The sequence below is a fragment of the Pseudomonas sp. TR47 genome, from assembly GCF_044143025.1.
GTDB classification, from domain to species: Bacteria; Pseudomonadota; Gammaproteobacteria; order Pseudomonadales; family Pseudomonadaceae; genus Aquipseudomonas; species Aquipseudomonas putida_E.
Genome location: NZ_JBHFCS010000011.1, coordinates 56,162 through 112,748, shown reverse-complemented (window position 1 = coordinate 112,748; position 56,587 = coordinate 56,162). Strand labels below are relative to the sequence as shown.

General features: G+C 62.5%; 52 protein-coding genes (1 of these 52 only partly in view). 41 read left to right on the top strand and 11 right to left on the bottom strand.

All coding sequences use genetic code 11. From position 1 onward, the window contains the following. A protein-coding gene (locus ACEWE8_RS14030) for a MacB family efflux pump subunit (RefSeq protein ID WP_046785261.1) crosses the window boundary here: on the bottom strand, positions 1–700 show its 5' end (the start). The gene continues 1,265 nt to the left of window position 1, outside the view; the window shows 700 of its 1,965 coding nt (coding positions 1–700); the start codon lies at positions 698–700; the stop codon falls past the left edge of the window. Continuing rightward, on the bottom strand, positions 701–1,879 hold the full coding sequence (locus ACEWE8_RS14025; protein WP_046785423.1) for an efflux RND transporter periplasmic adaptor subunit: 1,179 nt from the start codon (positions 1,877–1,879) through the stop codon (positions 701–703). Positions 1,880–2,083: 204 nt separating this feature from the next. On the opposite strand from ACEWE8_RS14025, the gene ACEWE8_RS14020 reads away from it, so the two are divergent. From ACEWE8_RS14020 to ACEWE8_RS14010, 3 genes are all read left to right on the top strand, one after another. Further along, on the top strand, positions 2,084–2,560 hold the full coding sequence (locus ACEWE8_RS14020) for a sigma-70 family RNA polymerase sigma factor (RefSeq protein ID WP_046785260.1): 477 nt from the start codon (positions 2,084–2,086) through the stop codon (positions 2,558–2,560). Between the two features lie 170 nt (positions 2,561–2,730). Beyond that, positions 2,731–3,210 carry a response regulator gene (locus tag ACEWE8_RS14015; RefSeq protein WP_046785259.1) on the top strand — a complete coding sequence of 160 codons (480 nt, stop codon included), beginning with the start codon at positions 2,731–2,733 and terminating at the stop codon, positions 3,208–3,210. 71 nt (positions 3,211–3,281) lie between these two features. Continuing rightward, positions 3,282–4,607: an MFS transporter gene (locus ACEWE8_RS14010; RefSeq protein ID WP_395589315.1), complete on the top strand. Its 1,326-nt coding sequence runs from the start codon at positions 3,282–3,284 to the stop codon at positions 4,605–4,607. 90 nt (positions 4,608–4,697) lie between these two features. Here the strand turns inward: ACEWE8_RS14010 and ACEWE8_RS14005 are convergent, their stop codons facing one another. Then, a complete protein-coding gene (locus tag ACEWE8_RS14005) occupies positions 4,698–6,380 on the bottom strand; it encodes an electron transfer flavoprotein-ubiquinone oxidoreductase (RefSeq protein ID WP_367903720.1) in 1,683 nt (560 codons plus the stop codon). Positions 6,381–6,918: 538 nt separating this feature from the next. Between ACEWE8_RS14005 and ACEWE8_RS14000 the strand changes: the two genes are divergently transcribed. The 9 genes from ACEWE8_RS14000 to ACEWE8_RS13960 all read left to right on the top strand — a co-directional run bounded on the left by ACEWE8_RS14000 (position 6,919) and on the right by ACEWE8_RS13960 (position 13,773). Then, on the top strand, positions 6,919–7,668 hold the full coding sequence (locus tag ACEWE8_RS14000) for an electron transfer flavoprotein subunit beta/FixA family protein (protein WP_046785257.1): 750 nt from the start codon (positions 6,919–6,921) through the stop codon (positions 7,666–7,668). Beyond that, complete coding sequence (locus tag ACEWE8_RS13995; protein WP_046785256.1) at positions 7,669–8,598, top strand: electron transfer flavoprotein subunit alpha/FixB family protein; 930 nt, start codon at positions 7,669–7,671, stop codon at positions 8,596–8,598. A gap of 77 nt (positions 8,599–8,675) precedes the next feature. Then, on the top strand, positions 8,676–9,497 hold the full coding sequence (locus ACEWE8_RS13990; RefSeq protein WP_046785255.1) for an ABC transporter substrate-binding protein: 822 nt from the start codon (positions 8,676–8,678) through the stop codon (positions 9,495–9,497). 9 nt (positions 9,498–9,506) lie between these two features. Continuing rightward, positions 9,507–9,860: a DUF4398 domain-containing protein gene (locus ACEWE8_RS13985; RefSeq protein WP_046785254.1), complete on the top strand. Its 354-nt coding sequence runs from the start codon at positions 9,507–9,509 to the stop codon at positions 9,858–9,860. After that, positions 9,857–10,669 (top strand): OmpA family protein, encoded by an 813-nt coding sequence (locus ACEWE8_RS13980; protein ID WP_046785253.1) that lies wholly within the window; start codon positions 9,857–9,859, stop codon positions 10,667–10,669. The genes ACEWE8_RS13985 and ACEWE8_RS13980 overlap by 4 nt, the downstream gene beginning before the upstream one ends. Before the next feature lie 183 nt (positions 10,670–10,852). Continuing rightward, complete coding sequence (locus ACEWE8_RS13975) at positions 10,853–12,295, top strand: PLP-dependent aminotransferase family protein (protein ID WP_046785252.1); 1,443 nt, start codon at positions 10,853–10,855, stop codon at positions 12,293–12,295. A gap of 63 nt (positions 12,296–12,358) precedes the next feature. Then, positions 12,359–12,757, top strand: a complete 399-nt coding sequence (locus tag ACEWE8_RS13970) for a hypothetical protein (protein ID WP_046785422.1) — start codon at positions 12,359–12,361, stop codon at positions 12,755–12,757. 121 nt (positions 12,758–12,878) lie between these two features. Further along, positions 12,879–13,133, top strand: coding sequence for a YkgJ family cysteine cluster protein (locus tag ACEWE8_RS13965; protein WP_012315353.1), 255 nt, complete (start codon positions 12,879–12,881; stop codon positions 13,131–13,133). 34 nt (positions 13,134–13,167) lie between these two features. Continuing rightward, complete coding sequence (locus ACEWE8_RS13960; protein ID WP_046785251.1) at positions 13,168–13,773, top strand: START domain-containing protein; 606 nt, start codon at positions 13,168–13,170, stop codon at positions 13,771–13,773. A 69-nt stretch (positions 13,774–13,842) separates the two neighbouring features. On the opposite strand, the gene gltA is transcribed toward ACEWE8_RS13960, so the two are convergent. Then, on the bottom strand, positions 13,843–15,132 hold the full coding sequence (gltA, locus tag ACEWE8_RS13955; protein ID WP_046785250.1) for a citrate synthase: 1,290 nt from the start codon (positions 15,130–15,132) through the stop codon (positions 13,843–13,845). A 352-nt stretch (positions 15,133–15,484) separates the two neighbouring features. Between gltA and sdhC the strand changes: the two genes are divergently transcribed. The 11 genes from sdhC (at position 15,485) to ACEWE8_RS13900 (ending at position 29,455) form a co-directional block, all read left to right on the top strand. Next, on the top strand, positions 15,485–15,871 hold the full coding sequence (gene sdhC / locus ACEWE8_RS13950; RefSeq protein WP_012315350.1) for a succinate dehydrogenase, cytochrome b556 subunit: 387 nt from the start codon (positions 15,485–15,487) through the stop codon (positions 15,869–15,871). Next, the gene (gene sdhD / locus ACEWE8_RS13945; RefSeq protein ID WP_003254214.1) at positions 15,865–16,233 is read left to right on the top strand and encodes a succinate dehydrogenase, hydrophobic membrane anchor protein; all 369 of its coding nucleotides are present in this window, start codon (positions 15,865–15,867) and stop codon (positions 16,231–16,233) included. The genes sdhC and sdhD overlap by 7 nt, the downstream gene beginning before the upstream one ends. A 3-nt stretch (positions 16,234–16,236) precedes the next feature. Beyond that, positions 16,237–18,009, top strand: a complete 1,773-nt coding sequence (gene sdhA, locus ACEWE8_RS13940; protein ID WP_012315349.1) for a succinate dehydrogenase flavoprotein subunit — start codon at positions 16,237–16,239, stop codon at positions 18,007–18,009. 11 nt (positions 18,010–18,020) lie between these two features. Next, entirely contained in the window at positions 18,021–18,725 is a 705-nt protein-coding gene (locus tag ACEWE8_RS13935; protein ID WP_012315348.1) for a succinate dehydrogenase iron-sulfur subunit, read from the top strand. 246 nt (positions 18,726–18,971) lie between these two features. Next, positions 18,972–21,803 carry a 2-oxoglutarate dehydrogenase E1 component gene (locus tag ACEWE8_RS13930; RefSeq protein ID WP_012315347.1) on the top strand — a complete coding sequence of 944 codons (2,832 nt, stop codon included), beginning with the start codon at positions 18,972–18,974 and terminating at the stop codon, positions 21,801–21,803. A gap of 42 nt (positions 21,804–21,845) precedes the next feature. Then, on the top strand, positions 21,846–23,063 hold the full coding sequence (odhB, locus tag ACEWE8_RS13925; RefSeq protein WP_039602468.1) for a 2-oxoglutarate dehydrogenase complex dihydrolipoyllysine-residue succinyltransferase: 1,218 nt from the start codon (positions 21,846–21,848) through the stop codon (positions 23,061–23,063). Positions 23,064–23,159: 96 nt separating this feature from the next. Beyond that, positions 23,160–24,596, top strand: a complete 1,437-nt coding sequence (gene lpdA / locus ACEWE8_RS13920) for a dihydrolipoyl dehydrogenase (RefSeq protein ID WP_039602469.1) — start codon at positions 23,160–23,162, stop codon at positions 24,594–24,596. A 172-nt stretch (positions 24,597–24,768) separates the two neighbouring features. Continuing rightward, entirely contained in the window at positions 24,769–25,935 is a 1,167-nt protein-coding gene (sucC, locus tag ACEWE8_RS13915; RefSeq protein WP_011534748.1) for an ADP-forming succinate--CoA ligase subunit beta, read from the top strand. After that, positions 25,935–26,819: a succinate--CoA ligase subunit alpha gene (sucD, locus tag ACEWE8_RS13910; protein ID WP_046785249.1), complete on the top strand. Its 885-nt coding sequence runs from the start codon at positions 25,935–25,937 to the stop codon at positions 26,817–26,819. Before sucC ends, sucD begins: the two co-directional genes overlap by 1 nt. Before the next feature lie 392 nt (positions 26,820–27,211). Beyond that, positions 27,212–28,525 carry a branched-chain amino acid transport system II carrier protein gene (brnQ, locus tag ACEWE8_RS13905; protein WP_046785248.1) on the top strand — a complete coding sequence of 438 codons (1,314 nt, stop codon included), beginning with the start codon at positions 27,212–27,214 and terminating at the stop codon, positions 28,523–28,525. A 180-nt stretch (positions 28,526–28,705) separates the two neighbouring features. Further along, positions 28,706–29,455, top strand: a complete 750-nt coding sequence (locus ACEWE8_RS13900) for a DUF599 domain-containing protein (protein ID WP_046785247.1) — start codon at positions 28,706–28,708, stop codon at positions 29,453–29,455. 67 nt (positions 29,456–29,522) lie between these two features. Here ACEWE8_RS13900 and ACEWE8_RS13895 read toward each other — a convergent pair whose 3' ends face one another. Further along, positions 29,523–29,792, bottom strand: coding sequence for a hypothetical protein (locus ACEWE8_RS13895; RefSeq protein ID WP_012315342.1), 270 nt, complete (start codon positions 29,790–29,792; stop codon positions 29,523–29,525). Positions 29,793–29,957: 165 nt separating this feature from the next. Here ACEWE8_RS13895 and ACEWE8_RS13890 point away from each other — a divergent pair, with 165 nt between their 5' ends. The 4 genes from ACEWE8_RS13890 to ACEWE8_RS13875 all read left to right on the top strand — a co-directional run bounded on the left by ACEWE8_RS13890 (position 29,958) and on the right by ACEWE8_RS13875 (position 33,677). Continuing rightward, a complete protein-coding gene (locus tag ACEWE8_RS13890) occupies positions 29,958–30,434 on the top strand; it encodes a PaaI family thioesterase (protein ID WP_046785246.1) in 477 nt (158 codons plus the stop codon). Beyond that, positions 30,431–30,913: a PaaI family thioesterase gene (locus ACEWE8_RS13885; RefSeq protein ID WP_046785245.1), complete on the top strand. Its 483-nt coding sequence runs from the start codon at positions 30,431–30,433 to the stop codon at positions 30,911–30,913. The genes ACEWE8_RS13890 and ACEWE8_RS13885 overlap by 4 nt, the downstream gene beginning before the upstream one ends. Positions 30,914–30,982: 69 nt before the next feature. Continuing rightward, the gene (gene htpG / locus ACEWE8_RS13880; protein WP_046785421.1) at positions 30,983–32,887 is read left to right on the top strand and encodes a molecular chaperone HtpG; all 1,905 of its coding nucleotides are present in this window, start codon (positions 30,983–30,985) and stop codon (positions 32,885–32,887) included. 64 nt (positions 32,888–32,951) lie between these two features. Then, positions 32,952–33,677, top strand: coding sequence for a dienelactone hydrolase family protein (locus ACEWE8_RS13875; RefSeq protein WP_046785244.1), 726 nt, complete (start codon positions 32,952–32,954; stop codon positions 33,675–33,677). 31 nt (positions 33,678–33,708) lie between these two features. Here the strand turns inward: ACEWE8_RS13875 and ACEWE8_RS13870 are convergent, their stop codons facing one another. Then, positions 33,709–34,572 carry a pirin family protein gene (locus ACEWE8_RS13870; RefSeq protein WP_046785243.1) on the bottom strand — a complete coding sequence of 288 codons (864 nt, stop codon included), beginning with the start codon at positions 34,570–34,572 and terminating at the stop codon, positions 33,709–33,711. Between the two features lie 114 nt (positions 34,573–34,686). On the opposite strand from ACEWE8_RS13870, the gene ACEWE8_RS13865 reads away from it, so the two are divergent. Next, a complete protein-coding gene (locus ACEWE8_RS13865; RefSeq protein WP_161871283.1) occupies positions 34,687–35,691 on the top strand; it encodes an amidohydrolase family protein in 1,005 nt (334 codons plus the stop codon). An 89-nt stretch (positions 35,692–35,780) separates the two neighbouring features. Here ACEWE8_RS13865 and fabB read toward each other — a convergent pair whose 3' ends face one another. The 5 genes from fabB to ACEWE8_RS13840 form a co-directional block, all read right to left on the bottom strand. After that, positions 35,781–37,001 carry a beta-ketoacyl-ACP synthase I gene (gene fabB / locus ACEWE8_RS13860; RefSeq protein ID WP_012315335.1) on the bottom strand — a complete coding sequence of 407 codons (1,221 nt, stop codon included), beginning with the start codon at positions 36,999–37,001 and terminating at the stop codon, positions 35,781–35,783. 11 nt (positions 37,002–37,012) lie between these two features. Beyond that, positions 37,013–37,528 (bottom strand): 3-hydroxyacyl-[acyl-carrier-protein] dehydratase FabA, encoded by a 516-nt coding sequence (gene fabA, locus ACEWE8_RS13855; RefSeq protein WP_012315334.1) that lies wholly within the window; start codon positions 37,526–37,528, stop codon positions 37,013–37,015. A gap of 201 nt (positions 37,529–37,729) precedes the next feature. Then, positions 37,730–39,661 (bottom strand): ATP-binding protein, encoded by a 1,932-nt coding sequence (locus ACEWE8_RS13850; RefSeq protein WP_046785241.1) that lies wholly within the window; start codon positions 39,659–39,661, stop codon positions 37,730–37,732. Next, positions 39,658–40,548, bottom strand: coding sequence for an ABC transporter substrate-binding protein (locus ACEWE8_RS13845; RefSeq protein ID WP_046785240.1), 891 nt, complete (start codon positions 40,546–40,548; stop codon positions 39,658–39,660). Before ACEWE8_RS13845 ends, ACEWE8_RS13850 begins: the two co-directional genes overlap by 4 nt. Beyond that, a complete protein-coding gene (locus tag ACEWE8_RS13840; protein ID WP_174142478.1) occupies positions 40,548–42,695 on the bottom strand; it encodes a TonB-dependent siderophore receptor in 2,148 nt (715 codons plus the stop codon). The genes ACEWE8_RS13845 and ACEWE8_RS13840 overlap by 1 nt, the downstream gene beginning before the upstream one ends. A gap of 160 nt (positions 42,696–42,855) precedes the next feature. Between ACEWE8_RS13840 and ACEWE8_RS13835 the strand changes: the two genes are divergently transcribed. The 13 genes from ACEWE8_RS13835 (at position 42,856) to ACEWE8_RS13775 (ending at position 56,488) form a co-directional block, all read left to right on the top strand. Beyond that, a complete protein-coding gene (locus ACEWE8_RS13835; RefSeq protein WP_046785238.1) occupies positions 42,856–43,881 on the top strand; it encodes an NAD(P)H-dependent glycerol-3-phosphate dehydrogenase in 1,026 nt (341 codons plus the stop codon). Between the two features lie 36 nt (positions 43,882–43,917). Beyond that, positions 43,918–44,265, top strand: a complete 348-nt coding sequence (locus tag ACEWE8_RS13830) for a DUF4389 domain-containing protein (RefSeq protein WP_046785237.1) — start codon at positions 43,918–43,920, stop codon at positions 44,263–44,265. Then, positions 44,262–44,720: a phosphohistidine phosphatase SixA gene (gene sixA / locus ACEWE8_RS13825; protein WP_046785236.1), complete on the top strand. Its 459-nt coding sequence runs from the start codon at positions 44,262–44,264 to the stop codon at positions 44,718–44,720. Before ACEWE8_RS13830 ends, sixA begins: the two co-directional genes overlap by 4 nt. Before the next feature lie 172 nt (positions 44,721–44,892). Continuing rightward, positions 44,893–45,681: an alpha/beta fold hydrolase gene (locus ACEWE8_RS13820; protein WP_046785235.1), complete on the top strand. Its 789-nt coding sequence runs from the start codon at positions 44,893–44,895 to the stop codon at positions 45,679–45,681. Continuing rightward, entirely contained in the window at positions 45,678–46,532 is an 855-nt protein-coding gene (locus ACEWE8_RS13815; RefSeq protein WP_046785234.1) for an alpha/beta hydrolase, read from the top strand. Before ACEWE8_RS13820 ends, ACEWE8_RS13815 begins: the two co-directional genes overlap by 4 nt. Before the next feature lie 109 nt (positions 46,533–46,641). Continuing rightward, positions 46,642–47,433, top strand: coding sequence for a DUF4892 domain-containing protein (locus ACEWE8_RS13810; protein WP_046785233.1), 792 nt, complete (start codon positions 46,642–46,644; stop codon positions 47,431–47,433). Between the two features lie 12 nt (positions 47,434–47,445). Beyond that, positions 47,446–48,498, top strand: a complete 1,053-nt coding sequence (locus ACEWE8_RS13805) for an AI-2E family transporter (protein WP_042112064.1) — start codon at positions 47,446–47,448, stop codon at positions 48,496–48,498. A 176-nt stretch (positions 48,499–48,674) separates the two neighbouring features. Continuing rightward, positions 48,675–48,764, top strand: coding sequence for a K(+)-transporting ATPase subunit F (gene kdpF, locus ACEWE8_RS13800; protein ID WP_039602773.1), 90 nt, complete (start codon positions 48,675–48,677; stop codon positions 48,762–48,764). Between the two features lie 9 nt (positions 48,765–48,773). After that, positions 48,774–50,468 carry a potassium-transporting ATPase subunit KdpA gene (gene kdpA / locus ACEWE8_RS13795; protein ID WP_046785232.1) on the top strand — a complete coding sequence of 565 codons (1,695 nt, stop codon included), beginning with the start codon at positions 48,774–48,776 and terminating at the stop codon, positions 50,466–50,468. A 10-nt stretch (positions 50,469–50,478) separates the two neighbouring features. Beyond that, positions 50,479–52,533, top strand: coding sequence for a potassium-transporting ATPase subunit KdpB (kdpB, locus tag ACEWE8_RS13790; RefSeq protein WP_046785231.1), 2,055 nt, complete (start codon positions 50,479–50,481; stop codon positions 52,531–52,533). A 10-nt stretch (positions 52,534–52,543) separates the two neighbouring features. Beyond that, positions 52,544–53,095: a potassium-transporting ATPase subunit KdpC gene (gene kdpC / locus ACEWE8_RS13785; RefSeq protein WP_046785230.1), complete on the top strand. Its 552-nt coding sequence runs from the start codon at positions 52,544–52,546 to the stop codon at positions 53,093–53,095. Positions 53,096–53,141: 46 nt separating this feature from the next. Next, on the top strand, positions 53,142–55,796 hold the full coding sequence (locus ACEWE8_RS13780) for a sensor histidine kinase KdpD (RefSeq protein ID WP_046785229.1): 2,655 nt from the start codon (positions 53,142–53,144) through the stop codon (positions 55,794–55,796). Next, positions 55,793–56,488 carry a response regulator gene (locus tag ACEWE8_RS13775; protein WP_046785228.1) on the top strand — a complete coding sequence of 232 codons (696 nt, stop codon included), beginning with the start codon at positions 55,793–55,795 and terminating at the stop codon, positions 56,486–56,488. The genes ACEWE8_RS13780 and ACEWE8_RS13775 overlap by 4 nt, the downstream gene beginning before the upstream one ends. Positions 56,489–56,587 lie beyond the last annotated feature (99 nt).

The window sequence follows — 56,587 nt, the reverse complement described above, 5'->3', positions numbered from 1 at the left end:
CGGGAGGCTGGTCGCAGGCCGAGTCGCTGATCATCAGGCCGTCCCGGATTTCCACCACCCGGCGTGCCCGCGCCGCCACCTCGCGGTCGTGGGTGATCAGGATGATCACATGGCCCTGGCTGGCCAGCTCGTCCAGCAGGGCCATGACCTCGGTACCGCTGTGGCTGTCCAGGGCGCCGGTCGGCTCGTCGGCAAGGATGATATGGCCGCCATTCATCAGCGCGCGGGCAATCGACACGCGTTGCTGCTGGCCGCCGGACAATTGATGCGGGCGGTTGCCGGTGCGGCTGGCCAGGCCAAGGCGCTCAAGCAGGGCGGCTGCGCGGGCGTGGCGCTCGGCGGGCGGGGTGCCGGCGTAGATGGCCGGCATCTCGACGTTTTCCTGGGCTGAGCCTGAAGGGATCAGGTGGTAGCCCTGAAACACGAAACCAAAGGCTTCGCGGCGCAGCCAGGCCAGTTCGTCACTGCCCAGGTGGGCAACGTCCTTGCCGGCGAACAGGTAGTGGCCCGAGGTGGGGCGGTCGAGGCAGCCGAGGATGTTCATCAGCGTCGACTTGCCCGAACCCGACGCACCGACGATGGCGATGAACTCGCCGGGGTGGATGTTCAGGCTGATGCCGCGCAGTACGTCGACCTTGGGGGTGTCGATACCACCGTAGGATTTGCGGATGTCGCGCAGTTCGATCAGGGGAACGGCCATTCAACCTCCGCTGGCCAGGGGCGCACCGATGACCAGGCGCTCGCCTTCGCTGAGGCCATCGAGCACTTGCGCCCGCAGCCGGTCGCTGAGGCCGATGCGCACTGTGCGTTGTTCGACCTTGCCATCCTGGCCCAGTACCTGGGCCATGCGCAGGTCATCGGCCTCGCTGTCGTCCAGTGCCGCCAGCGGCGCGGTGAGTACCTGGCTGGCCTGGCCGGCGACGAAGAACACCTGGGTGGTCATGTCGGCCATCAACGCCCCATCGGGGTTATCGACGTCGAGCAGCACGGTGTACTGCACCACCTGGCTGCCTGTCGTACCGGCGATCGCGCTGGCAGGGCCGCCGCCGCCCTGGCTGGTGTGCGCCAGCGGCTTGGGCGGGATTGGCAGGATCTGCCGCACGGTGCTGTTCCAGCGGCGTTTGCCGCCGGCCAGGGTGGTGAAATAGGCGGTCATTCCTGGTTTGACTTTGCCGATGTCGGCTTCGGACACCTGGGCCCACACGGTCATCGGCGAGAGCTTGGCGATCCGCAGAATCAGAGGCGTCTGCTGCTGGGCGTTGAGGGTCTGGCCTTCACGGGCATCCACCGCTACCACGGTACCGTCCATCGGCGCGTAGATGCGTGTATAGCCAAGCTCAGCCTCGTCGCTGCGCAGGTTGGCCTGGGCCTGACGGATCTGCGCCTGGATCATGTCGATGCGGGCCTGGGTGACCTTGAGCTGGGCGTCGGCCGCCTGTAGGTCTTCCTCGCGTGTGGCGCCCGCGCCAGCCAGTTCGCGCTGGCGCCGGTACTGCTGCGTGGCCAGCAGGTACTGGGCGCGTTGCTCGGCCAGTTGCGCCTTGAGGTTGTCGATCGAGAACCGCCCGGCGTCCAGCCTGGCCTGCTGGGTAGAAGGGTCGATCTCCACCAGCAACTGCCCCGTGTGCACCTGATCGCCAGCCTCCACGTGCAGCTTGCGGATCTGCCCGGAGGCCTGCGCGCCTACATCCACATACCGTCGTGGCTGCAGGGTACCCAGGGCGGTGACGCTGCTTTCGATGTCCGCGCGGACGACTGCGACGGTACTCATGGGCACGGCACCCAGAGGGAGCGCCTTCCAGGCCAGCAGGCTGCCAAGGGCCAGCAGGCCGAAGCTGCCAGCCAGCAGGTGGCGGCGAATGTTGGGTATGCGTCTCATGCGGGCTTCCAGCCAAAGGGTGGCCACACGCAGCCAGGTCAAGGTGCGCACGGAGGTGCCAGTTAAACGAAGGCGCGCGGGGCGGATTTAGATGGGCTGGCGCTGGGGGAGGAGAGTTGCTGAGAATCATTATAATTTGTAAGATCCCACGCTGATATCACATGACCCTGTCCGAGCCTGTCAGGACGTACCCCAGGTGCCGTCGTGGAACATTACTATCGCGAATTGGTGAGCTTCCTCTCCGCGCGCCTGGGCAGCCGCCAGGCGGCTGAGGATGTGGCTCACGATGCCTATCTGCGGGTGCTCGAACGCACCGGTACGCAGCAGATCGAGCACCCGCGCGCGTTCCTTTACCGCACGGCCCTGAACCTTGTGATCGACCGTCATCGCCGCCACCTGCTGCGCCAGTCCGAACCGCTGGAGGTGCTGGACCTGGACGAGCGCTGGCACACCCCGGCCCCCACCCAGAACATGCAGTTGGACCAGCGCCTGGCGCTGATGCAAAAAGCACTCGATGAATTGAGCCAGCCCTGCCGTGACAGCTTCCTGTTGCGCAAGCTCGAAGGCCTGTCGCATCAGCAGATCGCCGAGCACCTGGGCATCTCGCGCAGCCTGGTGGAAAAGCACATCGTCAACGCCATGAAGCACTGCCGCGTGCGCATGCGCCAGTGGGAATCCTGAAAACCGGTGGTGTGCCGGTGAAAATTCTGTGTGCTGGCAACTTGATTTCTAACTGTTTCAAGACAACTATCTAGATTGACCCCGCCAGGCGCCGCCCTGGTGGTTGCCTGTTACTGGCGCAGTTTGGTCAGGGAGTGTGTCCCTATTCACCTGACTGCCCAGGTCCGACAATGACCAACAAGACCCTGCGCATCCTGATCGCCGACGAGCATCCGTCCCAGCGCTTGCAGCTGGAGAGGCTGCTCAATGGCCTGGGCTATTACCGGATTGCCCCGGTGGACTCCTTCGACGAGCTGCAGCGCCTGGTGCACTGCGCGCTGCAGCCGTTCAACCTGCTGGTGGGCAATATCGAACTGGCCAGCCATGCAGGTGTCGACCTGGCGCGCTTTTGCCGGGTGAGCACGCAGATTCAGCATGCCTTGCTGTATCACTCGCGGCATCTGAAGGTCCCGAGCGTGCCGCAGACCGAGCGCCAGGCGGTGAATGTGAGCCTGCCGCAGGTGCCGGACAACGAGGCCCTTGAGTCCTTCATGGCGCTCATCGATGGGCCAGTGGTGGTCGGCAAGCTGGCCTTGCCGTCCGGCCTTTCCAGCAGTGGCCCGCCGGCCTACCCGCGCAGGAACTTCGCCCACACGGTCTTCAGCCGATAGCCGCAGCGGACGGGGCAAGGGGGCAGCTATTTGCTATCCTCTTGCCCTTTGCCGATTTGCGGACCTGTGCCATGACTGCCATCGATACCGCTCGCCCGCCCCGGTTCAGCCGTGGCGACCACCGGACCCTGGGCCTGGCGGCGCTGGGCGGCGCGCTGGAAATCTATGATTTCATCATCTTCGTGTTCTTCGCCCTGACCCTCAGCCAGCTGTTCTTCCCACCCGAAATGCCTGAGTGGCTGCGCCTGCTGCAAAGCTTCGGGATTTTCGTCACCGGCTACCTGGCGCGGCCGCTGGGTGGCATCGTCATGGCGCACTTCGCCGATCACCTGGGCCGCAAGCGGGTATTCAGCCTGAGCATCCTGATGATGGCGCTGCCGTGCCTGCTGATCGGGGTGATGCCGACCTATGCCGAGATTGGTTACGCGGCGCCGCTGATCTTGCTGGCGTTGCGCATTCTGCAGGGCGCTGCGGTCGGTGGTGAGGTGCCCAGTGCCTGGACATTCGTTGCCGAACACGCACCGCAAGGGCGGCGGGGTTACGCCCTGGGCTTCCTGCAGGCCGGGTTGAGCTTTGGCTATTTGCTGGGGGCACTGACCGCGACACTGTTGGCCCAGGTGTTTACCGCCCAGGAAATCCTCGATTACGCCTGGCGTTACCCGTTCCTGCTTGGCGGGGTATTTGGTGTGATCGGCGTGTGGTTGCGCCGTTGGCTGAGTGAAACACCGGTGTTTCTGGCCTTGCGCGAGCGCAAGGAGCAGCCGGTGAAGTTCCCGCTGCGACGGGTGCTGGGCGAACATCGTGGGGCGTTGATCCCGGCTGCGCTGGTGACCTGCGTGTTGACGTCGGCGGTGGTGGTGCTGGTGGTGATCACGCCGACGGTAATGCAGCAGCGCTTCGGCATGACCGCCGCGCACACGTTCGCCCTGAGCAGCGTAGGTATCGTTTTTCTCAATATCGGTTGTGTGCTCGCCGGGCTGCTGGTCGATCGCCTGGGCGCCTGGCGGGCGCTGATGATCTACAGCGTGCTGCTGCCGCTGGGTATCGGTGCCTTGTATGCGAGCCTCGTGGGCCAGTGGGGCATGACGTGGCTGGCTTACGCGTTGGCTGGGCTTTGCTGTGGTGTGGTGGGTGTGGTGCCGTCGGTAATGGTCGGGCTGTTCCCGGCCCAGATCCGGGTGTCGGGCATTTCCTTTACCTACAACGTGGCTTATGCCTTGTGGGCCAGTACCACGCCGTTGGCGTTGATAGCGTTGATGCCGTGGAGCCCGTGGGTGTGCGTTGGCTTTTGCCTGCTCATGGGCGCGGTGGGGCTGCTCACTGCCCTCTACTTTGGCCGCCGGGAACCTTTGGCATTTGCGGCCGAGCCAATGCCGCTCATGTACGTCGACAAATGAACGGGTAACGCCCGGTGGGCGCTGCAAGCCTGAACGAAAAAGCCCCCGGGCCGTGAGGCCAGGGGGCTTTTTCTTGCTGCAAGGGCGGGCTTACATGTTCGGGTAGTTCGGCCCACCGGCGCCTTCAGGGGTAACCCAGGTGATGTTCTGGGCCGGGTCCTTGATGTCGCAGGTCTTGCAGTGCACGCAGTTCTGCGCGTTGATCTGGAAGCGCTTGCTGCCGTCTTCCTGGCTGACCACTTCGTACACGCCCGCCGGGCAGTAACGCTGGGCTGGCTCGTCGTACAGCGGCAGGTTGCTGGCGATCGGGATGCTCGGGTCGGTCAGCTTCAGGTGGCAGGGTTGTTCCTCTTCGTGGTTGGTGCTGGAGAGGAACACCGAGCTGAGCTTGTCGAAGCTGAGCTTGCCGTCTGGTTTGGGGTAGTCGATCTTTTTCGAGTCGGCCGCAAGCTTGAGGCAGGCGTAGTCCGGCTTGGTGTCGTGCAGGGTGAACGGCAGCTTGCCACCGAACCAGTTCTGGTCGATGTAGTTGAACGCACCACCGAAGATCGGGCCGAACTTGTGCAGCGCCGGGCCGAAGTTGCGGCTGGCGAACAGTTCTTCATGCAGCCAGCTGGCTTTGAAGGCGTCGACATAGGTAGTAAGCGCATCGCCGCCTTCGCTGCCAGCGATCAGCGCATCGGCCACCGCTTCGGCCGCGAGCATGCCGGACTTCATGGCGGTGTGGCTGCCTTTGATCTTGGCGAAGTTCAGGGTGCCCAGGTCGCAACCGATCAGGGCGCCACCGTTGAACACCATCTTGGGCAGCGAGTTAAGGCCGCCCTTGCAGATGGCGCGGGCGCCGTAGCTGATGCGTTTGCCGCCTTCGAGGTACTGCTTCATCACTGGGTGGTGCTTGAGGCGCTGGAACTCGTCGAAAGGCGACAGGTAAGCATTGCTGTAGGACAGGTCGACGATCAGGCCGACCACCACCTGGTTGTTTTCCAGGTGATAAAGGAACGAGCCGCCGGTGTTCTCAGCACTCATCACGTCCAGCGGCCAGCCGGCGGTGTGTACCACCAGGCCTTGTTCGTGCTTGGCCGGGTCGATTTCCCAGATTTCCTTCAGGCCGATGCCGTAGTGCTGGACGTCGGACTCGCTGTCGAGGTTGAAGCGCTTGATCAGTTGCTTGCCGATATGGCCGCGGCAACCTTCGGCGAACAGGGTGTACTTGGCGCGCAGTTCCATGCCCGGGGTGTACAGGCCGTCCTTCGGGTTACCCTCGCGGTCGACACCGAGGTCACCGGTGACGATACCGCGGACAACGCCGTTTTCATCGAGCAGCGCTTCCTGGGCGGCGAAGCCGGGGTAGATTTCCACGCCCAGGTTCTCGGCCTGCTGGGCCAGCCAGCGGCACAGGTTGCCCAGCGAGATGATGTAGTTGCCCTGGTTGTGCATGGTCTTGGGCACGAACAGGTCAGGGACCTTGGTCGAGTTGCCGGCGTCCTTGAGCACGTAGATGTCGTCGCGCTTGACCTCGGTGTTGAGCGGTGCGCCGAGTGCTTTCCAGTCGGGGAACAGCTCGTTCAGGGCGCGGGGCTCGAACACTGCACCGGAGAGGATGTGGGCGCCGACTTCGGAGCCTTTCTCGACCACGCAGACGCTGATCTCGCTACCGGCTTCGGCGGCCTTCTGCTTCAGGCGGCAGGCGGCTGACAGGCCTGCCGGGCCAGCGCCGACGATGACCACGTCGAATTCCATGTATTCGCGTTCCACTGGTTCTCTCCTACTCATCAAGGCTCGTGCTGTTGCTTTGTCTTATGGGTGTGGCGTGATCATGCGCGCCGCGCTTCACGGGAGCGGAGCTGTAGCGGCACAAAGGATGGACTACACCGTTTTGTCTTGGCCGCGCATTATATCTACACCACTTGGCGGGTCCAATACAAACGTTTGTTTGAATTTGCCGCAGGCCAGTAAAATCAAAGGAACGCGGCTGGAGGGTGACCGATTTGCCGTATTGACCGGATTGGGTGTTGCGGTCAAGATACGAGCGGTTTTACGTTCGCCGTAGGCTTATCGCCGGGCGCAGGTACACCTCTAAAGACCAGGTGTGGGGTAAGGCTTTCGGGCCAGAACACGGTTTGTAGTGGAGTTTACACGCCACCACAGGAAATGACCCGCGGGTATTTGCCGCAAGAGTCTCAACAGGACTGATGGGTCACCGTGAAGATTGCACCTCGCGCATCGTTTTCAGAGGTGCCCTTGTACCCACGCGCATCGCAGGGCTTAGCCCCAGGCGACTATCTATTCACCGGAGAGTAACGAGGAATCCATGAAGGTTCTTGTAGCTGTCAAACGAGTGGTCGACTACAACGTCAAGGTTCGCGTCAAAGCGGACAACTCCGGCGTCGACCTTGCAAACGTCAAGATGTCCATGAACCCCTTCTGCGAAATCGCCGTGGAAGAAGCCGTGCGCCTGAAAGAGAAGGGCGTGGCAAGCGAGATCGTCGTCGTCTCCGTCGGCCCGACCACTGCTCAGGAGCAGTTGCGTACTGCCCTGGCCCTGGGTGCCGATCGTGCCATCCTGGTCGAAGCGGCTGACGAACTGAACTCCCTGGCCGTGGCCAAGGCGCTCAAAGCCGTTGTCGATAAAGAACAGCCGCAGCTGGTGATCCTTGGCAAGCAGGCCATCGACAGCGACAACAACCAGACCGGCCAGATGCTGGCGGCGCTGACTGGCTACGCCCAGGGCACCTTCGCCTCCAAGGTTGAACTGGCTGGCGACAAGCTGAACGTCACCCGTGAAATCGATGGCGGCCTGCAGACCGTATCGCTGAACCTGCCAGCGATCGTCACCACCGACCTGCGCCTGAACGAGCCGCGCTATGCGTCGCTGCCGAACATCATGAAGGCCAAGAAGAAGCCGCTGGAGACCCTGACTCCAGACGCGCTGGGCGTATCGCTCGCCTCCACCAACAAGACCTTGAAAGTCGAAGCGCCAGCTGCTCGCAGCGCGGGTATCAAGGTCAAGTCGGTGGCCGAACTGGTCGAGAAGCTGAAGAACGAAGCGAAGGTAATCTAAATGACTATCCTGGTTGTCGCTGAATACGAGAACGGTGCCGTAGCCCCGTCCACCCTGAACACTGTCGCCGCAGCCGCCAAGATCGGTGGTGATGTGCACGTGCTGGTCGCTGGCCAGAACGTCGGTGGCGTTGCCGAATCCGCTGCCAAGATCGCTGGCGTTGGCAAGGTACTGGTTGCCGACAACGCAGCCTACGCCCACGTCTTGCCCGAAAACGTCGCGCCGTTGATCGTCGAGCTGGCCACGGGTTACAGCCACGTGCTGGCCCCGGCCACCACCAACGGTAAGAACATCCTGCCGCGCGTTGCCGCGCTGCTGGACGTCGATCAGATCTCCGAGATCATTTCGGTTGAATCCGCCGACACCTTCAAGCGCCCGATCTATGCCGGTAACGCCATTGCCACCGTGCAATCGAGCGCTGCTGTGAAGGTGATCACCGTGCGTACCACCGGCTTCGATGCTGTGGCCGCCGAAGGTGGCTCCGCTGCCGTTGAAGCGGTAGGCGCCGCGCACGATGCCGGTATCTCCGCCTTCGTTGGCGAAGAACTGGCCAAGTCCGACCGTCCAGAGCTGACCGCTGCCAAGATCGTCGTTTCCGGTGGCCGCGGCATGGGCAACGGTGACAACTTCAAGCACCTGTACAGCCTGGCCGACAAGCTCGGCGCTGCCGTGGGTGCCTCGCGCGCTGCGGTCGACGCAGGCTTCGTACCCAACGACATGCAGGTCGGCCAGACCGGCAAGATCGTTGCCCCGCAGCTGTACATCGCCGTCGGTATCTCTGGCGCGATTCAGCACCTGGCCGGCATGAAGGACTCCAAAGTGATCGTTGCGATCAACAAGGACGAAGAAGCGCCGATCTTCCAGGTGGCCGACTACGGCCTGGTCGCTGACCTGTTCGAAGCGGTTCCGGAGCTGGAAAAGCTGGTCTGATCCGCCTGCTTCACTTATAAAGAAGCCCGGCCCTTGTAACGAGGGCCGGGTTTTTTTATGCGGGCAAGGAGTGAAGGATGGCGTTTCGTGAAGCAGGCAAGGTGCTGGTGTGCACGATGGCGATGCTTTCACCGCTGGCGATGGCGGCTGGCAAGTGTGAGCGTCTGGTGGCGACTGGCAGCCCGGATGCTCCACCTTACTCCTGGCAAGACCCGAAAGACCCGAAACACCTGATTGGCGCCAACGTCGATCTGTTGCGCAAGGTGGCCGGGGAGCTGGGGCTGAAAGTGGAAGTCCTCAATGCCGGCAGGCGCGATCAGGCGCTGGAAGAGGTGCGCAGTGGGCGCATGGATCTGTTGCTCGACACCCCCCTGCAGGTGGAGCAGTTGACCGCACTGGATTACATCCACCCGCCCTTGCAGCTCAATGAATACCTGGTCTGGACGCGCCATGACGCCGACGTGGAATTCAACGGCCCGGCGGATCTGGCCCATTACCAGGGTAGCCTGTCGGAGCGTGCCCGCCTGACCCCGGCTTTCAGTGCATTTGCCAGGGCGCAGTTGAAGCTGGTACCGGCGCAGAACCTGACCCAGGCCTTCCAGAAGCTGGTGCTGGGCCAGGTGGACTACGTGCTGGCTGGGCGTTACTCGGGCATGGCCATGACCCAAAGCCTGGGCATGAGCAATGACCTGATCGCTCGCGGCCTGCCGGTCGACCGGCCAGGGTTGTACCTGGCTGTGTCGCACAACTCGGCATGCAATGACACTTGGTTGCGTGGGCAACTGGCAAAAAAGCTGACAGAATTGCCGATCTCTGGTGCGTCTGAAGCCGTGCTGCAACGTAATGTCGAGCGCTGGAAAGCGCAGATGGATGTGCAGGCGGACGCCCCCAAACAGTAGGAAGAGTGCGTGAGAACCCAATCACTGATCCTTGCCGTGGCCATGCTCGGCCTGGCCGGCTGCGCCAACGACCCGGCGCCCAATGAACAGATGCGTATTTCCGAGCAGGCGCTGGAACAGGCAAAAGCGGTCGGTGCCACCGACCAGGTCGAGGTGTTGAAGCTTGCCGAAGACAAGCTCGCCCGCGCCAAGAGCGACATGCTGACCGAGGACTACCGCGACGCCCGCATGCGTGCCGAGCAGGCCGAACTCGATGCCCGCCTGGCCGAGGCGCGCGTACTGAACCAGAAGAGTGAGGAGCAGCTCGGCGTATTGCAGTCGCGGGTCAAGCGCTTGCGCAAGCAGCTGGAGGTGCAGCCATGAAGGGCTTCAAACCCATGGTGGCGCTGGCATTGCTGGCGCTGGCTGGCGGGCTGCAGGGGTGCGCCAGTCAGCGCAGTGCAGCGGCGCTGGACGATGCCTCGGCGGCCTTCCAGAAGGTCAAGGATGATTCCGCTGTGCTGCGCAGCGCACCGCGTGATGTGATCCGCGCCGGTGAGTCGCTGGCCCGCGCCGAGCGCTTGTCCAGCTACATCGGCACCGGCAGCGACGTGCGCCACTATGCGTATCTGAGCCAACGTTACAGCGAAATCGCCGGTGAGCACGCGAAGTTGGCGCTGAGTCAGGAGCGTCTGGCCAAGCTCGACCTTGAGCGTCAGCGCCTGCAGCTGGCCCTGCGCGAGGCCAAGCTGGCCAGCGTGCAGCAGCAGGGTGAATGGGTGGAAGCGCAGATTGCGGCGCTGGCCTCGCAGCAGGCCGATCGCGGGCTGGTGATGACCTTGGGTGATGTGCTGTTCGACACAGGTCGTGCGGACCTCAAGAATTCGGCCAGTCGCACGGTGCTCAAGCTGGTCCAGTTCCTTCAGCTCAACCCGCGCAGGGTGGTGCGGATCGAGGGCTATGCCGACAACACCGGCGCGCCGGAAGATAACCTCAAGCTGTCGCGCGACCGGGCGCAGGCAGTGGCCGACATGCTGGTCGACCTGGGTGTCGACGAAAAGCGTCTGCAGGTTGAAGGGTATGGCGATCAGTACCCGATCGAGGCCAATGCCTCGGAGCGGGGCAGGGCGCAGAACCGCCGGGTGGAGATCGTCTTCTCCGATGACAAGGGCAGGCTTGCTCCGGCACGCTGACCGCTGGCGCCTCTTCGCGGCTTGAGAAGAGGCGCGCTGGTTAACTCTTTCGATAGCGGCCACGCCACTGTAATGTCGACTATTGTGCAATCTGTCCCAGTACACTTTGCAACTGTTACGGTATCCTCTACCGTAAGTGAGTCGTACAAGAACAATGAGCCGTCCGCGCGTCGAGATATCGCCATGACCAACCTGCTGCTGTATCAGCGTATCGCCCAGCAACTGGCCGATGACATCCGCCGTGGTGTCTATCAGCCAGGCGAGCGCGTGCCGTCCGTGCGCAAGATGAGCGCCCAGCTCAACGTCAGCCATGCCACGGTACTGCAGGCCTATGCCAATCTCGAAGACCAGGGGCTGATCCGCGCCCGGCCGCAGTCGGGCTACTACGTGCACCAGACCCCGGCGTTGACTGCACAGACACCTGACATTGCCAGGGTCGAGCGCCCCGGCCTGGTCACCCGCGCAAGCATCATCCAGCAGGTGCTGACCGAGGCCCGTCGTGACGGCGTGTTTGCGTTCGGTGCCGCCGTTCCCCATGTCGACTACCTGCCAGTGCGTGCCTTGCATCAGCAGATTGCCAAGGTCACGCGCTTTCACAGCCCGCGTGCTTTCAGCTACATGTTCAGCCCGGGCTTCGAGCCGTTGCGTCGGCAGATCGCGATCCGCATGCGTGATGCTGGCGTGCTGGTCGATCCCAGTGAGGTGATCGTCACCCATGGCTGTGTCGATGCCCTGCAAATGTCACTGCGCGTGCTGACCCGCCCGGGGGATCTGATTGCTGCGGAGTCACCCACCTATTACGGCCTGCTGCAGCTGGCTGATTTGCTAGGGCTGAAGGTGATCGAGATTCCCAGCGACCCGTCCACTGGCATCAGTCTGGAAGCGCTGCAACTGGCGGCCAATCAATGGTCGATCAAGGCGCTGGTACTGACCACACGCCTTAGCAACCCGCTGGGCGGCACTATCCCCGAAGAGCGGCAGAAGCAGTTGTTGCGCCTGGCTTCGGACTTCGACATCCAGATCGTCGAAGACGACATCTATGGCGAGTTGATGTTCGAGCAGGGCAAGACCAAAGCGCTCAAGGCATTCGACCGGCTGGACCGTGTGATCTACTGCTCGAGCTTTTCCAAGACATTGTCACCTGGCGTGCGCGTTGGCTGGATGGTGGCGGGGCGATACCAGGACGAAATCCAGCGGCTGCAGACCTTCACCACCCACTCGGCCTGCAGTGTCACGCAGATGGGGGTGGCGGCTTACCTGGAGAACGGCGGTTATGATCGCCACCTGCGGTATATCCGCCAGGAGTACCGCAAGAACCTCAGTGCCTACCAGTTGGCTGTGCAACAGCACTTTCCCGAGGGTACGCAGATGACCCGGCCCACGGGCGGCTTCATTCTGTGGGTCAGCCTGCCGGGGCGGGTCAACACTCAAGAGCTGCATGTGCGTGCGCTGGAGCAGGGGATCAGTATCGCCCCTGGGCTTATCTTCAGTAATACCGAGCAGTTCAACCACTGCATCCGTCTCAACTGCGGTATTCCATGGAACAAGGAAGCCGAACGGGCGGTGATGACGCTGGGCATGCTGGCCCAGCAATTGTGCAGGGAGTCTGTAACTGCGCTTTTGTAAGGCTTGCCAGGCGCAGGCGGAACAGAGAGCATACGCACTCTTGAAGCCTGCCTATCGATGTCCATGAAACTGTTGCGTCGTATTGCCCTGGTTTTTTGCCTCATGTCAGTGTGTTTGACCTCTGGTGTGGCCCACGCTGCGCAGCCTGCCAAAGCGGACAACGCCAAGGCGTCGCCTGCGCACAAGCCAGCCAGCAAGGCGGCAACCCAGCAATTGCCCGCGGCGCACCTGGATCTGAGCCTGCCTGCCGAGATGGTCAACCAGCTTGAGCCCAGCGTCGGCAGTTCGGCCGTGCGCCGAAAACCCTTGCTGCCGGCCATGTTTACGGACAAACCGCACGCCGGTGACAGCCCGTTCCAGCTCAATGGTCGCTTGATCAGCAACGAGATGCAGCTGCAGTTGCGCAATGACAGCCGGCGTGATGTGGAAGGGGCGGCGATCGAGTTTGAGTTCCGCCAATAGCCTGGGCGAACTGACTGCCGGGTCACTGCAGATTTCATCGGGCCAGCAATTTCAAACGTATGTTTGAGCGGTTAGTATTCGGGGACGTTCGTCCCGTTTTGTTTCAGGGGGTCCTGATTTTATGAAATGCCGTGAGGGTTGCGGTGCCTGCTGCATCGCCCCGTCCATCACTTCCGCAATGCCGCGCATGCCAGACGGCAAGCCGGCTGGCATGCGCTGCCTGCACCTGACCGCCGACAACCTCTGCGACCTGTTCGGCAAGCCCGAGCGGCCGGCGGTCTGTGGTGGGTTCAAGGCGGATATCGAGGTGTGCGGCAATGATCGCGACGAGGCAATCAGGATTCTCGGTTGGTGGGAGCAGATGACGGCGGCGTGACAAGGCTGGATCTTCGACAACAAGGATAAAGATGATGAGATCGTTCAAGCGTATTGCACTGCTGTGTGGCGTGGGCTTGCTGATGGCGCCGGCCGCCTGGGCCGAGAGCTGGCAAGTGGCCAAGGACGAGGAGGGGATCAAGGTCTCTCTCAGTGAAGTGCCGGGGTCCAAGTACAAGGCCTACCGTGGTGTGACCCTGATCAAGGCGCCGTTGGCCAGGGTGCAGGCTCTGCAGGAAGACGTGGCAGGGGCGTGCACCTGGATACATGAGTGCAAGTCGCAGAAGTTGCTCAAGCACGAAGGTGACCAGAGCTGGACCTACACCCAGTTCAATACGCCGTGGCCGGTAACGCCGCGCGATTCGGTGTTGCATGTCACCACCGTCAAAAACGCTGATGGCAGCCTGACGCGTAACCTCAAGGAAGAGCCGACCTATATGCCCGAAGAGAAGGGGTATGTTCGGGTGGCGAAAGTTGAAGGCTTCTGGAAGTTGGTGCCCAAAGGGGAGAGTACAGAAGTGACCTATCAGGTGCATACCGAGCCGGGTGGCAGTGTGCCCGCGATGGTAGCCAACAAGTTTGTAGTGGATGCGCCGTTCAATACCCTGAAAAGCTTGCGTGAGCGGGCAGAGAAGAACTGAAGCCAGGGCAGGGGCAAAGCAATGAAAAAGGCTGCCCGAGGGCAGCCTTTTGCGTTCGGCTTCAAAAGCTTACTTGCGGTCCTTCAGCTCAACGATGTCACGCGGCAGTTCGCCGGTGTACAGCTGGCGCGGGCGGCCAATCTTGTACGGGCTGGAGAGCATTTCTTTCCAGTGCGAGATCCAGCCCACGGTACGTGCCAGGGCGAAGATCACGGTGAACATGCTGGTCGGGATGCCGATCGCCTTCAGGATGATGCCCGAGTAGAAGTCGACGTTCGGGTACAGCGAGCGCTCGATGAAGTACGGATCGGTGAGCGCGATCTCTTCCAGGCGCATCGCCAGTTCCAGCTGCGGGTCGTTCTTGATGCCGAGTTCGCCCAGGACTTCGTCGCAGGTTTTCTTCATCACGGTGGCGCGCGGGTCGCGGTTCTTGTACACGCGGTGACCGAAGCCCATCAGCTTGAACGGGTCGTTCTTGTCCTTGGCCTTGGCAATGTACTTGTCGATGTTCGAGACATCGCCAATTTCATCGAGCATGGTCAGCACGGCTTCGTTCGCACCGCCGTGGGCAGGGCCCCACAGTGCGGCGATACCGGCGGCGATACAGGCGAACGGGTTGGCACCCGAAGAGCCGGCCAGGCGGACGGTGGAGGTGGAGGCGTTCTGCTCGTGATCGGCATGGAGGATGAAGATCTTGTCCATTGCCTTGGCCAGCACCGGGCTGATCGGTTTGATCTCACACGGGGTGTTGAACATCATGTGCAGGAAGTTTTCCGCGTACGACAGGTCGTTGCGCGGGTACATCATGGGCTGGCCCATGGAGTACTTGTAAACCATCGCGGCCAGGGTCGGCATCTTGGCGACCAGGCGCACCGCGGAAATTTCGCGGTGTTGCGGGTTATTGATGTCCAGCGAGTCGTGGTAGAACGCCGACAGGGCGCCGACTACGCCGCACATTACGGCCATCGGGTGGGCGTCGCGGCGGAAACCGTTGAAGAAGGTCTTCAGCTGCTCATGAACCATGGTGTGGTTCTTGACGGTGCTGACGAACTGGGCCTTCTGCTCGGCATTGGGCAGTTCGCCGTTGAGCAGCAGGTAGCAGGTTTCCAGGTAGTCCGATTGCTCGGCGAGCTGTTCGATGGGGTAGCCGCGGTGCAGCAGCACGCCCTTGTCGCCGTCGATGTAGGTGATCTTCGACTCGCACGAAGCGGTCGCCATGAAACCTGGGTCGAAGGTGAAGTGACCAGTGGCCCCCAACCCGCGGACGTCGATTACATCAGGACCAACGGTGCCGGTTAAAATGGGCAGCTCGACGGGGGCAGCGCCCTCGATGACCAACTGCGCTTTTTTGTCAGCCATGTGGCCTCCTATTAATGCTTGAAATCATCAGACAGACCCCCCACGCAGGGCCCGCACCACTATAGAGAAGTAAATTCGAATGTCAATTTGCCTAAAGGCTGGTTGAAACCCGCTCTGAGGCCTGATTTTTCAAGAAATTCTCGCCCATTTACGCCTTTTGCTCGCTAAAGGCAATGCGCTATTTGGGCTACCCCGTCACGTTGTCATAAGCAGCCTAACTGTCTATACTCGGCACCCGACCGCCAGGGGCTTGCAAGCCCGAACTGCTGGGGGTCGCCGTTCCCTGGGTGGTGGGTACCTGACCAGTACACTTACCAACAACTTTGCCCTGATTCGCTAGGGGCTCTTCAGTGTGAAAAAAGCCGTGAAAAGCCAACGACCTGTAAACCTAGACCTAAGGACCATCAAGCTCCCTGTCACAGCGTACACGTCCATCCTGCACCGTATCTCCGGCGTCATCCTGTTCCTCGGCCTTGCCATCATGCTTTATGCACTGGGCAAGTCGCTGGGTTCCGAGGAAGGCTTCGGTGAGGTGAAGGCGTGTCTGACCAGCCCGCTGGCCAAGTTCGTGACCTGGGGCCTGCTATCCGCCCTGCTTTATCACCTCGTGGCAGGTGTGCGTCACCTGATCATGGACATGGGTATCGGTGAGACGCTGGAAGGCGGCAAGCTGGGCTCGAAAATCGTGATCGTCATCTCCGTGGTGCTGATCGTTCTGGTGGGAGTTTGGGTATGGTAACCAATGTCACGAACCTGTCGCGTTCGGGCCTCTATGACTGGATGGCGCAGCGCGTCTCGGCGGTCGTTCTCGCGGCTTACTTTCTCTTCCTGATCGGCTACGTGGTCGCCCACCCAGGCATCGACTACACCCAGTGGCATGGTCTGTTCTCCAATAACGCGATGCGGATCTTCAGTCTGCTGGCCCTCGTTGCCCTGGGCGCTCACGCCTGGGTCGGCATGTGGACCATTGCAACCGACTACCTGACGCCAATGTCGTTCGGCAAGTCGGCAACTGCGATTCGTTTCCTGTTCCAGGCGGTATGCGGCGTTGCGATGTTCGCTTACTTCGTCTGGGGTGTGCAGATTCTCTGGGGTATCTGATCCATGGCTAGCATTCCAACCATTTCCTTCGACGCCATCATCATCGGTGGCGGCGGCGCCGGCATGCGCGCAGCGCTGCAGCTGGCCCAGGGCGGTCACAAGACTGCCGTGGTCACCAAGGTCTTCCCGACCCGTTCGCACACTGTTTCCGCCCAGGGCGGCATCACCTGCGCCATCGCTTCGGCCGACCCGAACGACGACTGGCGCTGGCACATGTACGATACCGTCAAAGGTTCCGACTACATCGGTGACCAGGACGCTATCGAATACATGTGTCAGGAAGGCCCTGCTGCGGTCTTCGAGCTGGACCACATGGGCCTGCCGTTCTCGCGTACCGAAACCGGTCGTATCTATCAGCGTCCGTTCGGCGGCCAGTCCAAGGACTTCGGCAAGGGCGGCCAGGCTGCACGTACCTGTGCTGCTTCCGACCGTACCGGCCACGCACTGCTGCACACCCTCTATCAGGGCAACCTGAAAGCGGGCACCACCTTCCTGAACGAGTACTACGCTGTCGATCTGGTGAAAAACCAGGACGGCGCGTTCGTGGGTGTGATCGCGATCTGCATCGAAACCGGCGAAACCCTGTACATCAAGTCCAAGGCCACCGTATTGGCCACTGGCGGTGCGGGCCGTATCTACGCCTCGACCACCAACGCCCTGATCAACACCGGTGACGGCGTCGGCATGGCCCTGCGTGCCGGTGTGCCGGTGCAGGACATCGAAATGTGGCAGTTCCACCCGACCGGCATCGCCGGCGCTGGTGTACTGGTCACCGAGGGTTGCCGCGGTGAGGGTGGCTACCTGATCAACGCCCACGGCGAGCGTTTCATGGAGCGTTATGCTCCGAACGCCAAAGACCTGGCCGGCCGCGACGTGGTCGCCCGTTCCATGGTCAAAGAGATCATCGCTGGCAACGGTGTGGGCCCGAACAAGGACCACGTACTGCTGAAGCTGGACCACCTGGGCGAGGAAGTGCTGCACAGCCGCCTGCCAGGCATCTGCGAACTGTCCAAGACCTTCGCTCACGTCGACCCGGTTGTAGCGCCGGTGCCGGTCGTGCCGACCTGCCACTACATGATGGGTGGTGTTGCCACCAACATTCATGGCCAGGCCATCACCATGGACGCCGAAGGCAAGGACCACATCATTCCGGGCTTGTTCGCCGTGGGTGAAGTGGCGTGCGTATCGGTTCACGGTGCCAACCGCCTGGGCGGTAACTCGCTGCTCGACCTGGTCGTATTCGGCCGCGCCGCCGGCCTGCACCTGGAGAAGGCGCTGAGCGAAGGCGTCGAGTACCGCGATGCCAGCGATACCGATGTCGACGTCGCCCTGAACCGCCTGAACAAGCTCAACGAGCGTACCACTGGCGAAGACGTCGCAAGCCTCAAGCGTGAGCTGCAAAGCTGCATGCAGAACTACTTCGGTGTATTCCGTACTGGCGAATACATGCAGAAGGGTATCGAGCAGCTGGCTGGTCTGCGTGACCGCATCGCCAACGTGAAGATCAACGACAAGTCCCAGGCCTTCAACACCGCGCGTATCGAAGCGCTGGAGCTGCAGAACCTGTTGGAAGTCGCCGAAGCTACCGCCATCGCGGCCGAAGCCCGTAAAGAGTCCCGCGGCGCTCACGCCCGTGAAGACTTCGAAGACCGTGACGACGAAAACTGGCTGTGCCACACCCTGTACTACCCGGGTGAGAAGCGCGTGGCCAAGCGTGGCGTCAACTTTGCGCCGAAGACTGTTCCAGCCTTCGAACCAAAAGTCCGGACTTATTGAGGGTGACTGCTATGTTGAAAGTCGAAGTTTATCGCTACAACCCGGATACCGACTCGGCGCCCAAGATGGAGTCGTTCGACGTCGATACCGGCGGCAAGGACCTGATGGTGCTGGACGTGCTGGCGCTGATCAAGGAGAAGGACGAGGGCTTCTCGTACCGTCGCTCCTGCCGTGAAGGCGTTTGCGGTTCCGATGGCATGAACATGAACGGCAAGAACGGCCTGGCCTGCATCACGCCGCTGTCCGGCGTGGTCAAGGGCAACAAGCTGGTTCTGCGCCCGCTGCCTGGCCTGCCGGTCATTCGTGACCTGGTCGTCGATATGAGCATCTTCTACAAGCAGTACGAGAAGGTGAAGCCATTCCTGCAGAACGACACGCCGGCCCCGGCCATCGAGCGTCTGCAGTCGCCGGAAGATCGCGACAAGCTGGACGGTCTGTACGAGTGCATCCTGTGCGCTTGCTGCTCGACTTCCTGCCCATCGTTCTGGTGGAACCCGGACAAGTTCCTGGGCCCCGCCGCCTTGCTGCAGGCCTATCGCTTCCTGGCCGACAGCCGTGACACCAAGACCCAGGAGCGCCTGGCGTCCCTGGATGACCCGTTCAGCGTCTTCCGCTGCCGCGGGATCATGAACTGCGTCAACGTTTGCCCTAAGGGTCTGAACCCGACCAAGGCAATCGGCCACGTACGTAACATGCTGCTGCAAAGCGGCACCTGATTCAAAGCGTTGTAACTGCAGTAAGCCGAGGTGCGGGTGGTGAACCCGCACTGAGGTAAAACCTGAGCAAGGGCCCAAAAAGCCCGCGCTCGATACCTATGAAGATATGAGACCAGCAGGGGCTTTCCGGGCTGGTACCCGGAAAATCAGCAGGATCCAAGTGGCGTGGTTCAGTCGCTGTGTTCGGACTTTTCCAGGTTTGCTGTGGCTCTCGCCGATCAGTCCCCTAACCGAGGGTGACCAAGCATGCAAGAAAGCGTGATGCAGCGCATGTGGGAAAGCGCCCACCTTTCAGGTGGTAACGCTGCATATGTGGAAGAGCTCTACGAACTCTACCTGCACGACCCTAACGCTGTGCCAGAAGAGTGGCGCACTTACTTCCAGAAGTTGCCCGCCGACGGCAGCACCGCTACCGATGTATCGCACTCGACAATCCGCGACCATTTCGTACTGCTGGCAAAGAACCAGCGCCGCGCCCAACCGGTATCTGCCGGGAGCGTGAGCAGTGAACACGAGAAGAAGCAGGTTGAAGTTCTGCGACTGATCCAGGCCTATCGTATGCGCGGCCATCAGGCTGCCAAGCTTGACCCCTTGGGGTTGTGGCAGCGCCCTGCGCCCGTAGACCTGTCGATCAATCACTACGGCTTGACCAATGCCGATCTTGATACGACCTTCCGTGCCGGCGACCTGTACATCGGCAAAGAGGAAGCGAGCCTACGCGAGATCGTCGAGGCGCTCCAGAAGACATATTGTCGCACCATTGGCGCCGAGTTCACCCATATCGTCGATTCCGAGCAGCGCAGCTGGTTCCAGCAGCGCCTGGAAAGCGTGCGCGGCCGCCCGGACTTCTCCGCCGACGTGCAGGCCCACCTGCTCGAGCGCGTGACGGCCGGTGAAGGTCTCGAGAAGTACCTGGGCACCAAGTACCCGGGCACCAAGCGTTTCGGCCTTGAGGGTGGCGAAAGCCTGATCCCGATGCTGGACGAAATGATCCAGCGTTCCGGCTCCTACGGTACCAAGGAAGTCGTGATCGGCATGGCCCACCGCGGCCGTCTGAACGTGCTGGTCAACACCTTCGGCAAGAACCCGCGCGAGCTGTTCGACGAGTTCGAAGGCAAGAAGATGAACGAGCTGGGCTCCGGTGACGTGAAGTATCACCAGGGCTTCTCCTCGAACGTGATGACCACCGGTGGTGAAGTTCACCTGGCCATGGCGTTCAACCCGTCCCACCTGGAAATCGTCTCCCCCGTGGTCGAAGGTTCGGTGCGCGCCCGTCAGGACCGCCGCAACGATACCGCCGGCGACAAGGTGCTGCCGATCTCGATCCACGGTGACGCTGCCTTCGCAGGCCAGGGCGTGGTCATGGAAACCTTCCAGATGTCGCAGACCCGCGGTTTCAAGACCGGCGGCACCGTGCACATCGTGATCAACAACCAGGTTGGTTTCACCATCAGCAACCCGCTGGACTCGCGTTCCACCGAGTACGCCACCGACGTTGCCAAGATGATCCAGGCGCCGATCCTGCACGTGAACGGCGATGACCCGGAAGCTGTGCTGTTCGTGACCCAGCTGGCCATCGATTACCGCATGCAGTTCAAGCGTGACGTGGTCATCGACCTGGTCTGCTACCGTCGTCGCGGCCACAACGAGGCCGACGAGCCCAACGGTACCCAGCCGCTGATGTATCAGCAGATCAGCAAGCAGCGCACCACCCGTGAGCTGTACGCCGAGGCGCTGATCCAGGCCGGTCGCATCGATGCCGAGCGCGCCCAGGCCAAGATCGACGAGTACCGCAATGCCCTGGACAACGGCCTGCACGTGGTCAAGAGCCTGGTCAAGGAGCCGAACCGCGAGCTGTTCGTCGACTGGCGTCCGTACCTGGGCCACGCCTGGACTGCGCGTCACGACACCCGTTTCGACCTCAAGACCCTGCAGGACCTGTCGGCCAAGCTGCTCGAGCTGCCGGAAGGCTTCGTCGTCCAGCGTCAGGTGTCGAAGATCTACGAAGACCGTCAGAAGATGCAGGCCGGTGGCTTGCCGATCAACTGGGGTTACGCAGAGACCATGGCCTACGCCACCCTGCAGTTCGAAGGTCACCCGATCCGCATGACCGGCCAGGACATCGGCCGTGGCACCTTCTCGCACCGCCACGCGGTGCTGCACAACCAGAAGGACGCCAGCACCTACGTGCCGCTGCAGAACCTGTTCCCGGGCCAGCCGCGCTTCGACCTGTACGACTCCTTCCTGTCGGAAGAAGCGGTACTGGCCTTCGAATACGGTTACTCGACCACCACGCCGAATGCGCTGGTGATCTGGGAAGCCCAGTTCGGCGACTTCGCCAACGGTGCGCAGGTGGTGATCGACCAGTTCATCACCAGCGGTGAGCACAAGTGGGGCCGCCTGTGCGGTCTGACCATGCTGCTGCCTCACGGTTACGAAGGGCAGGGCCCGGAGCACTCCTCCGCGCGTCTGGAGCGTTACCTGCAGCTGTGCGCCGAGCACAACATCCAGGTCTGCGTACCGACCACCCCGGCACAGATCTACCACCTGCTGCGTCGTCAGGTCATCCGTCCGCTGCGCAAGCCGCTGATCGTGCTGACGCCGAAGTCGCTGCTGCGCCACAAGCTGGCCGTCTCGACCCTGGAGGACCTTGCAGAAGGTTCGTTCCAGACCGTGATCCCGGAAATCGACACCCTGGATCCTGCCAAGGTCGAACGCCTGGTGCTGTGTGGTGGCAAGGTCTATTACGACCTGCTGGAAAAACGCCGTGCCGAAGGCCGCGAAGACATCGCAATCGTGCGTATCGAGCAACTGTACCCGTTCCCGGAAGACGACCTGGTCGACATCCTGGCGCCGTACACCAACCTCAAGCATGCCGTCTGGTGTCAGGAAGAGCCGATGAACCAGGGCGCCTGGTACAGCAGCCAGCACCACATGCGCCGTATCCTGGGCCGCCACAACAAGGCGCTGGTCCTGGAATACGCCGGCCGCGACGCTTCCGCCGCGCCAGCCTGTGGTTACGCTTCGAAGCACGCCGAACAGCAGGAAAAACTGCTGCAAGACGCCTTCACTGTCTAACGCCTTCGCGCACCTGAAACCGAATTTAAGGAAACACTGATAATGGCTATCGAGATCAAAGCCCCAACCTTCCCGGAATCGGTTGCCGATGGCACCGTTGCCACCTGGCACAAGAAGCCGGGCGAAGCCGTCAAGCGTGACGAGCTGATCGTCGACATCGAGACCGACAAGGTCGTCCTGGAAGTACTGGCTACCGCCGATGGCGTGATGGGCGACATCGTCAAGGGCGAGGGCGATACCGTCCTGTCCGACGAAGTGCTGGGTTCGATCGTGGAAGGTGGTGCTGCTGCCGCCGCGCCTGCTGCCGCTCCTGCCGCCGCTGCTCCGGCAGCCGTTGCCGCCGATGCCGGCGAAGACGACCCGGTTGCCGCTCCGGCCGCGCGCAAGCTGGCTGAAGAGAACGGCATCGACCTGGCTACCGTTGCCGGTACCGGCAAAGGTGGCCGCGTCACCAAGGAAGACGTGGTTGCTGCAGTTGCCAACAAGAAGTCCGCGCCTGCCGCTGCTCCGGCTGCCAAGCCTGCCGCTGCCGCCCCGGTTGTGGCCGCTGCTGGCGATCGCACCGAGAAGCGTGTGCCGATGACCCGCCTGCGTGCCAAGATCGCCGAGCGTCTGGTTGAAGCCCAGTCCAACATGGCGATGCTGACCACCTTCAACGAAGTCGACATGACCGAAGTCATGGCCCTGCGTTCGAAGTACAAGGACCTGTTCGAGAAGACCCATAACGGCGTGCGCCTGGGCTTCATGTCGTTCTTCGTCAAGGCCGCTACCGAAGCGCTGAAGCGTTTCCCTGCTGTCAACGCCTCGATCGACGGCAACGACATCGTCTACCACGGTTTTGCCGACGTCGGCGTTGCCGTCTCCAGCGACCGTGGCCTGGTGGTGCCGGTACTGCGCAACGCCGAATCGATGAGCCTGGCTGAAATCGAGAACGGCATCGCCACCTTCGGCAAGAAGGCCCGCGACGGCAAGCTGTCGATCGAAGAAATGACCGGCGGCACTTTCACCATCACCAACGGTGGTACCTTCGGCTCGATGATGTCGACCCCGATCGTCAACCCGCCGCAGGCCGCCATCCTCGGCATGCACAACATCATCCAGCGTCCGATGGCCATCAACGGCCAAGTGGTAATCCGCCCGATGATGTACCTGGCGCTGTCGTACGATCACCGCCTGATCGACGGCAAGGAAGCGGTAACCTTCCTGGTGACCATCAAGAACCTGCTGGAAGATCCGTCCCGCCTGCTGCTGGACATCTAATCGCGCAGCTGTAAGCTGCAAGCCGCAAGCTTCAAGCCGAAGCCTGCTGGACTTGCGGCTTGCAGCTTGCCGCTTGAAGCTAAAAAGGAATCTTTTATGACCCAGAAATTCGACGTAGTGGTGATTGGTGCAGGTCCTGGCGGTTATGTGGCTGCCATCAAGGCTGCCCAACTTGGTCTGAAGACTGCCTGTATCGAGAAGTACACCGACGCCGAGGGCAAGCTGGCCCTGGGTGGCACCTGCCTGAACGTAGGTTGCATTCCGTCCAAGGCGCTGCTGGACAGCTCCTGGAAGTACAAGGAAGCCAAAGAGAGCTTCAACGTCCACGGCATCTCCACTGGCGAAGTGAAGATGGACGTGGCCGCGATGGTTGGTCGCAAGGCTGGCATCGTCAAGAACCTGACCGGTGGCGTTGCCACCCTGTTCAAGGCCAATGGCGTCACTTCGATCCAGGGCCACGGCAAACTGCTGGCTGGCAAGAAAGTCGAAGTCACCAAGGCTGATGGCACCACCGAAATCATCGAAGCCGAGAACGTGATCCTGGCCTCCGGCTCGCGTCCGATCGACATTCCGCCGGCTCCGGTCGACCAGAACGTCATCGTCGACTCCACCGGCGCCCTGGAATTCCAATCGGTTCCCAAGCGTCTGGGCGTGATCGGTGCTGGCGTGATCGGCCTGGAGCTGGGCTCGGTGTGGGCTCGCCTGGGTGCTGAAGTCACCGTCCTGGAAGCCCTGGACACCTTCCTGATGGCTGCTGACACCGCAGTGTCGAAAGAAGCCCAGAAGACCCTGACCAAGCAAGGCCTGGACATCAAGCTGGGCGCTCGCGTCACCGGCTCGAAAGTCAACGGCAACGAAGTCGAAGTGACCTACACCAACGCCGAAGGCGAGCAGAAGATCACCTTCGACAAGCTGATCGTCGCGGTCGGCCGTCGCCCGGTGACCACCGACCTGTTGGCCTCCGACAGCGGCGTGAACATCGACGAGCGTGGCTACATCTTCGTTGACGACCACTGCGCTACCAGCGTACCGGGCGTCTATGCCATCGGCGACGTTGTCCGCGGCATGATGCTGGCGCACAAGGCCTCGGAAGAGGGCATCATGGTCGTCGAGCGCATCAAGGGCCACAAGGCCCAGATGAACTACGACCTGATCCCTTCGGTTATCTACACCCACCCGGAAATCGCGTGGGTCGGCAAGACCGAACAAGCCTTGAAGGCCGAGGGTGTTGAGGTTAACGTAGGCACCTTCCCGTTCGCGGCCAGCGGCCGTGCGATGGCGGCCAACGACACCGGTGGTTTCGTCAAGGTCATCGCCGATGCCAAGACCGACCGCGTACTGGGTGTACACGTGATTGGCCCGTCGGCTGCCGAACTGGTTCAGCAGGGCGCGATCGCAATGGAATTCGGCACCAGTGCCGAGGATCTGGGCATGATGGTCTTCAGCCATCCAACCCTGTCCGAAGCGTTGCATGAAGCAGCGCTGGCAGTGAATGGCGGCGCCATTCACGTGGCCAACCGTAAGAAGCGTTAATTATAAGAAACCACGGCGGGCTGCCCGTCGTGAGTCTTGCGTGCATGACTCACCGCGGAACGTCCGCCGGACCGGATCACACGGGAAAACCCGGGGTCAACGGTCACAGGTGGTGCGGCGCCAGTAATGGCGCAGCGCCGAAGCGCAGTACCTAACGAAGACGGTAAAAAGCATGAATCTTCACGAGTATCAGGGTAAGCAGCTGTTCGCTGAGTACGGCCTGCCAGTTTCCAAGGGTTTCGCTGTCGATACCCCTGAGCAAGCTGCAGAAGCCTGCGACAAGATCGGCGGTTCCGAGTGGGTTGTCAAAGCCCAGGTCCACGCTGGTGGTCGCGGTAAAGCGGGCGGCGTCAAGCTGGTTCGCAGCAAGGAAGACGCCAAGGCGTTCGCTGCACAGTGGTTGGGCAAGAATCTGGTGACCTACCAGACTGATGCCAACGGTCAACCCGTCTCCAAGATTCTGGTCGAATCCTGCACTGACATCGCCAAAGAGCTGTACCTGGGCGCTGTAGTGGATCGTTCGAGCCGCCGTATCGTGTTCATGGCGTCCACCGAAGGTGGCGTGGACATCGAGAAAGTCGCTCACGAAACGCCTGAGAAGATCCTCAAGGCTACCATCGACCCGCTGGTCGGCGCTCAGCCGTTCCAGGGTCGTGAACTGGCATTCCAGCTGGGCCTGGAAGGCAAGCAGGTTCAACAGTTCGCCAAGATCTTCGTTGGCCTGGCCAAGCTGTTCAAGGATCACGATCTGGCCCTGCTGGAAGTGAACCCGCTGGTGATCAAGGCCGATGGCGACCTGCACTGCCTCGATGCCAAGATCAACATCGACGCCAACGCCATGTACCGTCAGCCCAAGCTGAAGACCTTCCACGACCCGTCGCAGGACGACGCCCGTGAAGCCCACGCTGCCAAGTTCGAACTGAACTACGTTGCCCTGGAAGGCAACATCGGCTGCATGGTCAACGGTGCCGGCCTGGCCATGGGTACCATGGACATCGTCAACCTGCACGGCGGCAAGCCAGCCAACTTCCTCGACGTGGGCGGCGGTGCTACCAAAGAGCGCGTTACCGAAGCGTTCAAGATCATTCTGTCCGACAGCAATGTCGCGGCCGTACTGGTCAACATCTTCGGCGGCATCGTTCGCTGCGACATGATTGCCGAAGGCATCATCGGTGCAGTGAAGGAAGTCGGCGTCAAGGTTCCGGTCGTCGTTCGCCTTGAAGGCAACAACGCCGAACTGGGCGCAAAAGTACTGGCAGAAAGCGGTTTGAACATCATTGCGGCAACCAGCCTGACCGACGCTGCTCAACAAGTTGTCAAAGCTGCGGAGGGCAAGTAATGAGCGTCCTGATCAATAAAGACACCAAAGTCATCTGCCAGGGCTTCACCGGCTCGCAGGGTACTTTCCACTCCGAACAGGCCATTGCCTACGGCACCAAGATGGTCGGCGGCGTTACCCCGGGCAAGGGTGGCACCACCCACCTGGGCCTGCCGGTGTTCAACACCGTCAAGGAAGCCGTGGAAGCTACCGGCGCTGACGCTTCGGTGATCTACGTTCCGGCTCCGTTCTGCAAAGACTCGATCCTGGAAGCTGCCTTCGGCGGTATCAAGCTGATCGTCTGCATCACCGAAGGCATTCCTACCCTGGACATGCTGGATGCCAAGGTCAAGTGCGACGAGCTGGGCGTGACCCTGATCGGCCCTAACTGCCCAGGTGTCATCACTCCGGGCGAGTGCAAGATCGGCATCATGCCAGGCCACATCCACTTGCCAGGCAAGGTCGGTATCGTTTCGCGCTCCGGCACCCTGACCTACGAAGCTGTGAAGCAGACCACCGACGCCGGCTTCGGCCAGTCGACCTGTGTCGGCATCGGCGGTGACCCGATCCCGGGCTCGAACTTCATCGACATCCTGAAGCTGTTCCAGGAAGACCCGAAGACCGAAGCGATCGTCATGATCGGTGAGATCGGCGGTTCGGCTGAAGAAGAAGCCGCGGCCTACATCAAGGCCCACGTGACCAAGCCAGTCGTTTCCTACATCGCTGGTGTTACTGCACCTGCGGGCAAGCGCATGGGCCACGCTGGCGCCATCATTTCCGGCGGCAAGGGCACTGCGGACGAGAAGTTCGCCGCCCTGCAGGACGCTGGTGTGAAGACCGTGCGTTCCCTGGCTGACATCGGCAAGGCCATGGCCGAGCTGACTGGCTGGGAAGCCAAGAAGTAAGTAACACAAAGTAATATGTAGTACCCCCACGCGCACAAAGGCCACCTTCGGGTGGCCTTTGTCGTTGTGCGGCTGTGAAGGCTGCGCCCCCACCTTCGGAAAGTTCGATCACCCTGATCAGGATTTTCAACCAGACATCCGCTCGAATCAGCAATAAATTGTCGTCGAACACGGTCAACCAGACGACAAACATGTACGCACATCGGACAAGCAGCACTGTGCCAGTGCGTTTAGCGGGTAAAACGGTTAATCTACGCGTTCACTTTGTGCCCGTACCCCAAAAGGGAACGACACGCTAAACGGGTCTGGCCTATCAAGCCGGGCAGCATTTCCCTCACTCAAGGGGAAATCCCTTCTCGAATCCCGATTTCAGCAGTGTGGTACTACCCTAAATGAAAGTTTTAAAAGGCCAGGATATCCTGGCGCTTGGCTTTATGACGTTTGCGCTTTTTGTGGGCGCTGGCAATATCATCTTCCCGCCCATCGTCGGCCTGCAGTCCGGGCCGCATGTGTGGATGGCCGCTCTGGGCTTCCTGGTAACGGCTGTGGGCCTGCCGGTCATCACCGTGGTCGCACTGGCCAAGGTCGGTGGTGGCATGGATGCGCTCAGCAGCCCGATCGGCAAGTTCTTCGGTGGCCTGTTGGCGGCGGTATGCTACCTGTCGGTCGGCCCGCTGTTCGCAACCCCGCGCACCGCGACCGTGTCGTTCGAAGTGGGTGTGGCACCGCTCACCGGCGAAAGCCCGTTGGCGTTGTTCCTCTACAGCCTGGTGTACTTCATCGTGGTACTGGCGGTGTCCATGTACCCGGGCAAGTTGCTCGATACCGTGGGCCGTTTCCTCGCGCCGCTGAAGATTATCGCCCTGGCGGTACTTGGTATCGCGGCGTTCGCGCTGCCGGCTGGCACCATTGGTGAAGCACAGCCTGCCTATGCAGCTGCGGCCTTCTCCAAAGGCTTCTCCGATGGCTACCTGACCATGGACACCCTGGGTGCGCTGGTCTTCGGTATCGTGATCGTCAATGCCATCCGCTCGCGGGGTGTCGAGTCGCCGAAGCTGATCACCCGCTATGCCATCATTGCCGGCCTGATTGCCGGTGTAGGCCTGGCGCTGGTCTACATCAGCCTGTTCCGCCTGGGAGCCAGCAGCCATGATATCGCGGCTGGTGCCACCAACGGTGCAGCGGTATTGCACGCCTACGTACAGCACACCTTCGGTTCGCTTGGCAGCGGTTTCCTGGCGGTACTGATCGCGCTGGCCTGCCTGGTGACTGCCGTAGGCCTGACTTGCGCATGCGCCGAGTACTTCAGCCAGATCCTGCCGCTGTCGTACCGTGCGCTGGTGGTGATCCTGGCGGGCTTCTCGCTGCTGATTTCCAACCTGGGTCTGACCAAGCTGATCATGTTCTCGATCCCGGTGCTGACCGCCATCTACCCACCGTGCATCGTGGTGGTAGGCCTGAGCTTCGTCAAAGACCTGTGGAATTCGCCAACACGTATTCTGGCGCCGGTCATGCTGGTGTCGCTGTTGTTCGGCATGGTTGACGCGATCAAGGGCAGCAGCATTGCCCACGTGCTGCCGGACTTCATGGCCCACCTGCCGCTGAGCGATCAGGGCCTGGCCTGGCTGGTGCCGTCGGTGGTGACACTGATGGCGGCTGTGGCGTGCGACCGCATGCTTGGCAAGCCGCGCGAAGCGCTGGCCTGATAGGTTGACGCCTGCCGTTGGCACCGGCCACAAGCCGTAGGGTGCCCGCGAAGGCCGATACACCAAACCCCGCACCCACAAGGGTGCGGGGTTTTTTATTGCGCCTATGTGCCTTTGCGTGCTTGCAAGCGTCGAAATGCGGTCCCTATCCTTGTCTGCCCTGGCCTTCGGGAAAACTGCATGAATTTCATCCAAAGCAACCTTCACAACGTGTTGGCCCTCTGCTGGTTCGCCCTTTGCTGGGGCGGCTATACCCGCTATGCCATCTGGAAGGGCCGCGACACTGCCTGCTTGGCCAGTGTGCTGCATCTGTACCGGGAAGACTGGATGCGCCGCATGCTGCTGCGCGACAACCGCATCGCCGATGCCAGTGTAATTGGCAATCTGGAGCGCAACGCGTCGTTCTTTGCCTCCAGTACCCTGATCATTCTGGCCGGCATCCTGACTGTTCTGGGGGCCTCTGACCGCGCCCTGTCGCTGCTGGCCGACCTGCCTCTGGTGCAGCAGGCCTCGCAAGGCATGTCGGAAATCAAGCTGCTTTGCCTGGCGATGGTTTTCGTCTATGCGTTCTTTACGTTCAGCTGGTGCATGCGCCAGTACAACTTCGCAGCAGTGCTGGTGGGGTCTGCGCCCATGATAGGCGAGCGGCTGGTCAGTGAGCTTGAGCGCAAGGCTTTCGCTTCACGGGCGGCGAGGGTGTTGTCGCTGGCGGCCAATCAGTTCAACTTTGGCTTGCGGTCTTATTACTTCGGCATGGCCATGCTCACCTGGTTCATCAGCCCGTGGTTGTTCATGGTCGTGAGTGTAGGAGTGGTATTGATCCTGTATCGCCGGGAGTTCCACTCCGATGTGCTGGAAGTGATGGTGTTCACGCCAACGGAAAGTGCGCCTACCGAGACCGGCAAGGAAGGCCTCGGTACAAACACATGAAACGTTTAACCTATAACTGGCAGGCACAAAAAAACCCGACAATGTCGGGTTTTTTTGTGCGTCGCGATTACTGCTTGGCAGGCTCAGCCGGTGCAGTAGCCGGAGTTGCCGGAGCGGCTTCTTCAGCAGCCTTCTGCTCGGCTTCAGCCTGATCTTTGGCAGCTTCGGCGTTTTCCTCGGCGGCGTCGTTCATTTTATCCTGAGCTTCGCCCATTTTTTCCTGGGCTTGCTCGGCATGTTCCTGTGCGTCTTGGGCTTTGTCTTCGCTCGCTTTATCGCAAGCAGCCAGGCCCATGGCAGCAGCCAGCATCAGAGCAAAAGCAAATGGTTTACGCATTGGGTGTTTCTCCTTGGTGGAATAAGTGACTTGTTCCTTCGAGTTCAGCCATGCGGCAATAGTTCCGTATCAGTTACAGATATATAACACCGCATCGCGGATAGACTTTTTATCACACTTATGCAGATGTCGCAGGCGCCAGTGGCTGTGAAGAGGAGTGTACCGATGACCGATTCAAGCTTGATGGCCATGGCCGAGCGTTTCTTGTCGGCACTGAAACATTGTCAAGTGTTGCAAATGCGCGTGGAGCATGCGGACACCGATGGCATGACGCTGCTCTTGCCCTGGTCGCCAGCCATCGTCGGCAACCCGCAGACCGGCGCAGTGCATGGTGGTGCCCTGACCACGCTGATGGACACCACCTGCGGGATGGCCACCCTTTGCGTGCTGCCGAGCTTTGAAGTATGTCCAACGCTGGACCTTCGTATCGACTACATGCATCCGGCAGAGGCGGGAAAGCCCATCTATGGTCATGCCCAGTGCTATCGGGTCACCCGAGACGTGATTTTCACCCGTGGCATGGCCTATCAGGACGACCCCGCCCAGCCGATCTGCCAGGTTGTCGGTACCTTCATGCGCCTGGGGCAGGAGGTCAAGGGCGGCATCCGGTTCGGCAAGGGGCTGAAGGAGGGCGGGGCATGATTCCACAAGACGTACGTCGACAGCTCAACGCGGCGCATGCCGTGGGCGATTACCAGCCATTGCTGGCGTTGATACCCTACGCCAGCCTGATCGGCATCACCTGTGTGCGCCAGGGCGATGACCTGCTGTTCCGCTTGCCGGCCAGCCCGGACAACATCGGCAACCCGTTGCTGCCGGCCATCCATGGCGGTGTGATTGCTGGGTTCATGGAGCTTTCTGCCGCCTTGTATCTGCTGATCTACAGCGAGAGCGCCAGCATCCCCAAGATCATCGATTTTTCCATCGACTACCTGCGCGCCGGGCTCTTTCGCGACACTTACGCGCAGTGCCAGCTCTGGCGCCAAGGCCGGCGGGTGACCAATGTGGCGATCACCGCCTGGCAGGGCGATCGACAATCGCCGATCGCCACTGCCCGTGCGCATTTCAAGATTGAGCCCCAAAAGCCCTTGAAATCGTCGGGGCTGCCCCCATCTGCATGACATCCGCCGTTAATGCATGCCGATTCGGCTGCCGGCGCCCACTGCCATCAGATCGGAGTTTTGAAGACCATGAGTGTGGAAACACAAAAGGAAACCCTGGGCTTCCAGACCGAGGTAAAGCAGCTGCTGCACCTCATGATTCACTCGCTGTACTCGAACAAGGAAATCTTCCTGCGTGAGCTGATTTCCAACGCTTCCGACGCCGCCGACAAGCTGCGTTTCGAAGCCCTGGCCAAGCCAGAGCTGTTCGAAAACGACGCCGACCTGAAAATCCGCCTGAGTTTCGACAAGGACGCCGGTACCGTGACCCTCGAGGACAACGGCATCGGCATGAGCCGCGAAGATGTGATCACTCACCTGGGTACCATCGCCAAGTCCGGCACGGCCGACTTCATGAAGAACCTCACCGGTGACCAGAAGAAGGATTCGCACCTGATCGGCCAGTTCGGTGTGGGCTTCTACTCTGCCTTCATCGTGGCCGACAAGGTCGACGTGTTCAGCCGTCGCGCCGGCCAGCCGGCTGCCGAGGGCGTGCACTGGTCGTCCAAGGGCGAGGGCGACTTCGAAGTTTCCACCGTCGAAAAACCACAGCGCGGTACCCGTATCGTCCTGCACCTGAAGAAGGACGAGCAGGAATTCGCCGATGGCTGGCGCCTGCGTAACGTGGTCAAGAAGTACTCCGATCATATTGCCCTGCCGATCCAGCTGCCCAAAGAGCAGGCGGCCGCCGAAGGTGAAGAGCAGCCGGCCGAAGAATGGGAAACCGTCAACCGCGCCAGTGCCCTGTGGACCCGCCCGCGTACCGAAATCAAGGACGAGGAATACCAGGAGTTCTACAAGCACATCGGCCATGACTTCGAAAACCCGCTGGCCTGGAGCCACAACAAGGTCGAAGGCAAGCTCGAATACAATTCGCTGCTGTACGTGCCGGCCCGCGCGCCGTTCGATCTGTACCAGCGTGAAGCGCCGCGCGGCTTGAAGCTGTATGTGCAGCGCGTGTTCATCATGGACCAGGCCGAGTCGTTCCTGCCGCTGTACCTGCGCTTCATCAAGGGGGTGGTCGACTCCAATGACCTGTCCCTGAACGTCTCCCGCGAGATCCTGCAAAAGGATCCGATCATCGATTCGATGAAAACTGCGCTGACCAAGCGTGTGCTGGACATGCTGGAGAAGCTGGCGAAGAACGAGCCTGAGCAGTACAAGGGCTTCTGGAAGAACTTTGGTCAGGTGCTGAAGGAAGGCCCGGCCGAAGACTTCGCCAACAAGGAGAAGATCGCCGGCTTGCTGCGCTTTGCCTCCACCCATGACGAGAGCGGCGAGCAGAGCGTCTCCCTGGCTGATTACCTGGCGCGCGCCAAGGAAGGCCAGGACAAGGTCTACTACCTCACCGGCGAGTCGTACGCGCAGGTCAAGAACAGCCCGCACCTGGAAGTCTTCCGCAAGAAGGGCATCGAAGTGCTGCTGCTGACCGATCGCATCGACGAGTGGCTGATGAGCTACCTCAACGAGTTCGACGGCAAGGCCTTCGTCGATGTCGCGCGTGGCGACCTGGACCTGGGCAAGCTGGACTCCGAAGAGGACAAGAAGGCCCAGGAAGAAGTCGCCAAGGAAAAAGAAGGCCTGGTCGAGCGCTTGAAATCTGCGCTGGGTGAGAGCGTCGCCGAAGTGCGTGTGTCGCACCGCCTGACCGATTCGCCGGCAATCCTGGCCATCGGTGAGCAGGACCTGGGCCTGCAGATGCGCCAGATCCTCGAAGCCAGCGGGCAGAAGGTGCCGGACTCCAAGCCGATCTTCGAATTCAACCCGACTCATCCGCTGATTGAAAAGCTGGACAACGAGCAGAGTGAAGACCGCTTTGCCGAACTGTCGCACATCCTCTTCGATCAGGCGGCCCTGGCGGCCGGTGACAGCTTGAAGGATCCGGCGGCGTACGTTCGTCGTCTGAACAAGCTGTTGGTCGAGCTGTCTGCTTGAGTTGATGCATCGATAAGCCCGCTTCGGCGGGCTTTTTTAATGGTGAATGCCCAAGGAGTGCTTGATGAGCAAGGTAATCGTCGAATCGCTGGTTTATCACCTGTCCGGCAAGGCCTATGAAAGCCGTCTGGTGTATGAGCCAGGTGCGCTGGGGCGACCGGGCCTGGTGATGGCGCCGAACTGGATGGGCATTGGCGAAGGTGCCGAGCGCATCGCCAAGGAAGTGGCCGAAAAAGGCTATGTGGTGCTGATTGCCGACCTGTACGGGCAATCGGTGCGTCCGTCCAATGCTGACGAAGCCGGGGCGGCGATGATGCCGTTGAAGAATGACCGTGGCGAATTGCGCAAGCGCATGAAGGAGGCGTTGGCGCAGCTGCTGGCACAGTCGAAGGCGTTACTCGAGCCTGGCAAGGTAGCAACCTTCGGCTTCTGCTTTGGCGGCTGCTGCGCCCTGGAGCTGGCCCGTACCGGTGCAGACCTGAAGGCTGCGGTGTCGTTCCATGGCACGCTGGATACCCCGACCCCTGAAGATGCCAAGCACATCAAGGGCTCGGTGTTGGTGCTGCACGGCGCATCCGACCCGCTGGTGCCGAGGGAGCAGCTGCCGGCCTTCGAGGAAGAGATGAATGCGGCCAAGGTGGATTGGCAGCTGCTGAGCTATGGCGGCGCGGTGCACTCGTTCACCGACCCGAATGCCAATGTGCCGGGCAAGATGCAGTATGACCGCAGGACCTCGGAGCGGGCGTTCCGCTCGATGCACAATTTGCTCACTGAAGTATTCCAGCGCTGACGGTGCAGTGGGGCCGCAAAGCGGCCCCACTTTAACGCGGTAGCTCGATCCGCGAAGTCTCCCCCGGCACCACCGGCCAATCGCCGGCAGCCCATTTCGCTCGGGCGTGTTCGATCAGTTGCGGATCACTGGCCACGAAATTCCAGTTCATCCGCCGTGGCCCATCCAGTGGCTCGCCGCCGATCAATACCAGCTGGCATTCACCCTCGGCATACAAGGCAATCTCTTCGCCCTCAGGCAGCACCACCAAGCTGCACGCCTCGACTTCCTCATCATTCATCATCAGCTCGCCGTCGAGCAGATACAGCGCCCGTTGCGCATGCTCATCAGGTACCACCAGCGTGGTCGCCGATTGCATCTGCACATGCGCGTAAAGGGTAGGGGAGAGGACTGGCACCGGCGATTCCAGGCAGAAACCGCTACCTGCAATCATGCAGATGCGTACCCCCAGGTTATCGCTCACTGGCAGGCTGGCCGCGGCGTGATGGCTATAGCTCGGTGCGCCTTGCTCGAGCGCGCGGGGCGACGCCAGCCACACCTGCAGCCCATGCAGGCGCGAACCGTGTGCCAACGCATCGACCGGGGTGCGTTCGACATGCGCCACGCCGCTGCCGGCCGTCATCCAGCTCACATCGCCAGGCAACACGCGCTGATTCGAGCCCAGGCTGTCCTTGTGCAGGATCGCCCCTTCGAACAGGTAGGTCAGCGTCGACAGGCCGATATGCGGGTGCTGGCGAATATCCATGCCGTGGCCCGGCGCATAGTCGGTTTCGAGCATGTGGTCGAAGAACACGAACGGGCCGACGCTGCGGCACTGCGCCGACGGCAGTGGGCGCAGGATCGGTTGGCCCTCGACCGACTCGGCACGCGGGCGGATCACCAATGGGCTGCTCATGCTGTGCTCCAGGCGGCGGGAAATAGCACCAGCATAGCGGTTTGCCGTGCATGGCTGAACCGCTGGCTTGGCCGCCAGGTCTACTCTGTTCATACACAGAGAAGGATGCTGCCCATGATCGCCAGAGCGCTGGCCTGCCTGCTGTTGAGCGCAACGTTGTGCCAGGCGGCACAGGCGCGTGATTACCGCTACAGTGACGCCCACCTGCACTATGTGGACTTCTTTCAAGAGACCGAGGGTATGGCTGCCCTGATCAAGGCCATGGATCAGGCGGGTGTCGACCACTCGATGATTTCTGGCATTCCGGTGGCCAAGAAATGGCACGAGGATGAGCCCAAGCGGCCGCGCTATTACGCCGGTGACGATGCCGACGCTTACTGGTACAGCGCCACCGATACCTACGTGGCGGCGGCGCTGCAGAAGCTGCCGGCCGAGCAGCGCAAGCGTTTTCATCCTTTCCTGACCGGTTTCAATCCGGTAGACAAGAATGCGGTCAGCCATATCGAGCGCATGCTCGATCTCTACCCTGGCCTCTGGCAGGGCATAGGTGAAGTATTTACCCGGCACGACGACCTTACTGCGCTGACCAGCGGTGATACGCCGCGCGCCAACAACGAGGCCATGACCCGTATCTATCACCTGGCAGCCGAACGCGACATGCCGGTACTGTTGCATTCGAACATCACCTCCAAGCGTGAGCGCAACCCGCTTTACCTGGCCGAGATCGAGGAACCGCTGCGCAATCATCCGCATACCCGGTTCATCTGGGCGCACGCGGGCACGAGCATGGAGATTCATCGGCATCAGACGCAGATGGACTTTCTATTGCCGGTGCTGACGCGCCTGCTCAACGACTACCCGAACCTTTACATCGACTTGTCGTGGACTGTGCTCGAGCCCTACCTGCTGGATGACAAGGGTGTGCCGCGCAAGGAGTGGCTGGCGCTGGTCGAGCGCTTCGCGCAGCGGTTCATGCTTGGGTCTGATGTGGTGGGCAAGTTTGGCAGCGTGGGGGAGCAGATGCACAGCTTCAAGCCGTTTCTGGATGCCTTGCCGGAAGGGGTGGCGAAGCAGGTGGCGCGGGACAACTTCCTGGAGGTCTTGCCCAAGGCTCGCTGACGGTCTGCCCGAACGCTACGCGGCACAGGCAAACACAAAAGAAAACGCCCCGAACCAGTCGGGGCGTTTTCATTTACCGCATCAAGGCATTACTTGCCAGTCCAGCGCTTGAGCACCAGGGTGGCGTTGGTGCCGCCAAAGCCGAAGCTGTTGCTCATGACCGTGTCGATCTTGGCGTTTTCTTCGGTTTTGCGCAGGATCGGCAGGTCAGCGACTTCCGGGTCCAGCTCGTCGATGTTGGCGGAGCCGGCGATGAAGTTGTTCTCCATCATCAGCAGGCAGTAGATCGCCTCGTGGACGCCGGCAGCACCCAGCGAGTGGCCCGACAGGCTCTTGGTCGAGCTGATCTTCGGTGCCTTGTCGCCGAACACGGCGCGAACACCTTTGATTTCGGCAACGTCGCCGACCGGAGTCGAGGTGCCGTGGGTGTTCAGGTAGTCGATCGGGGTGTCGACAGTGGCCAGTGCCTGCTGCATGCAGCGAATGGCACCTTCGCCGCTTGGGGCAACCATGTCGTAGCCGTCGGACGTCGCGCCGTAGCCGACGATTTCGGCGTAGATCTTGGCGCCACGGGCGAGGGCGTGTTCCAGTTCCTCGACCACGACCATGCCGCCACCGCCAGCGATGACGAAGCCATCACGGTCGGCGTCGTAAGCGCGCGAAGCCAGTTCCGGGGTATCGTTGCGCTTGGTCGACAAGGCGCCCATGGCATCGAACAGGAACGACTGGCTCCAGTGCTCTTCTTCACCGCCACCGGCGAAGACGATGTCCTGCTTGCCCCACTGGATCTGCTCCAGGGCGGTGCCGATGCAGTGTGCCGAGGTGGCGCAGGCCGACGAGATCGAGTAGTTCAGGCCCTTGATCTTGAACGGGGTGGCCAGGCACGCCGAAACGGTGCTGCCCATGGTGCGGGTGACGCGGTAGGGGCCGACACGCTTGACGCCTTTCTCACGCAGGGTGTCCAGCGCTTCCATCTGGTTCAGGGTCGAGGCGCCGCCGGAGCCAGCCACCAGGCCGGTACGCGGGTTGGAAACCTGCTCTTCGGTCAGGCCGGCGTCCTTGATCGCGTCCTGCATCGCCAGGTAGGCATACGCCGCAGCGTGGCCGACGAAGCGGTAGACCTTGCGGTCGATCAGTTCTTCGAGGTTGAGGTCGATGGAGCCGGAAACCTGGCTACGCAGCCCCTGTTCCTTGTATTCCGGGTTATAACGGATACCCGGACGGCTGTTGCGCAGGTTTTCGGTGACGGTAGCTTTGTCATTGCCCAGGCACGATACGATGCCCAGACCAGTGATAACGACGCGGCGCATGCGAATAACCCTTAGAAATTGTCAGTGGAGGTGAACACGCCGACCCGCAGGGCTTCGGCAGTGTAGATCTCGCGGCCGTCAACGCTGACCGAGCCATCGGCGATGGCCATGTTCAGCTTGCCCTTCAGGACGCGCTTGATGTGAATGTTGTAGGTGACTTTCTTGGCGGTAGGCAATACCTGACCAAAGAATTTCACTTCACCCGAGCCCAGGGCGCGGCCACGGCCAGGCAGGCCCTGCCAGCCCAGGAAGAAGCCAACCAGCTGCCACATGGCGTCAAGGCCCAGGCAGCCCGGCATTACCGGGTCGCCTTCGAAGTGGCAGGCGAAGAACCACAGGTCCGGGGTGATATCCAGCTCGGCGACCAATTCACCTTTGCCGTACTTGCCGCCTTCTTCGCTGATATGGGTGATGCGATCGACCATCAGCATGTTCGGCGCGGGCAGTTGCGCATTACCTGGGCCGAACAGCTCACCGCGACTGCAGCGCAGCAGGTCTTCCCGAGTAAAGGCGTGTTGTTTGGTCATGCGAGCTCCTCAATAACCCCCTGTGGCAGGGGATGAATCTTCCCGGCCAACCCGGCATCAGTCCGGGCGGCAGCCTACAGGTAGACTATTGCGTTGTGGTGAAAGTCACAGCGCACCTGGCGAAAGAAGTACAGGTGTGCACTGAAACGTCTATTTTCAGGGCCGATGAAGGTCCTGTCCAGTCCTTAAGACTGCCGCACTTTAGCATTTATCGCCAGTCGCGGCTGTCCGGCCGGGTAACCAGCGTTGCAACACCTGCTGCAGGTCAGTGCGGCGCAACGGTTTGCTCAGGTAATCGTCCATGCCGGCGGCCATGCAACGTTCCCGGTCACCCTGCAGGGCGTTGGCGGTCAAGGCGATGATCGGCAACTGGCCGCCGTTGGGCAGCAGGCGTATGCGTCGGGTGGCTTCATAACCATCGACCTGCGGCAGGCGGCAGTCCATCAGGATCGCAGCAAAGTGCTGCTGGCTGACCTTTTCCACGGCCTGGATGCCGTCATGGGCCACGCTGACCTCCAGCCCCAAGCTGCGCAACATGGCTTCGATGACGCTCTGATTGACCGGGTTGTCCTCCACCAGCAGGATCCGTTCGCCTTTGGCGAGCGGTGTGTGAGCCGCCAGCGCGCCGGGCAATGTCGCAGGCGCAGGGCTCGCCAGGGCTAGCGGCATTTCCAGGGTGAAGGTCGAACCCAGCCCTTCGTGGCTTTCGCCACGCAGCTTGCCGCCCATGCGTTCAGCAAGGGTGCGAGCGATGGACAGCCCCAGGCCAGTACCGCCATAGCGCCGGGAAATCGAGCTGTCGGCCTGCTGGAAGGCGACGAACATCATTTCCAGGCGTTCGCTGTCGATGCCGATGCCTGTGTCGCGCACGCTGCACGTGAACCACAGCGTCTGACGATCGAGCGCCTGCCAACGCGCTTCGACCTGCACCTGGCCGCGTTCAGTGAACTTCAGGGCATTGCCGACCAGGTTGAGGAGGATCTGGCGGATGCGCGTCGGGTCGCCCACCACCTGCAGCCGCTCGCTCTGGGCCGGTAATTGCAGTTGCAGATCCAGGCCCCGTTGCTGTGCGCTGTGTTGGAAGGACTGCACGCTGCTGGCGATCAGCTCGCCGAGATTGAAGTCGATATGCTCCAGTTGCAGCGTGGTGCGTTCGATCCGTGAGAAATCGAGAATGTCGTTGATCACCTTGAGCAAGTGCCCGGTGGATTCGCTGGCCACAGCCGTGTACTCGGCCTGCTCGCTGGTCAACTGGGTGGTTTCGAGCAGCTGCAGCATGCCCAGCACGCCATTCATGGGGGTGCGCAGCTCGTGGCTCATCATCGCGAGGAATTCCGACTTGGCGCCGTTGGCCTGCTCGGCCTCCTCGCGGGCCTGGATCAACTGGGCAATGGCTTGCTTCTGTTCGGCGCTGGCCTGTTCCAGTGCGCTGGCCAGGTTGTTGATGTGGCGTGCCAGGTGGCCCAGCTCGCTGTCGTCGACCACCGGCAGCGGGGTGTTGTAGTCACCTTGCTGGATGGCCTTGACCGCATGGCCCATGTCGCTGATCGGCTTTGCGAGGCTCATGGCCAGGCGCCGTGCGAGCAGGAAGGTGAACAACAGGGCGAACAGCGCCAGGATGCCAGCCTTGATAACGATCTCCTGTTGGCGCTGGCTGAAGGCGTCGTCCGACATGCCGACGATCACCCGCCCCAGATAATCGTCCCCGATCGCCGGCGACGGCGCTTTGCCCTGCTGCAGGAAGTCGTTGTCCAGGCGTATTTGCTGAAGCCGGATCGGCGCCTGGAACACCTCCACGCGTTGTGCCCGGTTAGCGCTCTCGTCAGACTGCTCGACGTACACCAGGATGTGGTTGCGGCTGTCCTGAACTTCCAGAAAGCGCACGTGGGGGATGCTCAGGGTGGCGCGCATCAGGCCTTCGAGCACTTCGTTGTTACCCGAGATCACACCGTACTCGGACGCTGGAGCCAACTGATTGGCGATCAGCTGACCGGTATGGTTGAGCTCTTGGCGCAAGTCCTGGATGCGCACGAAGGTGAAGAAGCTGATCAGCAGCAATGTCAGCAGCAGCGCAGGGCCCAGGCTTATGATCTGCGTACGGGTGTGGATATCCCAGCTCAGGCGTCTAGTCATGGGGTGGGTTCTCCTTCAGCCAAAACCTTGGCAGTGGCGTTCGGATCGATCGGTTCAAGGCCCAGGGCGCGAGCCACCTGCTGGTTGCCGCTGACCCCGAAACGTGCGGGGTAGAGGCTGCGCGGCCATTGCCCCGGCGGGCGGTCGAGCAGTTGGTCGAGCACCGCCAGCCAGTCCTCCTGGTCGCTGTAGGTACTGGCCAGGGCACCGGCGCGGACAAAGCCGGCGTTCGGGCCGATCAGCGCCATCTGCCGGCCGTAGGTGCTGAGCAGCAGGTTCTTGGCGGTCTTGGAGTTGTAAAGGTCGGGGTCTTCCAGGCCCAGTAGCACGTCGCTATTGCCCAACAGATCCAGCAGCGGCCGGCTGTCGCGCTGGTCCGGCCATTGCTGGGCGACGATTTCCAGCCCCAGTGGCCGGGCTGCCTGGCGTAGTTCATCAAGCAGAAAATGGCTGTGTTCTGCGTACAGCACGCCGATGCGTTGGGCCTGCGGCAACAGGTAGCGGGCCAGGCGCAACTGGCGGGCCAGGGGCGGGTCACTCCACAGCAGCGTCAGGTACGCCGGTCGCGACTTTCCCAGGCGCTGCTCGGCCTGCACGCGGCTGATGCGCATGGCCAGGGCCGCCGGCCCTTTGCTTTCGGCCAGGCGCCACTCCAGTGCGGCGCTGTCAAGCAGCACCAGGCGCAGGTCGGCCTTGAGCTTGCCTGGGCGCGGCAGTTCGGCGACGGTCTGAAACCGTACCTGATCTTGGTTGCGGCGGCTTTCGAGGGCCGCGACAAAGCTACGGATGCCGGGCTGTTCCTCGCCACCGACCAACAGGATTTCGCTGGCGGACAGCGAGCCTAATGGCCAAAGGCAGAACACCAGCAGGCGCAGCAGGCGGGCCATCAAAACTCCAGCTCCGCGCTGACGCTCAGGCGGTGACGGCTGTCATAGCGGTTCTGGAGGGTGGTGGTCGGCTCGTCGTCCAGGCGCTGCTGCCACAACGCAGCCAGCTCAAGGGTGCTGCCCTCGATCCGAAAGCGTTTGGCCAGACGCAGGTCGAGGCGCTCGTAGCGATACTGGTTAAGGGCATCGTCGCCGTAGTAGAACAGCGCACTGGACCAGCCATCACCCCATTCGCGCATCCAGCCCGCCGAGCCGCTGTTGCGGGCGGTGTTGGCGCTGTCGGCGGGGTTGCTGGCCCAGGCATCGACATAGGCATATGTGAAACGCAGGCGGTCGCGCCGGGTAGGGCGCCAGTCCAGCTGTGCCTCGCTGCCGCTGAATCGGGCCTTGTTGGCGTTACTGGCGATGTACTGGTTGTTCCTCAGGGGCTCGCTGATCATTCCGGTGATCTCGTCGTAGAACAGTTTCACATCCATGTTCAGGTCGATAGCAGTGAACTGGCCGTTGTAGCCCAGCTCGCGTGAACGCATGCGTTCCTGGTCGAGGTCGCCCGGGCCGCGGGTCTTGACGAAATACTCGCCGTTCTGCTGGCCGAACGCAGTAGGGGTCAGGTTCTTGACCGTGTAGCTCCAGTTGACGTTGTTTTCGAACATGTCCGGCGAGCGCACTGCCTCGGAGTACACCGCACGCAAGCCGTGGCGCGGGGTGATCAGGTAGTTGACTGCCATGCGCGGGGACAGCGAACTGCCGGACAGTTGCGAGTCTTCGAACATCGCGCCGCCCTGCAGGATCCAATGATCGTCCGCGCGCCACTCCAACTGGCCGAAGAGGCGCCAGGTCTGATCGTCCAGGCCGCCGTCGAAATACGTCTGTGAGTCGGCGCGGTCATAACGGTAGTTCATGCCGCTGAGCAGGCGCAGGTTGTCGGTCAGGCTCAGGGTATCCTGGATTTCCAGGTCGTAGCGGGTTTCACGGGTGCTCTGGTCGACATCGCCGCACACCACGTTGCTGCCGCCCTGGTTGTTCCACTGGTCCTTGATGGCATCGACCAGCGCCTGCTCTTCGGGGTTGCTGCTGTTGGGCGGGTTGTTGGCGCCGCGGGCGACCTGCTCGGCAAAATTCGGGTTGAGCTGCCACAGCCGGGTCAGTTCCGGGCTGAACGACAGCGCTGCATCGCAGGCGCGCCAGACCTGCTGGCGGTCGAAGTGCTGGGCCGAGCCCTGCACGTACAGGCTGTGGTCAGGGTTGAAGTCGATGTTCCAGCGCACGGAGCCTGCGTAGTCCTTGGCGTTGACGTCGGCGTTGTTGCCGCTTTCGGTGACAAAGGGGAATACGGGCTGGTAGGTATAGGGCCGCTGGTTGCTGCCCTCTTTGGCTGCCAGTTGCCATTCCAGGGTCTGATTTGTCGCGAGGCTATGGCTGACGCTGAGGTTGAAGCGGTTCAGGCGGCGGCTGTCGCGGTAATCCTGGCCAAACTGGTTTTCATCGAAGCCGTCATCTTTCTGGCCCGACACCGACAGGCGCAGATCACCGCCGTCCCAGCCGAAGCCGTGGCTGAGGTAGTAGTCATCGATGCCATCCTGGCCGCGGGTCAGCTTCATGCGCGTGCCATGGCTGTCCGCCGGATTGCGGGTGAGAATGTTGACCACCGCCATCAGTGCATTGGCGCCGTAGCTGACGGTGTTGGGGCCGCGGAATACCTCGATGCGTTCGATGTCCTCCAGCGCCACCGGGATGTCGCTCCAGTCCACCGTGGCCAGGCCCGCACGGTACACCGAGCGGCCGTCGATCAGCACCTGCATGCGCCGGGCTTCGTTGACGTTGGTGCCGTGGTAATTGACGGTTGGCTGGTTGCCGGCGCCGTAGCCGATCATCATCCCCGGCACCAGGCGCAGCAGTTCGGGGATGTCGCGGGCGCCGCTGGCACGGATCAGTTCGCTGTCGAGCACGGTCATGCTGCCCGGCACGGCGGCCGGGGATTGTTTCAGCCGCGTGGCGGTCAGAACCTGTGGCAGGTCGGCGTTGTCGATGAACAGGTCGTCGGCCACGGCCGGGCTGCCGAGCAAGGCAGTCAGCAGCAACAGGCGAGGGTAGGGAGGCGTGCCATGGAACACGATACGGCCTTGTATCAGAGTTGAAACAGGCATGTTAACTGACCATGGGGGTTTTGCCAGCCACAGGCTGCAAGCTGCAAGCTACAAGAAAACCTTGTGGCCAATGAGGGCGCTGTGTCTTGCAGCTTGCAGCTTGCAGCTTGCCGTATAATGGCCCGGTCGCCACTTAACTTATGGCTTTAACGGATTGAATATGACTGAACAGCAACCTGTTGCAGTTCTGGGAGGCGGCAGCTTCGGCACCGCCGTGGCGAACCTGCTGGCGCAGAACGGCGTGCCGGTACGCCAATGGATGCGTGACCCTGAGCAGGCCGAGGCCATGCGCGTCAATCGCGAGAACCCGCGCTACCTCAAAGGCATCCGTCTGCATGACGGCGTCGAGCCGGTCAACGACCTGCTGGCCACGTTGCACTACAGCGACCTGATCTTCGTCGCGCTGCCCTCCAGCGCCTTGCGCAGCGTTTTGGCCCCGCATGCCGCGCTGCTGCGCGGCAAATGCCTGGTCAGCCTGACCAAAGGCATCGAAGCGCAGAGCTTCAAGCTGATGAGCCAGATCCTCGAAGAGATCGCGCCCGATGCGCGAATCGGTGTGTTGTCCGGGCCAAACCTGGCCCGCGAGATCGCTGAGCATGCGCTCACCGCTACCGTGGTCGCCAGTGAAGATGAAGACCTCTGCCAGCGCGTGCAGGCGGTATTGCACGGGAGTACCTTCCGGGTCTACGCCAGCAGCGACCGCTTCGGTGTCGAGCTGGGTGGGGCTCTGAAGAACGTCTATGCGATCATTGCTGGCATGGCCGTGGCGCTGGGCATGGGCGAAAACACCAAGAGCATGCTGATTACCCGTGCGCTGGCCGAAATGACCCGTTTCGCCGTGAGCCAGGGCGCCAACCCCATGACCTTCCTCGGCCTTGCCGGGGTCGGCGACCTGATCGTCACCTGTTCTTCGCCCAAGAGCCGCAACTACCAGGTCGGTCACGCCCTGGGCCAGGGCCTGACGCTGGAGCAGGCGGTCAGTCGCCTGGGCGAGGTGGCCGAAGGGGTCAATACCCTCAAGGTGCTCAAGGCCAAGGCTGAAGAGGTCCAGGTCTACATGCCGCTGGTAGCAGGGCTGCATGCCATCCTCTTCGAAGGCCGCACGCTGAACCAGGTGATCGAGCGCCTGATGCGCGCCGAGCCCAAGACCGACGTCGACTTCATTTCCATCAGCGGTTTCAACTGAGCTTTTAGCGGCTTTGAACAGAACAAGGAGCGACACATGAACGATACCCCTGAGCGCGCCCAGCGCGAGTCGATCATCCTGCGCGTGCTGTGGATGCTGGTGTTTCTGGTGGTGTGGCAACTGGCCGAGCTGCTGCTCGGCGGCCTGGTGCTGGTGCAGCTCATCTACCGTCTGATCTACGGCGCACCGAGCGCCAGCCTGATGAACTTCGGCGACAGCCTGAGCCAGTACCTGGCGCAGATCGGTCGCTTTGGCACCTTCCATACCGACAGCAAGCCGTGGCCTTTCGCAGACTGGCCCACACCGCGTGCGCCGGAAGGCGAAGCGCCGCATGCCGTTGCCCCTGCACCCCACCCGGTGCGCGATGAGGAGCCCAAACTGTGAAGCTGTGGGTATTGCGCCACGGTGAGGCAGAGCCCAGGGCCAACACCGACGCCGAGCGGCGCCTGACTGCCCACGGCCGCGAGCAGGTGCTGCACAGTGCTGCGCATCTGCTCGGCCAGCCGTTGCAGGCCATCATTGCCAGCCCCTACGTGCGTGCTCAACAAACGGCCGCCCTGGTGCATGACACCCTCGGTTTCGCCGAGCCGGTGCGCACCGTGCCCTGGCTGACGCCCGACAGCAACGTGCAGGAGGTGATCGCTGAACTCGAACGCCTGGGGCTTGAGCACGTATTGCTGGTCAGCCACCAGCCGTTGGTGGGTGCGCTGGTCGGCATGCTGGAGCATGGCCACGCGCAACAGCCTGCGCCTTTGAGCACCGCCAGCCTGGCGCAGCTTGAAGGCGACTGGCCGCTGGCGGGGCTGATGACCCTGCAGGCCCTGCAGCACGCGCCTTGATTGATCGGCAACGGGCGTTTGCGCCTGTTGCCGTGCCCCAGCCGATTACTCGCAGCCCGGCTTCGTCAGCGCCCGGTGACCTGATCGCCCTCGCCGATGACCTTTACGGACGTTGCCGAGCGCCCGCGGGATGCCGACAATGGGCCATCATCCTCGTACCGGACCAGGTGCCATGTCGCAGCAGATCTTCTTCGCCCATGCCAACGGCTTTCCGTCGGCCACCTACGGCAAGCTGTTCGCGGCCCTGGCGCCGGATTACCATGTGCAGCATCTGCCCCAGCATGCCCATGACCCCCGCTTTCCGGTGAACGAGAACTGGCAGAGCCTGGTGGATGAGCTTTTACACCACCTGGCCAGGCAGGATCAGCCGGTGTGGGGTGTCGGCCACTCGCTGGGTGGCGTGCTGCACCTGCATGCAGCCCTGCGGTGTCCTGCTTACTACCGCGGTGTGGTCATGCTTGACTCACCGGTGCTGACCCGCGCCGATCAGTGGTTGCTGCGCACCGCCAAGCGCTTTGGCTTCATTGACCGCATCACCCCTGCAGGCCGCACGCTGGGGCGGCGCGAGGCGTTCAGCGACCGCGCCAGCGCACGGGACTATTTCGCCAGCAAAAAGCTGTTCCGGCATTTCGACCCCGACTGCCTGGAAGCCTACCTCGAGCATGGCCTGCAAGACATGGAGCAGGGGGTACGCCTGCGCTTCGATCCGGCTACCGAAATCAGCATCTACCGCAGCATCCCTCACGCAAGCCCGGCCCCTGCGCGGCAGCTTCAGGTGCCACTGGCGATGGTGCGGGGTGAGCGCAGCAACGTGATTCGTCGCCACCACACGCTGGCTGTGCGCGGCATGCCCAGGGGCGAGTACCACAGCGTACCCGGTGGGCACATGTTCCCCCTGGAGCGGCCGACGGACACTGCCAGCCTGATCAAAGGCCTGTTCGACCGCTGGGGCCAGGCATGAGTGCCCACGTGGAGGAAATCCGCCTCAGCCTGGGCCATATCGAGCTGGCTGCTCACCTGTTCGGCCCCGAAGACGGCCTGCCGGTGATCGCCCTGCATGGCTGGCTGGACAATGCCAACAGTTTTGCCCGCCTCGCACCGCAATTGAAAGGCCTGCGCATCCTCGCCCTGGACCTTGCCGGGCATGGTTACTCGCAACACCGCCCGCCAGGCGCCGGCTATGCGCTGGCCGACTACGCCCATGATGTACTGCGGGTTGCCGAACAACTGGGCTGGCAACGGTTTGCCCTGTTGGGGCATTCGCTGGGGGCGATCATTTCTGTGCAGCTGGCCGCCGCCCTGCCAGAGCGGGTCAGCCATCTGGCGCTGATCGACGGCGTCATCCCGCCGACCGGCGCCGAAGCGGATGCCGGCGAGCGCCTGGGGTTGGCGCTGCAAGCCCAGTTGCGCCTGGATGGCAAACGCAAGTCGGTCTACAAGACCCTGGAGGAGGGCGTGCAGGCGCGGATGAAGGGCATGGTCGCGGTCAGCCGGGACGCTGCCGAGTTGCTCGCCCAGCGCGGCCTGATGCCGGTGCCTGGCGGTTACAGTTGGCGCAGTGACAGCCGCCTGACGTTGCCATCGCCGGTGCGCTTGAGCCATGCCCAGGCCATGGCCTACGTGCGCCGGGTGAACTGCCCGGCGTGCCTGGTGGTGGCGGCCGACGGCATGCTGGCGCGCCACGCTGAGCTGCTGCAACAGCTACCCTTTGAACAGCAGGTGCTGCCCGGTGGCCATCATCTGCACCTGAACGATGAACACGGCGCGGCCCTTGTCGCAGACTGTATCAATCGCTTCTTTGGCTTTGCTTGACTTGAGCCGGACAAGTGTCGAGGCTTGGCGGGTTGAACAGGGAGACAACCATGCAACTGCCAGACATCCTGGAGCTTCATTACGGCGCTCGCCGCCGCGCGGGTCGCCGATGAGCGTGCCCGTCATGATTCGTACTGCCGGCGCCTGCCTGGCGCTCGTAAGCCCGCTGCTGTGGGCCGGCGCCCTGCCCGTGCCCGTGGATGCCAAAGTGGTCGAACAACGCCCGGCAGTCGAGCAGGAGCGGGTCTACCCAATGGGCCCGCTACGCAAGATCAGCGGCCGTCTGCGCGTGGATGACAAGGTCGAGAGCCGAGGGCAGGTAAGTTCCATCACTTACGAACTGCCGGCCGAGCGTACGGATCGTGAAGCCTTCACCAGTGCCCGCGAAGCGTTGCAGCGCGATGGCGGTTACCCATTGTTCTGGTGTCAGGGCCGCGATTGTGGCGAAGCCAGCCTGTGGGGCAATGAGGTATTCGGCAGCGCGCGGCTCAATGGCGGTGACGAGCAGCAGGCGTTCATCCTCCTGCGCCGCTCCGCCAAAGAGGCAGACACCCTGGTAGCGCTTTACAGCGTTACCCGCGGCAACCGCCGCGCCTACCTGCACGTGGAAGAGTTCGTCGCCAGCAGCCCGCTGGGTGAACTGATGCCTACGCCGGCTACGGTGCTGCGCGAAATGCGCGACACGGGCAAGCTCGACTACCCCGACCTGGCTGTGCCGCAACCTTCCTGGGTGACCTTGTTGGGTCGCAGCCTGAACCTGGACAGCACGTTGCGTGCAAGCCTCAGCGGTCCCCAGGCTGAGGCCTGGCGCGAGCAGCTGGTCAGGGCCGGTGTACGCAGCAACCGGCTCGAAGTCGGCAATGCCCCCACCGATGGCCTGCACCTGGAACTGATCCGTTGAATGAGCGCCACCATGGCCAACAATGATCGCCTGCTGATCCAGATTATCCTGCTGACCTTGCTCGGCGCTGCGTTGTGGGTGATGGCACCTTTCATTTCCGCGTTGTTGTGGGGGGCTATCCTGGCGTTTGCCAGCTGGCCGCTGATGCGCCTGCTGACACGCGCACTGGGTGGGCGTGAAACACTGGCGGCAGGCCTGCTGACCTCGGCCTGGATACTCATCGTGGCCTTGCCGTTGGTGTGGTTGGGCTTCAACCTCGCCGACCATGTTCGGGACGCCACCGCCTTCGTGCGCGACGTGCAGGTCGATGGCTTGCCTGATGCCCCCGCGTGGCTGGGCGGCATTCCCCTGGTCGGTGAACGCCTGGTCAGCGGCTGGCAGTCTCTCGACCAGCAGGGCGCCGCGCTGATCGCGTCGGTCAAGCCTCACCTGGGCCAGGTCGGCAACTGGTTGCTGGCACGCAGTGCGCAGATCGGCAGTGGTGTGCTGGAGCTGACGCTGAGCCTGGTCTTCGTGTTCTTCTTCTATCGTGACGGCCCGCGCCTGGCGGCGTTCGTCCTGCGTTTGCTGAACCGCCTTGTAGGTGAGCGCGCCGAGTATTACCTGGAGCTGGTGGCGGGCACCGTGCAACGGGTGGTCAACGGGGTGATCGGTACTGCGGCGGCACAGGCACTGCTGGCCTTGATCGGCTTCCTGATCGCCGGTGTGCCGGGGGCCATCGTGCTGGGCCTGGTCACCTTCATGCTCAGCCTGATCCCCATGGGGCCGCCACTGGCGTGGATACCCGCAACTGCCTGGCTGGTATGGCAGGGTGAGTACGGCATGGCGGTGTTCCTGGGTATCTGGGGCACCTTCGTCATCAGTGGCGTGGACAACGTGCTCAAGCCTTACCTGATCAGCAGGGGCGGCAACCTGCCGCTGGTGATCGTGCTGCTCGGGGTGTTTGGCGGTTTGATTGCCTTTGGCTTCATTGGCCTGTTCATCGGGCCAACCCTGCTGGCGGTAGGGTATAGCCTGCTGCTGGACTGGAGCCGCAACGCCGGGCAGCCAACGCCACAACGTTAGCCTTGCGTCGGCCCGGGCGGGCTTGCCCTGCGCATGGGCCGGTGCAGGTAACACGACAAATCTGATCTTTACGCATTCTTTATTTCCAGCCCCACCCCTCGATCTCGCCCCTTTACGCCCCTCCCTTGGACAATTCCCCCAAAGCGGCCCAAGCCGTAACCAGGGGAGATCCACACATGAACATGCTCGACGGGCTGTCACTGCTACTGGCAGTGGCGTTGGCGGTTTACCTGCTGATGGCGCTGCTGCGCGCCGATCGCAGCTAGGGAGCGGCCATGCACAGTTATGACTTCGCGTTGCTGCTGGCGTTTTTCGCCATCGTGCTGCTGCCGGCACCCTGGCTCGGGCGCTTCTACTTCAACGTCATGGAGGGCCAGCGGACTTGGCTGACGCCGCTACTTGGGCCGGTGGAGCGGGGCTGCTATCGGCTGGCCGGCGTGCGCGCCGATCAGGAACAGAACTGGAAGCAGCACGCCCTGGCGCTGCTGGCGTTCAACCTGGCCGGTTTCGTGCTGCTCTTCAGCGTACTTTTACTGCAAGGCTACCTGCCGCTCAACCCGCAGCACCTGCCCGGCCAGGAATGGTCGCTGGCTTTCAACACTGCGGTGAGTTTTGTCACCAACACCAACTGGCAGGCTTACAGCGGTGAAGCCTCGGTCAGTTACCTGAGCCAGATGCTCGGCCTGACCGTGCAGAACTTCGTAAGCGCCGCTACCGGGCTGGCCGTGCTGGTCGCCTTGTGCCGCGGCATCTCCCGGCGCTCGACCAGCAGTATTGGCAACTTCTGGGTCGACATGACCCGTGCCACCCTTTACGGCCTGTTGCCGTTGTGCCTGGTGCTCGCGCTGCTGCTGGTCTGGCAGGGTGTGCCGCAGACCTTCGCCGACTACGCCCACGCGGTGACCCTGCAAGGTGCTGACCAGACGATTCCGCTCGGCCCTGCCGCCAGCCAGATCGCCATCAAGCAATTGGGGACCAACGGCGGCGGCTTCTTCGGCGTCAACTCGTCACACCCGTTCGAGAACCCAACGGCCTGGAGCAACCTGTTCGAGGTGGCTTCGATCATCCTGATCCCGGCCGCCTTGGTCTTCACCTTCGGCCATTACGTCAAGGACCTGCGCCAAAGCCGCGCGATTCTGGCCTGCATGCTGGGCCTGTTCCTGATTGGCGGCGCGACCGCGCTGTGGTCGGAGCACCAGCCCAACCCGGCGCTGGACAGCGCGCAGGTTCAGCAGAGCGCACCCCTGGAGGGCAAGGAAAGCCGCTTCGGCACGACCGGCTCGGTGTTGTGGACGGTAACCACCACCGCAGCGTCCAACGGGTCGGTCAACGCCATGCACGACAGCCTCAACCCGCTTACCGGCATGGTCGCCATGGTCAACATGATGGTCGGCGAGGTGATTTTCGGCGGCGTTGGCGCGGGGCTCTACGGCATGTTGCTGTTCGTGCTGATCGCGGTGTTCCTGGCAGGCTTGATGATCGGCCGCACCCCGGAATACCTCGGCAAGAAACTGCAGGCCCGGGAAGTGCAACTGTTGGTGGCAACCTTGCTGGTGATGCCGGTCGGCGTGCTGGTGCTTGGTGCCATTGCCGCCAGCCTGCCGGGGCCTGCCGGCGCGGTCAGCAACCCAGGTGCACATGGTTTCAGCCAGTTGCTGTACGCCTACACCTCGGGCGCCGCGAACAACGGCTCGGCGTTCGCCGGGTTCGGCGCCAACACCGTGTTCCACAACGTGATGATCGGCCTGGCCATGCTCATCGGCCGCTTTGGCTACATCCTGCCGATTCTGGCCTTGGCTGGCAGCCTGGCCGCGAAGAAAAGCGCGCCGCAAGGGCTGAACAGCTTCCCTACCCACGGCCCGCTGTTCACCGGCCTGCTGCTGGTGACCATCCTGCTGGTGGGCGGCCTGACCTTCCTGCCGGCCCTGGCCCTTGGGCCAATCGCTGAACACCTGAGCCTGGGTTTCTGAGGAACCGACCATGAACATGCCCATTCCTGAAGTGAACGCCCGGCACAGCGCCAAGGACCAGACCCGCTTCGCCGCGCTGTGGCGCCCGGCGCTGGTGCAAGCATTCGTCAAGCTTGACCCGCGTCAGCTCAAGCGCTCGCCGGTCATGCTGGTGGTCGCGCTGACTGCCGTCCTGACCACCGTGCTGTGCTTTGCCCCCGGCACTAACGTGAGCACCGGCGTTGCCGTGCAGATCGCGGTGTGGCTGTGGTTCACCGTGCTGTTCGCCAACTTTGCCGAAGCCCTGGCAGAAGGCCGCGGCAAGGCCCGCGCCGACAGCCTCAAGGCCGGCAGCCAAGGGCTGACCGCAGAGCGACGCATGCGCGACGGCACATTCGAGACCGTTGCCGCTGCGCAGTTGCGCAAGGACGACGTAGTCCGTGTCGTGGCCGGTGAGATGATCCCGGGTGACGGCGAGGTGCTCGAGGGCATCGCTGCGGTCAACGAAGCGGCCATCACCGGTGAGTCTGCGCCGGTGATTCGCGAATCCGGCGGTGACCGCTCGGCCGTCACTGGCAATACCCGGTTGGTTTCCGACTGGCTGCTCATTCGCATCACCAGCAACCCTGGCGAGTCGACCCTGGACCGCATGATCGCCCTGGTCGAAGGCGCCAAGCGACAGAAGACACCCAACGAAATCGCGCTGGACATTCTGCTGATCGGCCTGACGTTGATCTTCCTGATCGTAGTGGTCACGCTGCAGCCATTCGCCCACTTCGCCGGCGGCAGTCTGCCACTGATTTTCCTGGCTGCACTGCTGGTGACGCTGATCCCGACCACCATTGGTGGCCTGCTCTCGGCCATCGGCATCGCTGGCATGGATCGCCTGGTGCGCCTTAACGTGATCGCCCGCTCGGGCCGTGCCGTGGAGGCGGCCGGTGACGTGCACACGCTGATGCTCGACAAGACCGGCACCATCACCTTTGGCAACCGCCGTTGCAGCGCCCTGCATGCAGCCACCGGGGTGACCGCCAAGGAGCTGGGCGAGGGCGCCTTGCTCGCGTCGCTGGCCGATGACACGGCCGAAGGCAAGTCGATTGTCGAGTACCTGCGCCAGCTGCATGACTTCGTCGAACCGGGCGTGGGGCAGTTCGACGCCATTGCCTTCAGTGCCGAGACACGCCTGTCGGGCATCGATTTCCAGCAGCATCGCTACCGCAAGGGCGCCGTTGATGCAGTCCTCGCCTTCGTCGGCATGCAGCGCCTGGAAATGCCCCTGGCGCTGGCCCGCGAAGTTGAACGCATCGCCCAGAGTGGTGGTACGCCGCTGCTGGTGTGCGTGGACAAGCGCCTGCTCGGTGTGATCCACCTCAAGGATGTCGTCAAGCCTGGCATCCGCGAACGCTTCGCCGAGCTGCGCAAGCTGGGTATCCGCACGGTGATGGTGACCGGCGACAACCCGCTGACGGCCGCGGCCATCGCCGCCGAGGCCGGTGTTGATGACGTGCTGGCCGAAGCCACACCGGAGAAGAAGCTGGCGCGCATCCGTCAGGAGCAGAACGACGGCCGCCTGGTGGCCATGTGCGGCGACGGTGCCAACGATGCCCCGGCCCTGGCCCAGGCTGACGTGGGCATGGCCATGAACGACGGCACCCAGGCCGCGCGCGAAGCCGCCAACATGGTCGATCTGGACAGCGACCCGACCAAGCTGCTGGACGTGGTCCAGGTCGGCAAGGAGCTGCTGGTGACCCGTGGCGCGCTGACCACGTTTTCCATCGCCAACGACGTGGCCAAGTACTTTGCCATCCTGCCGGCGTTGTTCGCCGCCATTTACCCGCAACTGGGGGTGCTCAACCTGATGCAGCTGGCCAGCCCGCAGAGTGCGATCCTCTCGGCCATCGTGTTCAACGCGCTGATCATCATCGTACTGATCCCCCTGGCGCTGCGTGGCGTGCGCGTGCAGGCGGCCAGTGCTGCCCATCTGCTGCGGCGCAACCTGCTGATCTACGGCCTGGGCGGCATCATCGTGCCATTTGCCGGGATCAAGCTGATCGACCTGTTGCTCAACGCTTTGCACCTGGTCTGAGGAGGCCACCATGAACACATATGTACGCCCGGCGTTGAGCCTGATCCTGTTGTTGGCGGTGGTCACCGGCGCGCTGTATCCGCTGGCGGTGACCGGTGTTGCCCAAGTGGTTTTTCCGGAACAGGCCAATGGCAGCCTGGTCCGCGATGAGCAGGGCCAGGTGCGCGGCTCGGCACTGATCGCCCAGGATTTTCAGGGGGATGGTTGGTTTCATTCGCGGCCTTCGGCGGGGGCTTATGCCACCGTGGCCAGCAGTGCCAGCAACCTGTCGCCAAGCAACCCGGCGCTGGCTGAACGGGTAGCGGGCGATGCCGCGAAGCTGTATCAGGCAGGGCAGGGGCCGGTGCCCCAAGCCTTGCTGACCACCTCGGGCAGTGGCCTGGACCCGCATTTGCCACCGCAGGCCGTGGCCTACCAGATTCCGCGGGTGGCGGCGGCGCGCCAGATACCGGTAGAGCGCTTGCAAGCCCTGCTGGAAGAGGCCACCCTCCACCCATTGATCGGGCCGCCTGTGGTCAACGTTCTGGCACTTAACCAGGCCTTGAGCAAATTGGCGCGATGAAGCAGGCCCGGACAATGCCGATCGTGGCACCACTGAAGGATGAAGCATGAGTGACGCAGCCCGCGCAGACGCGCTGTTGGCCAACCTGCCGCGCGAAGGCCGTGGCAGGCTCAAGGTATTTCTCGGTGCAGCCCCTGGCGTAGGCAAGACCTACGCCATGCTCCAGGCCGCCCACGCCCAACAGCGCCAGGGCGTGCAGGTACTGGCAGGCGTAGTCGAAACCCACGGTCGTGCCGAAACCGAATCACTCCTCTCAGGCCTCGCCCAGCATCCTCTGCTACGCAGCGAATACCGGGGTGTCACCCTGGAGGAAATGGACCTTGACGGCCTGCTGAAGGCCGCCCCCGGCCTGGCCTTGGTCGATGAACTGGCCCACAGCAACGCCCCGGGCAGCCGCCACGCCAAACGCTGGCAAGACGTTCAGGAACTGCTGGCCGCCGGGATCGATGTGTACACCACGGTCAACGTCCAGCACCTGGAAAGCCTCAACGACAAGGTGCGCGACATCACTGGCGTGCACGTGCGTGAAACGCTGCCGGACTGGGTGCTGCAGGAGTCTTTCGAGCTGGTGCTGATCGACCTGCCGCCACGCGAGCTGCTCGAACGTCTGCGTGAGGGCAAAGTCTACGTGCCCGAGCAGGCTCGGGCTGCGATCGATGCCTATTTTTCCCAGACCAACCTCACCGCGTTGCGTGAGCTGGCCATGCAGGCCGCCGCCGCGCAGGTCGATGCCGACCTGGCCCACGGCTACCGTCAGCGTGGGCAAGAGGCGCCGGCCCTGCGCGGGCGTCTGCTGGTGGGTGTCGATGGTGACGATCAGGCCGAACGCCTGGTGCGCCATGCCAGCCGGGTTGCGCAGCGTCGGCATTTGCCCTGGAGCCTGGTGCATGTGGACAACGGGCGGCTGCGCGACGAAACCGCACGGCAGCGTTTGCAGGCGGCTCAACAACTGGCTGAGCGCCTGGGCGGGGAAGTGGTGCTGCTGCGCGCAGGCGAGGTGGCACGCACGCTGATCCAGCATGCCGGCGAGCGCCGAGCCAGCCTGGTGCTGGTAGGTCAGTCGCGGGACCGCCTGCGTCGTCGACTGTTCGGCGCAGGCGTGGCTGCGCGGTTGCTGCGCGAAAGCCACGGGCTTGAGATCAACGTGCTTGACCGCGATGCCCAGCCGGCACCGACAAGTTCGGCCGCGCGGCGGGTGTGGGTATGGCGCCACTATCTGTTGGCACTGGCCGCGACCGTGCTGGCGACGGGGTTGTCCTGGGTGGTGTCGAGCGTGTTGGCGCTGCCCAATATTTCGCTGGTGTTCCTTGCCGCCGTACTTCTGGTTGCGGTGCGCAGCAGCCTGGGCCCGGCCTTGGCCTGTGCTGCCTTGTCATTCCTGACCTACGACTTCCTGTTCATCCCGCCGAATTTTTCCTTCAGCATCCAGCGCGAAGAAGACGTGCTGACGCTGGTGTTCTTCCTGTTCATGGCTGCGCTTACCGGCAACCTCGCTGCGCGTCAGCGCCGGCAGTTGCAGGCCCTTCGCGAAACCCAGGCGCAAACCAACCAGCTGCTTGACCTGTCGCGACGGCTTACGGTCGCCACCGACCGGCAAGCCGTATTCAACGCCGCCGGCCAGCACCTCAATGGCTGGCAGGACGTGCACGTGTGCCTGCTCGAACGCAATCCCGAAGGGCAGTTGCAAGTGGCCAGCGGCCAGGCCCAGGTCCTGAGCGACAACGAACGCGCCGCCGCCGAATGGGCCTGGCAACATGGGCAGGCCGCCGGCCATGGCAGCGACACCCTGCCTGATGGCCGATGGTGGTGGTGGCCGTTGACCGTCGACGATCATCCCTTGGCCATGCTCGGTGTCCGCCCCCAGTCCGGCGAACCTCTCAGTGCCCAGCGGCGCCGGCTGCTCATGGCGCTTGGTCAACCGCTGGCCCAGGCCCTCGCCCGGGCTCGCCTGGCCGAACAACTGGAAGCCGCCCGTCTGCACGGCGAGACCGAGCAGTTGCGCAGCGCGTTGCTGGCCTCTGTCTCCCACGACTTGCGTACTCCGCTGACCGCCATGCGTGGCAGTATCGACAGCCTGCTGGCGCTGGGCGAAGCCATCCCCACCGAAGACCGCCGCGAACTGTTGGAGGGTACCCGCAACGAAGCCGAACGCCTTGACCGCTATATCCAGAACCTGCTCGACATGACCCGTCTGGGCCACGGCGGCCTCAAGCTGGCCCGCGACTGGGTCGCTCCGGCCGATATCGTCGGCAGTGCCCTGAACCGCCTACGCGTGGTGCTCGCGCCCCTGCGGGTGCACACCGAGGTGCCCGCCGAGTTGCCGTTGCTGTTCGTGCACGCCGCGCTGATCGAGCAGGCGCTGATCAACGTGCTGGAAAACGCAGCGCGCTTTTCGCCCGCCCAGGGCCGCCTCGAACTGCAGGTGTCGGTGCACGACGAGCAATTGCGGTTCGCGGTCAGCGACCAAGGGCCTGGCATCCCCGTGCCTGAACGCGAGAAAATCTTCGACATGTTCTACACCGCGGCCCGCGGCGACCGAGGCGGGCAGGGCACCGGCCTGGGCCTGGCGATCTGCCAGGGCATGATCGGCGCCCATGGTGGGCAGATCCTGGTCAGCGAAGGCATCGATGGCCATGGCACCTGCATCACTTTATGCTTGCCGCTGCCCCCACAACCCGAAGCCGAAAGCGAAACCCCATGAGCCAGTCCGCCACCCTCCTGGTCATCGACGATGAACCGCAGATCCGCAAGTTCCTGCGCATCAGCTTGGCCTCTCAGGGCTACAAGGTGATCGAGGCGGCCACCGGTAGCGAAGGGCTGGCTCAGGCTGCCTTGGCCAAGCCTGACCTGGTGGTGCTTGACCTCGGCTTGCCTGACATGGACGGGCAGCAGGTGCTGCGCGAGTTGCGCGAGTGGAGTGCAGTGCCGGTAATGGTGCTGTCGGTGCGCGCCAGTGAAGTGCAGAAGGTCGATGCGCTGGATAGCGGGGCCAATGACTATGTGACCAAGCCGTTCGGCATCCAGGAGTTTCTGGCCAGGATACGTGCGTTGTTGCGCCAGGTGCCGCAAGCGGGCGGGAGCGAGGTGACGGCGAGCTTCGGGCCTTTGACTGTGGACTTCGCGTTTCGCAAGGTGACGCTTGAGGGCGCTGAGGTGGCGCTGACCCGCAAGGAATATGCGTTGCTGGCGCAACTTGCCGGGCACCCGGGGCGGGTGATTACCCAGCAGCAGTTGCTCAAGGATATCTGGGGCCCGACGCACGTGGAGAACACCCATTATCTGCGGATTGTAGTGGGGCATTTGCGGCAGAAGCTGGGGGATGATCCAACCGCACCGCGGTTCATCATTACCGAGGCCGGGGTGGGGTACAGGCTGGTTGCGCCTTCCTGCTAGGGCCATTGCCGGTCAAGCTGCACCTTCGTTGTTGCGCACCATGAAAATTCCTCCATTGCTCCATCTCCTCTGAAGCGTCGCAGCCATCAGCCAACTGAG

Bases quoted from the DNA above. Each gene is read 5' to 3' on its own strand.
- ACEWE8_RS14025 (WP_046785423.1), bottom strand. From the start codon at position 1,879: ATGAGACGCATACCCAACATTCGCCGCCACCTGCTGGCTGGCAGCTTC.
- ACEWE8_RS14015 (WP_046785259.1), top strand. From the start codon at position 2,731: ATGACCAACAAGACCCTGCGCATCCTGATCGCCGACGAGCATCCGTCC.
- ACEWE8_RS14010 (WP_395589315.1), top strand. From the start codon at position 3,282: ATGACTGCCATCGATACCGCTCGCCCGCCCCGGTTCAGCCGTGGCGAC.
- ACEWE8_RS14005 (WP_367903720.1), bottom strand. From the start codon at position 6,380: ATGAGTAGGAGAGAACCAGTGGAACGCGAATACATGGAATTCGACGTG.
- ACEWE8_RS14000 (WP_046785257.1), top strand. From the start codon at position 6,919: ATGAAGGTTCTTGTAGCTGTCAAACGAGTGGTCGACTACAACGTCAAG.
- ACEWE8_RS13995 (WP_046785256.1), top strand. From the start codon at position 7,669: ATGACTATCCTGGTTGTCGCTGAATACGAGAACGGTGCCGTAGCCCCG.
- ACEWE8_RS13990 (WP_046785255.1), top strand. From the start codon at position 8,676: ATGGCGTTTCGTGAAGCAGGCAAGGTGCTGGTGTGCACGATGGCGATG.
- ACEWE8_RS13980 (WP_046785253.1), top strand. From the start codon at position 9,857: ATGAAGGGCTTCAAACCCATGGTGGCGCTGGCATTGCTGGCGCTGGCT.
- ACEWE8_RS13975 (WP_046785252.1), top strand. From the start codon at position 10,853: ATGACCAACCTGCTGCTGTATCAGCGTATCGCCCAGCAACTGGCCGAT.
- ACEWE8_RS13970 (WP_046785422.1), top strand. From the start codon at position 12,359: ATGAAACTGTTGCGTCGTATTGCCCTGGTTTTTTGCCTCATGTCAGTG.
- ACEWE8_RS13965 (WP_012315353.1), top strand. From the start codon at position 12,879: ATGAAATGCCGTGAGGGTTGCGGTGCCTGCTGCATCGCCCCGTCCATC.
- ACEWE8_RS13960 (WP_046785251.1), top strand. From the start codon at position 13,168: ATGAGATCGTTCAAGCGTATTGCACTGCTGTGTGGCGTGGGCTTGCTG.
- gltA (WP_046785250.1), bottom strand. From the start codon at position 15,132: ATGGCTGACAAAAAAGCGCAGTTGGTCATCGAGGGCGCTGCCCCCGTC.
- sdhD (WP_003254214.1), top strand. From the start codon at position 15,865: ATGGTAACCAATGTCACGAACCTGTCGCGTTCGGGCCTCTATGACTGG.
- sdhA (WP_012315349.1), top strand. From the start codon at position 16,237: ATGGCTAGCATTCCAACCATTTCCTTCGACGCCATCATCATCGGTGGC.
- ACEWE8_RS13935 (WP_012315348.1), top strand. From the start codon at position 18,021: ATGTTGAAAGTCGAAGTTTATCGCTACAACCCGGATACCGACTCGGCG.
- ACEWE8_RS13930 (WP_012315347.1), top strand. From the start codon at position 18,972: ATGCAAGAAAGCGTGATGCAGCGCATGTGGGAAAGCGCCCACCTTTCA.
- odhB (WP_039602468.1), top strand. From the start codon at position 21,846: ATGGCTATCGAGATCAAAGCCCCAACCTTCCCGGAATCGGTTGCCGAT.
- lpdA (WP_039602469.1), top strand. From the start codon at position 23,160: ATGACCCAGAAATTCGACGTAGTGGTGATTGGTGCAGGTCCTGGCGGT.
- sucC (WP_011534748.1), top strand. From the start codon at position 24,769: ATGAATCTTCACGAGTATCAGGGTAAGCAGCTGTTCGCTGAGTACGGC.
- sucD (WP_046785249.1), top strand. From the start codon at position 25,935: ATGAGCGTCCTGATCAATAAAGACACCAAAGTCATCTGCCAGGGCTTC.
- brnQ (WP_046785248.1), top strand. From the start codon at position 27,212: ATGAAAGTTTTAAAAGGCCAGGATATCCTGGCGCTTGGCTTTATGACG.
- ACEWE8_RS13900 (WP_046785247.1), top strand. From the start codon at position 28,706: ATGAATTTCATCCAAAGCAACCTTCACAACGTGTTGGCCCTCTGCTGG.
- ACEWE8_RS13895 (WP_012315342.1), bottom strand. From the start codon at position 29,792: ATGCGTAAACCATTTGCTTTTGCTCTGATGCTGGCTGCTGCCATGGGC.
- ACEWE8_RS13890 (WP_046785246.1), top strand. From the start codon at position 29,958: ATGACCGATTCAAGCTTGATGGCCATGGCCGAGCGTTTCTTGTCGGCA.
- ACEWE8_RS13885 (WP_046785245.1), top strand. From the start codon at position 30,431: ATGATTCCACAAGACGTACGTCGACAGCTCAACGCGGCGCATGCCGTG.
- htpG (WP_046785421.1), top strand. From the start codon at position 30,983: ATGAGTGTGGAAACACAAAAGGAAACCCTGGGCTTCCAGACCGAGGTA.
- ACEWE8_RS13875 (WP_046785244.1), top strand. From the start codon at position 32,952: ATGAGCAAGGTAATCGTCGAATCGCTGGTTTATCACCTGTCCGGCAAG.
- ACEWE8_RS13870 (WP_046785243.1), bottom strand. From the start codon at position 34,572: ATGAGCAGCCCATTGGTGATCCGCCCGCGTGCCGAGTCGGTCGAGGGC.
- ACEWE8_RS13865 (WP_161871283.1), top strand. From the start codon at position 34,687: ATGATCGCCAGAGCGCTGGCCTGCCTGCTGTTGAGCGCAACGTTGTGC.
- fabB (WP_012315335.1), bottom strand. From the start codon at position 37,001: ATGCGCCGCGTCGTTATCACTGGTCTGGGCATCGTATCGTGCCTGGGC.
- fabA (WP_012315334.1), bottom strand. From the start codon at position 37,528: ATGACCAAACAACACGCCTTTACTCGGGAAGACCTGCTGCGCTGCAGT.
- ACEWE8_RS13850 (WP_046785241.1), bottom strand. From the start codon at position 39,661: ATGACTAGACGCCTGAGCTGGGATATCCACACCCGTACGCAGATCATA.
- ACEWE8_RS13845 (WP_046785240.1), bottom strand. From the start codon at position 40,548: ATGGCCCGCCTGCTGCGCCTGCTGGTGTTCTGCCTTTGGCCATTAGGC.
- ACEWE8_RS13840 (WP_174142478.1), bottom strand. From the start codon at position 42,695: ATGCCTGTTTCAACTCTGATACAAGGCCGTATCGTGTTCCATGGCACG.
- ACEWE8_RS13835 (WP_046785238.1), top strand. From the start codon at position 42,856: ATGACTGAACAGCAACCTGTTGCAGTTCTGGGAGGCGGCAGCTTCGGC.
- ACEWE8_RS13830 (WP_046785237.1), top strand. From the start codon at position 43,918: ATGAACGATACCCCTGAGCGCGCCCAGCGCGAGTCGATCATCCTGCGC.
- ACEWE8_RS13820 (WP_046785235.1), top strand. From the start codon at position 44,893: ATGTCGCAGCAGATCTTCTTCGCCCATGCCAACGGCTTTCCGTCGGCC.
- ACEWE8_RS13815 (WP_046785234.1), top strand. From the start codon at position 45,678: ATGAGTGCCCACGTGGAGGAAATCCGCCTCAGCCTGGGCCATATCGAG.
- ACEWE8_RS13810 (WP_046785233.1), top strand. From the start codon at position 46,642: ATGAGCGTGCCCGTCATGATTCGTACTGCCGGCGCCTGCCTGGCGCTC.
- ACEWE8_RS13805 (WP_042112064.1), top strand. From the start codon at position 47,446: ATGGCCAACAATGATCGCCTGCTGATCCAGATTATCCTGCTGACCTTG.
- kdpF (WP_039602773.1), top strand. From the start codon at position 48,675: ATGAACATGCTCGACGGGCTGTCACTGCTACTGGCAGTGGCGTTGGCG.
- kdpA (WP_046785232.1), top strand. From the start codon at position 48,774: ATGCACAGTTATGACTTCGCGTTGCTGCTGGCGTTTTTCGCCATCGTG.
- kdpB (WP_046785231.1), top strand. From the start codon at position 50,479: ATGAACATGCCCATTCCTGAAGTGAACGCCCGGCACAGCGCCAAGGAC.
- kdpC (WP_046785230.1), top strand. From the start codon at position 52,544: ATGAACACATATGTACGCCCGGCGTTGAGCCTGATCCTGTTGTTGGCG.
- ACEWE8_RS13780 (WP_046785229.1), top strand. From the start codon at position 53,142: ATGAGTGACGCAGCCCGCGCAGACGCGCTGTTGGCCAACCTGCCGCGC.
- ACEWE8_RS13775 (WP_046785228.1), top strand. From the start codon at position 55,793: ATGAGCCAGTCCGCCACCCTCCTGGTCATCGACGATGAACCGCAGATC.